The organism is Paenibacillus thailandensis (genome assembly GCF_042685365.1).
Taxonomy (GTDB): Bacteria; Bacillota; Bacilli; order Paenibacillales; family Paenibacillaceae; genus Paenibacillus_AP; species Paenibacillus_AP thailandensis.
Map to the genome: position 1 here is coordinate 287,304 of NZ_JBHUMY010000006.1, position 57,317 is coordinate 344,620.

A 57,317-nucleotide genomic window follows, 5' to 3' on the forward strand; every position below is an offset into this window, starting at 1 on the left:
CGATTTCGACGACGCCGGGTCGATCGGCAAACGCTACCGCAGGCATGACGAGATCGGCACGCCGTTCTGCGTGACGTACGATTTCGACAGCGAAGCAGACGGTCAAGTGACGGTGCGCGAGAGGGACTCCATGGAGCAGAAGCGCATGCCGATCGGCGAGCTGAAAGGTTATCTGGAAGGACAAATCAACGGGAGCAATTAGGAAAAGCTATAGAAGTTGAACGAATGAACTTCCTTGACTAGGCCAAATGGAATGGAGAAAGGGAATCCTTTCGGGATGGAACGGCCGTCAAAGTTTTCTTCAACTTATATAGACGTCAAACCGGGACGGAGGAGAACGGAATGGCCGCGGAAGCAAACGGCGTCGTAACGCAATTGACGAGATATCCGGTCAAGTCGATGGCCGGGGAATGTTTGGAAGAAGCGGAGCTTGTAAGCACCGGGTTATACGGAGACCGGCTCTGTGCGTTGATCGACGAGACGAAAGAGAGCTGGGAACGCTATGTTACGGCAAGGCAAGTTCCGGAGCTGCTCGCCTTCCGGGCTGCGGTTGCGGACGACGGGAGACCCGGGCGCGGAACGCTCCCGGCGGTTCGCATAGAAGGGCCCGACGGCCGTTTGTACGAATGGGACGAAGCGCTGCTGCACGAAGTTCAGCGTTATGCGAAACCGAAGCTTTCGCTTTATGCCTGCGATCCGGACAGCGAACTTCTTGCCGTCGACAGCGCGCCGATCCTGATTGTCGCCGAGCAAATGCTTGAACGCCTAGCTTTGCTGGTTGGTAAAGAAGCAGGCTTTTTGCGGTTCCGGCCCAATATCGTCGTGCGGTTTCCGGACGGCCTATTCGGGAACGAACAAGAGCTTGTCGGCAAGCAGCTCCGCATCGGAGACGCAGTTGTGCGAATTGTGGATTCATGCGAACGCTGTTCGATGATCACGATCGATCCGGAAACATTGGAGAGAAATCCCGTTTTATTAAAGACCGTCCACCGGGAGATGAATCTTCGATTCGGCCTGTACGCCAGCGTCCTGCAGGCCGGTAAGATCAAGCTCGGGGACAAAGTAAACGTTGAATATTCGCTGGACAGATAAACAATAGCAGAATGCCGATGCATGCCAAAACGCCCCCGTTACACGCGATCCGTTATTCGGACCGGGTAAGCGGGGGCGTTTGGAAGCTTGAAATTGCATCGTCTTACGAACGCGAACGGATTTCCTGGCGCATGAACAGCGCGTATGATATGCCGAAGCATATCATGGTCGCCGCCAGCAGGCCGACCAGCTGCGGCCATGAGAGCAGAATGCTTTGCATAAGCGGCAGCGGGCTGGCGATCGCGCCGACAACCTGTTCCGTCGTCAGCGGTCCGAGGGAGCGGACGCCCGGCATGAGCAGCGTGCTTGTCGCCTCCGAGAACAGGTAGGCGGGAGAGATGCGATTCAGCATCATCATCGCGTTATAATGGTCGAGGACGGCCGTCACGGAAGAAGTGTCGGACGGCGCTGTCGCCTTGTCGATCAAGCCGATAATCATGCTGTAGAAGACCGAGAAAAAGATCCAAAGCGCGATGCCCGACAGCGCCGACGTTGCGGCTTGCCGGAAACGGATGGACAGCAGGATGGACAGGTTCAGCCAGAAGCCGACGTAGACGACCGCAACGAGCAGGAACAGCACGACCCTCATCACTTCCTCGGGCGTCGGCGGATAGCCGATCGTGAAGAGGCCGAGCCCCATCACAAGAAAGCCGAGGGAGAACAGGACGACCGTAATCAGCAGAAGCGACGCGGTAAACTTCGCCAGAATAAAGTCGTCCCGGTAAATCGGCTGCGACATGAGCCGGCTGAGCGTCCCTTTGTTTCGCTCGGAATTGACGGCGTCGAAGCCAAGCGCGATGCCGATCAGCGGTCCGAGGTAGGAAACGAACGTGACGAACGTCGGCAGCGTGCCGTCGGATGCCGTGAACATTTGGAGGAACAGGAACGATGTGTCCGATTCCTGCGATTTGACGCCGGCTTGAATCGCGGTGACGGCCGCATAAATCGAGCCGATGCAGGCCAGCGTGACGATGCCGATGAGAATCGTGAACCGCCAGCTGCGCAGATGGTCTCCGAATTCCTTCTGAACGATAATCCAGAACGGGGATGGGAGACGTTTGCCGCTTGTTGCCGGTTCCCGCTCAGCCGGCGTTTTTTTGCTTGCATTGCGGAACGCAACCCAATGCCCGCGCAACCGGTTAACGGTTAACGTTTTTCCGCTCATTCGTGTCACCCCCCTCAAAATACCGATGATAAATATCGTCCAAGCCGTATTGCTTCCGGTTGACCGCATGAAGCTGCGCACCGCTGTCGATGACCGCCCGCGCCGCTTCCGCGGTCAAGTCCCGGCTGCAGGTGAGAACGGCGGTTGCGGACGCACGGCTTGTTTTGCCGAAGACCGGTCCTCGCACCTCGACGACCCCGTCCAATCCGGCCAGGCTGTCCGTCAATTTCTCGTTCCAGTTCGATGCTTCCAGCTCGACGGTGATGAGGCCCTCGTCGTCCAACTGGGCGGCCAGCGTCTCGATATCCCCGGAAGCGATCAGCCTGCCTTTGACGAACAAGCCGACACGGTCGCAGATTTGCTGCACTTGGTGCAGATGGTGCGAGGACAGAAGGACGGTGAGCCCTTCCTTGCGGCTTAACTCTTCGATCAGCTTCAGCAGCTCCCGGACCCCTTCGGGGTCGATGCCAAGCGTCGGCTCGTCGAGAATAATCACTTCCGGCCGCTTGATCAGCACGTCCGCGATGCCGAGCCGCTGCCGCATGCCGCGGGAGAATGCGCCGACCTTCTTCGTCAGCGCGTCGGCAAGCCCGACCCGCTCCAGAAGGCGATGCGCTTCGTCCTGCGCCTCGCCGGCCGGGATGCCGTTCAGCCGCGCTGTAAAAACGAGATTGTCGAGCGCCGTTCGGTCTTCATAGAAGCCGATATCGTCCGGCATATAGCCGACCCGGCGCTTCACCTCCAGCGGCTCCCGCACGGGGTCGAGGCCGCATACTTTTACGCTGCCGCCGGTAGGTTCCGTAAGACCAAGCATCATCAGGATCGTCGTCGTCTTGCCGGCTCCGTTCGGTCCAAGCAAGCCGAACACTTCCCCTTTGCCGATCGACAGGCTCAAATTGTTGACCGCTGTCTGTTCGCCGTATTTTTTGGTCAAGCCGGTCAGCTCGATAATCGGTTCTCCTGCTGCGACAGCCTTCATCTCCGACTTCATTGCCTGCACGCTTACCGCCTCCCGTACTTGCGGAACAGATAGTAAATGCCTCCGATAACGGCCAGGATGATCAGAATGCCGACCCATCCCCACAGAACGGAGGACTTGACAGCTACGCGGAACTGGGCGCTAGCGCTTTTCTCCGGCGAGGACGCATTGATGTTGACGACGTAGTCGCCCGCCAGCGCTTCTTTGCTTGCCTTGATCGTCGCTTGAACGCGCGCGGTGCCGCCGGGGGCGATGGAGTCGACGCTGGCCGGGGAGAACGTCACTTCCCATTCCGACGGCGTATCGGCCGACAGGCTGACGTCCTTCAATTCGGCGGAGCCGGTATTCGTAAGGACCAGGTCGACCTTGCGTTCCGAGCCGGCCGTGACGTCCGTGCTCAGCAGATCGTTAGGCGTGCCGAGCGTCAAGCCGTACGTGCCGGTAACGACCGCTTCCACGGTCGTTTTGGCGGAAGTCGAGTTGTTGGACGCCGTGATCGGGATTTTGTACGAGCCGGCTTGAACGGTTTCCGGCGGCTTCGCGCTGATGCTGATCGATTTCTCGGCGTTCGGTTCGACTTCGACCGACGTTACGCTCGTTCCCCCGTCGCTGAACGTGACGTCCCACCCCGGCTCCGCCTGCGCCGACAGCGCGTACGTTTGCTTCTCGGCCGTCCGGTTGCGCAGCGTCGCGCTGAACGAAAAGGTGGAATCGGAATGGCCTTGCATGTTCGGCTGATCGCTGGTCAGCTCGGTCCGGAACGTTCCTTGCTCGGATACCTCTACGGACAGAGGCAGCGTGCTGGACCCGGCGTTAACTTGGAATTGATAAGTGCCTTTGTTGATTTCGAGCGGAACGTCGAGCTGCAGGTTGATCGTTTGCGACTCGCCGCCTTTTACGGCAAGACGGCTTACCGCTCTTCCCCCGGCGGTCAGCTCATATTCCCATTTGTTTCCTCGCGTATCGAAGCCAAGTTCGACGTCCGCCGTGGAGCTGCCGCGGTTGATCACTTCAATGGAGTAAGAGATCGAGTCGCCCGGCGGCGCCGACAGCTTGAGATAAGGGGTGTAAAGCTCTACGGTTCCCGCGGCGGAGGCGGGCAGCGAGCCTGAACCGGCCAGCACGGCGGTCAGGCATAGACAGACGGCCATGAATCCTTTAAACAATGACTTGCGGCATGCGCGAAGCATGCGAATCCCCTCCTGAACGTTTTGATTTTTGCCGCATCGCATGCAGCTTACGTAAACGGTACGAACGAAAAACGGCGTTGGATTTAAAAAAGCTGAAAAAAATTTAATTTCTGTCCACATCGGAAATTTTAAGTCTGGTTCAGCGACAGCGTTCTAAAGGTCTTTTCGATTGGCATGAAAAGCTGCCGCTTTAGCCGGGTCATTCATCTGCGAGAAGATTCGTTAAACCTTTTCATCTTTCGGATTTTTTGATAAAACGATAGTGTGCGAAGGTATGCGCGGATGGTTGGGAGGAGGCGACACGGTGAACGGCCCCAATGAGGAGATGGAGATGGAGCTGACGCTGCGGGAGATGTGCGACGGCTCGGTCGAAGCGTTCGACCGGTTTTACAGCCGATACGCGCCTCTCGTGTTTCAAATTGCAAGACGCGTCGTAGGCGACCGGATGGAGGCGGAGGACGTATGCCACGACGTGTTCCTGGAAGTAATAAAGCGCGGCGGAACCTATGATTCCAGCCGAGGCTCGATAGAAGCTTGGCTTGCGGTTATGACGAGAAGCCGGAGCTTGGACCGGCTGCGTAAAGAGAGGCGTCTGACGAGTTCGGAAGAGGCGGACGAAAGAAGGCTCGGCGCGGCAGGCGCGGACATCGAGGAGGCCGTGGTTCTCAGGCTGCAGCAGGAAGCGGTGCAGGAAGCGCTGCAGGCATTGCCGGCGCGGCAGAAGGAAGCGATCGCTTACAGCTATTTCGGCGCGCGGACCCAGCGGGAGCTTTCCGAGGCTTGGAACGTGCCGCTTGGGACGGTCAAATCGTGGGTCCGGTACGGGCTGGACAATATCCGGAAGCAATTGGAGAAACGGGGATGGACGGTTTCGGAGCGCCAATCGGACAGGGGGGAGAAGCGATGAACGAACAAATGTCGATACGGGAAACGGGGCAATGCAAACGATTTTTCGCCGAGGAGGAGTGGATCGATTGGCTGCTCGGCCGCAAGACGCCGCAGCAAGCCGAAACGATGCGCCGCCATTTGAACGATTGTCCGGCGTGCAGGAGGGTCATAGAGGCATGGGAGCCTCTGCTGGCGGCCGAGGCGGGCGAGCGGAACGATGCGCCGATTCCTTCCGAGATCGCACGGCGGAAGCTTCGCGCACGCGTCGTTGCGATGGGGTGGTCTAAGCGCGCGGCTCGCAGCCTGCGCAATCACCGAAAGAAGGCGATCGCAGGGGCGGCGGCTCTTATTCTGGGGATATGCTTGGCCGGGCTGTATCCGAACGGGACGCAGCCGTCTTCGGAGCAGGACAACTACGTGGCGCTGCATGAGCCCGGCGCCGTGTCGCTCGTGAACGATCCGAATACGTTCGGATATCCGATCAAACCGGACAATCTGGGGGAAGGCTACGTCTGGTTTAACGTCGATTCCCGGGAAATGTTCGTCCTGATCGACGGATTGCTTCCGAGCGACGGCTACGTGATTCAAGCGTGGGCCGTAGACGGAAGCGCGCATCGGAACTTGGGGCTGCTCCGGCAGTTCGAGCTCGCGAAAGCCCACCTGTACGTCAAAGGGAGCGCGCTTGCCGAAGTGGACAACGTTGCGCTGACGATCGAGCCGACAGGAGGAAGCGCCGCTCCGACATCGCCGGATGCCGTGCTGGTTCGATTGAAGCGATAGCGGAAGCCTTCAATTCTCGCGGTTTCAGGAAATCCTTTACAACCGTCGGCGATTCTATATAATAAGAATGTATGTTCTTATTCAGTTGCGGAAGGCGTGGTGCAGGCATGCAGCTTCGAACGGAATCGGATATATTGGATATTATTCGCAATGACGATTGGATGATAGGCATCATTCATACCGCAAGCCGGCTTCATCTGCTCGACTGGTGGATTTGCGCCGGTTTTGTCCGCTCCAAAATATGGGATGCGCTGCACGGTTTCGAAGAACGGACGCCGCTTGCCGACGTCGACGTCGTCTATTTTGATCCGGAGAATACGGACGAATCGTCCGAGAAGCGCTACGAACGTGAGCTGCTGCAGCTACGGCCGGATATTCCGTGGTCTGTCAAAAATCAGGCCCGGATGCATGTCCTGAACGACAATCCGCCCTATCGCTCGGCCTTCGACGATATCGGCCATTTTACCGAAACGGCTACGGCGCTTGGCGTGAAAACAGATTATGCGGGCGAACTGCTCTTGGCTGCGCCGCACGGGATTGAAGATGTCCTGCAGCTGCGGGTGAAGCCCTCTCCTCATTGCCGGACGAGCCCTCGCCTGCTTGCGGTTTACGACAAGCGAGTCGCGGACAAAAGATGGAAGGAACGCTGGCATTTGCTGACCTATGCCCCGGCAGGTCCCGACGAACGGCAGCCGCAAGGGTAAGCGGGTTGAACCCGCTTGTCGGACGGCGGCGAACCCCGCGGGCAGCGGCACAGAAATAACGGTTTGCCCCAAATCGGCAATCGAAAGGCCTGTCCATAAGGCGGCGGTATCGGTTATAATAAAGTGTAAAATCAAAAAATAGAAAGCGGGAAGATCATGGGTCGCAAGTGGAATAATATTAAAGAGAAAAAAGCGTCGAAAGACAAAAACACAAGCCGCATCTATGCGAAATTCGGGCTTGAAATCTACGTAGCCGCGAAAAAAGGCGAGCCCGATCCGGAATCGAACCGTGCGCTTAAAGTCGTACTGGAGCGCGCGAAAACATACAACGTGCCGAAAGCGATCATCGACCGCGCCCTCGACAAGGCGAAGGGCAGCAGCGACGAGAATTACGTCGAGCTGAGATATGAAGGGTTCGGACCTAACGGCTCGATGATTATCGTCGATACGCTGACGAACAACGTAAACCGCACGGCCGCCTCGGTCCGTTCGGCATTCAACAAAAATGGCGGAAGCATGGGCGTCAGCGGCTCCGTCGCCTATATGTTCGATTCGACGGCCGTATTCGGCGTGGAAGGCAAAACGGCGGACGAGGTCATGGAGCTCATGCTCGAGGCGGACGTCGACGTTCGCGATATCGTTGACGAAGACGAGGTCGTTATCGTGTATGCCGAGCCTGACCAATTCCACAACGTGCAGGAAGCGTTCAAAAACGCGGGCGTAACCGAGTTTACGGTGGCCGAGCTGACGATGCTCGCGCAAAACTACGTTACGCTCGACGGCGACGCCCAAGCGCAATTCGAGAAGCTGGTCGACGCGTTGGAAGATTTGGAGGACGTTCAGCAAGTCTATCACAACGTGGAGCTGGAAGAATAGAACGTTCCGTATGGGAACCGCTTGGAAAAGCGGTTCTTTTTTCTTTTGCCGGTTGAGCGCATAAGCAAGAACCTTTATCCGGTTAGGAATTCGGAGAGTTCTTTTATAGTTTAAAACTATAATCCTTATCGGTTTTATACATTGTACAAAACGAAAAACCTGGGCTATGATGGTAACAAATATTGTTAATTTTATAGTGAGGGGTGACGGGCTATGGGGAAACAGTTTCCTTCCATGCTGCCGGAGCATATGGATTTCATTCGGAAGCAGCGTCTGTTTTTCGTCGGATCGGCGGCTTTATCTGAAGAGGGACACGTCAATATATCGCCCAAAGGGTACGATTCGTTTCGCATTCTTTCCGAGAACCAGGTAGCGTATTTGGATGTGACGGGCAGCGGCAACGAAACGAGCGCGCACATTAAAGAAAACGGGCGAATTACGGTTATGTTTTGCGCCTTTGAAGGTCCGCCGAACATATTGCGCTTATACGGGACCGGTACGGTCGTGCTTCCGGGGAGCGAGGAATGGGAATGGCTTTACGGCGGATTTACCCCTCTTGAAGGCGCAAGGCAGATTATCTTGGTAGACGTTCATAAGGTGCAAACCTCGTGCGGATATTCCGTCCCTTTCATGGCTTACGAGAAAGAGCGCGATACGCTGCGGAGATGGGCGGCGCAAAAAGGCGAAGAAGGCTTGAAAGGTTATTGGCAGGAAAAAAACCGCGTCAGCATCGATGGGCTTCCGACACCGTTGGGGGAGCTGCTGGATCGTACGCAATAGGTTGGGGCGAAACGTACACGAGCGGAGGGACTGCTAACCCCACCGCAAATTTTTAATATAGAGTGTTTCGCTCAATGATCGGCATTCCATTTTACTTATTCCTAGGCGGGATCTGCACTTAATCAGACTCCGCCTGTTCCCCATTATCACTGTTTCCATGTTGAGATACCCGAAAAAAACTGTTGTCTTGAAAGCGCTTGTATGGTAATTTAAGCATATAAAAACGTTTTTATAGCAAAGGAAGAATTGCAATGGGGAAAGTAACGATCAAGGACGTCGCAAGGGAGGCGGGCGTGTCCATCTCGACGGTTTCGAACGCGCTGAACGGCGTGGACGTGCTGAATCCGGAGACGAAGACGCATATTTTGAACGTCGCGAAGCGTTTGAACTATGTGCCGAACTTAAACGGCAAGCTGCTTAAGTCGGGCAAATCGAAGATGCTCGGGTTTTTCACGACCAGCGTATCCGGTCCGTATTTCTATACGCTCGTGGAATCGATGTCGCGCGAATGCGACAGGCTGGGCTACGGCTTGAACGTGTTCGTCACGAAAGACAAGCAAGTCATTATGAGCAACATTCTCGGCGGCCGGGTCGACGGCGTCGTTATTTTCGAAGAGCTGCGGATCGACGAGAAAGATATCGCGGCGATGGAGAAAAGCAAAATCAAAGCGGTGTTTCTCGACCGCGAGGTACAGAACGAGACGATGGGAAGCATCGTTTTCGATTCTTACGTAGCAGGGTACAACGCGGCGAAATATTTGATCAGCCTCGGGCACAAGCGGATTGCGTATATTTCCGGCGTCGATACGATGTTCGACAGCGTCCAGCGGAAGGAAGGGTATTTGGCGGCGCTGCGCGAGCATCAGCTGGCTGAGGATCCGGATTATATTTTACAAGGCTATTTCGAAGAGGGCGGATCCTACAACGCCGTCAAGTCGTTTATCCATGCGCACCCCGGCAAGCTGCCGGACGCGTTTCTGGCGGGTAACGATCTGAGCGCGATCGGCTGCATCAAAGCGTTGAAATCCGAAGGATATGAGGTTCCGCGCGACGTCAGCGTCGTAGGCTTCGACGACATCGACATCGCCCAATATTTTACGCCGCCGCTGACGACCGTGCGCAACCAGATCGCGAGACAAGGCATTTTGACCGTCAACCATTTGATTAACATGATTCAAAAGAAGGAGCAGGGCAAAATTCGGAAGCTGGAAGGCGAGCTTGTCGTCCGCGGCTCCAGCCACGTAAAAATCGAACGGAACGATCCCCTTTAAAGCGGGGTCATTCCGGATCGTTTTAAATGAAAAGATTGCAGGGAGGGGCTATTTTGCCGAAAATAAAAACGTTTTTATTGGATTAACAAAATGGTAAAAAGGAGGAGTAGCGGTGGCTAGATCCGAAGCGGCAGTCCGCTCAGAGGAAGCGGGGCTTTCAACCGGCAACAAGCCGTTAAGCCGGCGAATGAAATCGTTCGCGACCGATTTCGCCCGGCAATGGGAGCTTCAATCGATGATTCTTCCGGGCATCGTGTTTATGTTCGTTTTTTGCTACATACCGATTTACGGCTTGACGATCGCGTTCAAAAACTACACCGTCATCGATACGTTAAGCTCCGCTCCGTGGGTAGGGCTGGACAATTTTCAGATTATTTTATCGGACAAATATTTCTGGGATTCCGTCGTGAACACGCTTGGCATCAGCTTTCTGAAGCTGGCGGTCGGCTTTGTCATTCCGATCATTCTGGCGATCATGATATATGAGCTTAGCCTTGGCAGGTTCAAAAAATTCGTGCAGACGATCTCCTATTTGCCGCATTTTTTGTCCTGGATCGTGCTCGGCGGGATGCTGATTACGTGGTTTTCCACCACGGGCTTGTTCAACGAGGTGCTGCTTGGCCTCGGAATCATCTCGGAGCCGCGCAATATTTTGCTCGATCCGAACAAGTATTGGTGGATCGCCACGCTGTCGGATATTTGGAAGGAAGCGGGCTGGGGGACGATTCTGTATCTGGCGATCATGGCGAAGATCGATCCGACTTACTATGAAGCCGCTCGAATCGACGGCGCCAGCCGGCTCCGGCAAATATGGAACATTACGCTTCCGAACATGAAAATGATCATCAGCTTGAATTTGATCCTTACTGTAAGCGGTTTATTGGGCTCGAACCTGGACCAAACGCTTGTCCTGATGAATTCGCAAAACCGGGAAAAGGCGGAGGTCATTAATTCCTACGTATACCGGATGGGCCTCACGCAAGGCGATTTCTCCTACGCGACGGCTGTTGGCCTAGGGGTGTCCGTCGTGTCGGTCATTCTGCTGGTCGCCGCCAACAAGGTGACAAGCAAGCTGAACGATAATCAATCCGTTCTGTAAATTTCGATTGCAAGGAGGCGCGGCCGTGCATGTAAAAGCTGCCAAAAGAGACTGGGACAGCCGTATTTTCGATTCGATCAATATCGTATTGCTGGTCATATTCGCCGTCATCATCGTCGTTCCGCTCTGGAACGTCGTCATCTCTTCCTTCAGCTCGGGCCGGGCGCTGGCGGAAGGCGGATTCATCTTCTGGCCGTCCGAGCTGTCGCTAGAAAATTACCGCGCGGTGTTCCGCGATTCGACGATCTGGCAGTCGTTTCTGATCTCGGTTGCCAAAACCGTTATCGGGGTGCTGACGCATGTGTTTTTTTGCGCGATGGTCGGCTACGGGTTAAGCAAAAAGAATGTCCGCGGCCGCAAGTTTTATGTGGCGATGGGCGTCATTACGATGTTTTTCTCGGGCGGCATGATTCCGACCTACCTGCTGATGAAGTCGCTTGGGCTGCTGAACAGCTTCTGGGTGTATATCATTCCGGCGCTTCTAAGCTTCTACGACGTCATCATTTTGATGAATTTTTTCCGGAACGTGCCGGATTCGCTGGAGGAGTCGGCCAAAATCGACGGCGCGGGCGATTGGCGCATTTTTATAAGTCTATACATTCCGCTCTCCATGCCGGCCATTGCAACCATCGTTTTGTTCAACGGCGTCGGCCAATGGAACGACTTCATGACGACCAAGCTGTACGTCACCGATCAGTGGCTTTATCCGCTGCAAATGAAGCTGTATGAAATTATCGTGCAGTCGCAAACGCAATCGATGCAAAATATCGGGGGCTCGGCCGTTATCGAAACGGCGACGAAGGGGGTTCAACTTGCGACGATCGTCATTACGACGCTGCCGATTGTCGTGGTTTATCCATTGCTTCAAAAGTATTTCATTTCCGGCATGATGCTCGGGGCGGTGAAAGAGTAAGGGACATACAGGCAATTCTTAACGGCTAAACGCATTCGAGGCGGCGGTAAACGAAGACGCATCTTGAGCGAGGCGAGAAAAGAAAGCGCTTTATTAATGAGGAGGGTATAAACATGTTCAATCGGAAAAAGGGCTTGGGGAAAAAGGGGCTCATCGTCCTTGCCGCGGCGACGGCAATCGCGGTAACCGGCGCCGGCTGCTCGTCCAGCGGCGGTTCCGGCTCCAAAAAAGAAAACTGGATTTCGATTGAGGACCGGTACACCCCGGACCCGAATACGCCGGCATGGAAGCTGGATAAAAAGGAAGAGCCGACGGAGCTGACCTGGTACGTGAACGCGGATTGGTGGAACACGGACTTCGGCAACGACGTCGTGACGAAAAAAATCAAGGAAGACTTGAACATCAACATCAAGTTCATTACCGGCGACGATACGAAGCTCAATACGTTTTTTGCCGGAGGCGATATGCCGGATCTGATCACGACGTTCGATTCCAACTCCCCGGTCGTGCAGAAAGCGGCGACGTGGGCGCTCCCGCTGAACGATCTGGCGGAAAAATACGATCCGTACTTCAACAAAGTCGCGGCGCAGGACACGATGAACTGGTTCAAGCTGAAGGACGGCAAAACGTACGGCTATCCGGACTATTCCAATACGCAAGCGGATTACGACAGCGGCAACATTCCGGCGAAAACGGCGTTCATTATCCGCAAGGACGTTTACGAGGCGCTCGGCAAGCCCGCAATGGGCACGCCGGAGCAGTTCCAATCGGCGCTGAAGGAGATAAAAGAGCGGTTCCCGGTGCTCATTCCGTTCGGCTTTAACGCCATCGGCGAAGGCACCGGCTCGCTGGGCGACACGCTTCAGGACTTTATCGGCGTTCCCCTCGAGGACGAGAACGGCGGATTTTACAACCGCAACCTGGATGAAGATTATTTGACCTGGGTGAAGACCCTTAACGCGGCTTACCGCGACGGCTCGATCAGCGACGATAGCTTTGCCGACGACGGAACGGCTTTCGAGGAAAAGGTGAAAGCGGGCAAATACGCTACGATGCTGCTGGACGGTACGCCGCAGCAGGGCGGCAACCTGCAAATGTTCAAGACCGCAAACCCGGGCAAGGAATATATCGCCATCGACGGGCCGCAAAGCACGGTCGGCAACAAGCCGACGCTGAACCAATCCGGCATTACAGGCTGGATGATCAGCTTTGTTACGAAAAGCGCGAAGGACCCGGCCAAGGCGATTCAAATCTTTACGTATTTGTTGAGCGAGGAAGGGCAAATGCTGATGAACTACGGCATCGAAGGCGAAACGTACCAGAAAAACGCGGACGGAACCGTCTCGTTGGTGCCGGCCGTGAAGGAGCTTCAATTGACGAACGCGGACAAGTTCAAGAAGGAATACCGGCTTGGCGAGTTCATCTTCTTCGGCCATGACCGCCATAAAGCGCTCAGCGCGGACGCGTTCCCGGAAGCGATCAAGCAAATGCAGGAATGGGGCAAAGGCAAGCTGAAGCCGCACTTCGTTCTCGAAAACATCAATCCCGACCAAGGAACGCCGGAAGCGCGCGCGCTTAGCGCCATCAATACGAAATGGAACACGACGCTGGTCAGCATGATCCGCGCCAAAGACGACGCCGCTTTCGAAAGCGTGCTGAACGAGTACAAATCGTTCCTGGACGCCAACAGCTGGGATCAAATTACCGAGATTCGCACCGAGAAGATGAAGGCGAACCGGGAGAAGCTCGGTCTGAAGTAGGCCCGGCCCGCCTGGGGGAAGAGAATACCAAAAAGACTATCGGAGGGGAACGGCATGCTGAACATCAAGATGTACCTATCGAAAGGCGAACATGAGTTGTTTGCGGAGACGCCGGCGCGGGAGCTTGCTCCCGGCGCCGCGGCCGCCGATGCGGAACGGGTTGCGGTGGCGGTCGACGAGCAAACGGCCTATCAGGAAATGGACGGCTTCGGGGCGTCCTTCACGGATTCGTCCGCGTATTTGATCCGCCGGGTGCTGGAGCCGGAGCAGCGGGCGCCCTTGATGAAGGCGTTGTTCGACGCGGAAGAAGGCATCGGCCTGTCGGTGCTTCGCAACCCGATGGGCGCCTCGGATTATGCGCGCGGCTTTTACAGCTATAACGACTTGCCTCCCGGCGAAACCGATCCGGAACTGACACGGTTCTCGATCGCGCATGACGAGGCGGACATCGTGCCGCTGCTGCAGGAAGCCGTCCGGCTGAATCCGGACGTCAAGCTGATGGCTTCGCCCTGGAGCCCGCCGGGCTGGATGAAAACAAGCGGCTCGATGATCGGCGGCGAGCTGAAGCCGGAATATTATGCGTCCTACGCGAGCTACTTCGTCCGCTACATTAAGGCATATGCGGCTCATGGGCTGCCGGTCTACGCGGTAACGCCGCAGAACGAGCCGCTCTATGTGCCGGGGCATTATCCCGGCATGCTCATGCCGCCCGAGGCGCAAGCCGATTTTATCCGTAACCATTTGAAGCCGCAGTTTGAGCACAACGGCATCGGCACGAAAATTTTGTGCTACGACCATAACTGGGACAAGCCCGAATATCCTCTGGCGGTGCTGGAGCATGCCGGCGATGCGGTCGACGGCGTCGCATGGCATTGGTACGGCGGCAAGCCTTCGGCGCAGTCGGACGTGTTCGAGGCGTTTCCGGGCAAGGAGGTCCACTTCACCGAAGGGTCCGGAGGCGAATGGATTCCGCCGTTCGAGCAGGCTTTCTCCAACGTGATGCGGACGGGCATCGACATTTTGCGCAATTACAGCAAGTCGTTCGTGTTATGGAACATGGCGCTGGACGAAAACAACGGGCCGACCGTGCCGGGCTTCGGCCGCAGCACGTGCCGCGGCATCGTAAAGATCGATCAGCGGACGAAAGAGCTGACGTATACGCTCGATTACTACGCGCTGGCGCATTTCAGCAAAGCGATCCGGCCGAAGGCGGTGCGGCTCGGGTCGTCCGCAAGCGCGGAGTTCGTCCGCAACGTCGCGTTCCGGAACGCAGACGGCTCGCTGGCGGCCGTGCTGTTCAACGACGGCGATAGAAGCGCCGACGTATCGCTGCAGCTGCAGGGCGAAGAAGAAATCGCCGTCCGGCTTGGAGCGAAGCAGGCGTTGACCGTACTGCTTCGCCGGTAAGTTTGCGGCTGACGAAACGTAAGGCATTGCCCCAGTACGGGGGCGGTGCCTTTTTTGCCGTCGATATTCTTTTCGCTTGGTTTGTCGTGAATATGGTAGAATTGGGAAAGAGGAATACGAGAACGAAAGCGCCATCGCGGCAAAGGAGACGGTATATATGTCTAATCTGATATCGGTTGAACAGTTGAAGAAGAAGCTGTCCGGGACTTCGACGGGCATCGCGATCGTCGACTGCCGTTTTAATCTGGCGGAGCCGGAAGCGGGCCGCCGCGCTTATGCGGAGGGGCATCTGCCGGGAGCGGTTTATATGGACTTGAACGAAGACTTGTCCGGCCCGGTCGGCAAGCATGGAGGAAGGCATCCTTTGCCGGACCGCGATAAGCTGGCGCGAAGGCTCGGGGAGCTTTCCATCGGCAACGGCACGGAAGTGGTGGCTTACGACGACCAAGGCGGCATGTATGCGTCCCGTTTATGGTGGCTGCTGAAGTGGATCGGCCATGACAAAGCAAGCGTATTGGACGGCGGTTTCTCGGGTTGGATCGCAGCCGGGTATGAAACCACGACGGAAGTTCCCGAAGCAGAACCGTCGGTTTATGTGCCGTCGCGCCAAGCGGAGTGGGACTTTGTCGATGCGCAAGGAGTGAAGGCAAGGCTTGGTACACCCGGCATGCAGCTGATCGACTCCCGGGAGGAGCGCAGATATTTGGGCCTTGAAGAGCCGATCGACAAGGCGGCCGGCCACATCCCCGGAGCGCGCAGTTTTTTCTGGAAGGACGTGCTGAGCGGCGACGGCAGATGGAAGGACCCGGCCCAACTCAAAGAGCGCTTCGGCTCGCTTGACCCTTCGCGCGAGGTTATCGTCTACTGCGGCTCCGGCGTCTCGGCTTGCCCGAACGTTCTCGCACTCAAGGAAGCGGGCTTCCAGGACGTGAAGCTGTATGCCGGCAGCTGGAGCGATTGGATTAGTTATGAGGGAAATCCGATTGCGACGGGGGAAGAGTAAGCAAAGAAAAACCCGCGCGGGACGCGGGATTTGAGGGCTGTGACAGGCTGCCGGGAGGCGGGGGCTCACGGTCCTCATTTGGTTTTTGTTCTACTGATCGCTGTCACGCAGCGAGCGTGAGCAATCGCGTGATACTTTGCGGGGAGATGGGCCGTCAAAAAAGGATCGTCCAACCTTGCTTCGCTTGCTGCTTCGTATAGGAAACGCCTGCGACTTTCAAGCCGTTCGGATCCAGCAATGTAATAATGTCGCCCTTGTTGCGGAGAAAATCCGGTTCCGTTATCGGCACGGTCATAAACTGACCGGCTTGGATAATGCCCTGAAGCTTAACCTTTCGCTTCGCCTTGTTGGCGATAGCCCAGCCCGTCACATCCACGGCTCGGTTGGAAGCATTCAGCAACGTGACCGTTTCGTTTCCTCCGTGCTCGGGCAGGACGACCGCTCCGGCGATTTGAACGGCGCCTTTCGGGCTTTCAGGCTTCGTGCCGGGATTCTCGGCCGGACCGTCAATCGCATGTCCCGTCCGGTCGTCCGTATGCCAGGACTGGGATTGAAAGGCTAGGAAAACGGCGATCCACCGATCCTCCGACGGGAAATGAATCAACAGCCCGCCGTCTTGATAGACGCCGTCGTCTTTCGTAAAGCGGCCGACATTGCCTTGATTCATATGAATATTGTGAATTCCGTTGCCCGGTTTGAAGCCGAAAATTTTGTCCGCAGTGTCTAGCTCCGGTCCCCAACGTTCCCCGAATGCGTACAAAACGGCATCTTCGGCTTCCATGGCTCGACGAATGTAGAAATCCAGCTTCCCGTTCAAATCGTTGTCTCTTCCCGGAATATCGAAGGCGAGCGGGACCATCATGCTGCGATCGAACAAATTGCCGCGGATAAAGTCTAGCGCTTGACCGTCGGGCTTGCTCGCAAGAGGCGTAAAGCCGAAGGGCATCGACGACAGGTCATCCGTCACGACATGGTCAAACTGTTCAATCGTGCAGTACAGCAGCTCGGACGGGCTTAATTGCGATTTGACGTTGATCGCAATACGGTAATGCTCGTCATTTGCTATAGTATGCACCTGAAAATGGGCATTTTCGTTCGTGCCGGGACGCCGGTCGACCGCTTTGCATTTAAGTACGCCATAGGGATGAATGGGCATAAGAATCCTCCTTTTCAACACGGATCCATGGTCGAACTACTCCTAACAACAATTCCACATCGAAACAGATTTACCTTCCGGTTAAAAGATTCTTCATCTAAACTAAACATTCGACGCTGCCGTAGAAACCGCCGCTGGCCAATTTGTTTTCCTATACAGGGGTTGCCTATCATGTTATATTAAATTTGGATGAGTTGTAAATTTATCCAAGACCAATTGTGCAATTTGTGAAAAAAACACTGGAAGGGAGTGGTATTTTGGACTGGCTGACTTTTGTGTCCGAAATAGTCAAAACATTGGCCTGGCCTGTTTCCGTGTTGATGATCATCATTTTGCTAAAGAAGCCATTGACGGAATTGATACCTTCCATCACAAAACTGAAATACAAGGAATTCGAGCTGGATTTCGATATGGAGCTGGAGGAAGCAGAGAAAATAGCGGAAGAAGCGCGGCTTCCCAAAACAACCGACATGATAAACAACCAAGTCATGCGCGTGAATTCAAATGCAGTAGAAAGATTGAGTTACATCAAAGATGTTAATCTTCGTTCATCAAGAGACGGAATAATCGATTCATGGCTGCTTGTCGAAGAAGCGTTGCGCAAGCTAGCCGAGAAGAATGAGTTTAGAAGCATAAATATGCCGCCTATGAAAATACTTCGGGATTTGTCTGATAATAAAGTTATTACTCATGAATTGTTTGAAATTTGCGACAGACTTTATAGAATTAGAAATGAAGCCGTGCATAACAGAACATTTAAGGTTAGTCCAAATAAATCGAATGAGTATATAAACTTGACCTTTCGCGTTCTGGCCAGTTTGAATCATTTACTTGACGAAAGAGAAGCAGGCTAGTTCAAACGAAGAATAAGCGCATGAGGATACTCGATTGTGATTGGCGACGAGAGGAGCAATAAGGCGTTTTTATGATAAAAAACAAATATAGAGCCTCGGAGGTGCAGCCTCTGCGGCTCTATATTTTTTGTTTGCTTTACAGGTCTGCAGGATGTCGTCAAACGGTTCGTCCTCTTCAAGATGCATCGATGGTTATCATTGACAACGAGATGTAATACCGATATATTGGACTACATAATGATATTGAGAATCAATATTAATTGAAGGGGATTGAAAATGAGTAAAAAATTGCTTTTGCCCGTCATTCTCATGTTATCACTATTCCTGATCAGCGCCTGCGGAAACAATTCCGCGAATAACGAAGCATCCTCTGCAAGCGCAAATCCGGGTGCAAGCGCGCCGGCATCAACGTCCGAGTCTGCGGAGAAGACCGGCACGATTACTTATCAATCCGAGCTCGGACCGGTAGAGGTGCCTGCCAATCCGCAGCGCATTGTCGCTCTAACGAACGCGCCGAACGTGCTCTCGCTGAACGGAACGCTCGTCGGCGTAGACGAATGGACGAACAACAATCCGCTTTTCACTGAGAAGCTTGCCGGAGTGGCCATCGTATCCGAGGACAATCTGGCGAAGATTGTAGAAGTAGAGCCGGATCTGATCATCGCCGATGCAAGCAGCAAAAATATCGACAAGCTGCAAGAGATTGCGCCTACCGTCGCCTATACTTGGGGGAAACGGGATTACTTGGCGCAACAGCTCGAAATCGGCAAGCTGCTGAACAAGGAGCAGGAAGCGCAAGCTTGGGTTGACGATTTCACGAAACGGGCTGAAGCGATCGGCCAAGAAATTAAAGCGAAAATCGGGGAGAACGCGACCGTGTCGGTCATCGAAACCGACTCGAAAAATTTCTATGTGTTTGGCGATAATTGGGCGCGCGGAACCGAGCTGCTGTATCAGACGATGGGGCTGAACATGCCTGAAAAAGTTAAAGCGGACGCTCTTAAGCCCGGTTATTATACGCTGTCCCCCGAAGTTCTCAGCGATTATGCCGGCGATTATATCGTATTAAGCAGAAGCGCCAAGGGAGACAATTCCTTCATGCAATCGGAGACATGGCAAAAAATCCCCGCCGTTAAAAACAATCATGTCATTGAGATCGATACGGAAGCTTCTTCTTACAGCGATCCGACGACACTGGAATATCTGCTGAATATTTTCAAGGAAGGATTTCTGAAATAAAAGTTCGCTTATTGCGGACTGATGAATTAGGCCGGGATGCCTCATGCGAAAGGAAGGTGATCTCGGTCTTTTCGCGCCGTTAAGAGCTTGGAGGAGGTATTGCATCATGCTTGGCAGTCGGCAGCCTTATTCTTTTGTCTTTAAAATCGCAATCGGATGCGCCGCGCTAGCGGTCATGTTCCTGCTCGCGATGCTGCTCGGCGCAAAGGATGTAACTTTGCGGGAGCTTTGGCTTATACTGGTTAACCGCGGCGGCGGGGACGATAAAATCGCGATGCTGCATGAAATTCGCTATCCCCGCGAAGTGGCCGCTATGCTGGTCGGCGCTGCGCTTGCGGTGGCCGGCGCAATTATGCAAGGTTTGACGCGCAATCCGCTTGCGGACCCCGGCCTGCTCGGGCTGACCGCCGGCGCGAACGCGTCGCTGGCAGTGGCGGTGGCCTTGTTGCCGGCACTCAATTACTTTGGGATCATGCTTTTCTGCTTCGTGGGAGCCGCACTGGGTATGCTTCTCGTCATCGGCATCGGCGCAGTGAAGAGAGGCGGCTTGTCTCCCTTCCGGATCGTTCTGGCCGGCTCGGCCGTGTCTGCATTTCTATATGCGGTGTCGGACGGGATCGGCCTCTTGTTCAAAACGTCCAAAGACGTCACGATGTGGACGTCGGGAGGATTGATCGGCACGACATGGGGGCAAGTGCAAGCGATTAGTCCTATTATTGCAGGTTCTCTTATCGTTGCGGTTGTTTTGTCCAGGCCGCTCACGATTTTAAGCTTGAACGAAGAAGCCGCCGTCGGCTTGGGGCTTCGTACCGTACACGTCAAAGCCGTATTATACATATTGGTTATTTTGCTGGCGGGCGCAGCCGGTGCGCTTGTCGGCAACATGGCGTTCATCGGGCTGATGATCCCTCATATCGTAAGAGCGATGTTCGGAACCCGCTATAGTGCGGTCATTCCGATGTCGGCCGTCTGGGGAGCGACGTTCATGCTGATGGCGGATACGCTTGGCCGAACGCTCTACGCGCCGTTCGAGACGCCGGTCGTGGCGATTGTCGCGATACTCGGTCTCCCGTTCTTCTTGTTCGTTGTGCGCAAAGGAGTGAAGTCGCTGTCATGATCTCGAGCACGAAGATTCAAAAGCAAGCTGTCGTTTTGGCGATCCTGTCGATATTAATCGCAGCGACGATTGCAGCCGGAATGAGCATCGGCTCCGGGGCGCTTTCCCTCGATCGTCTGCTTTCGACGCTGATGGGGCATGGAACCGTCAAGGAAAATCTCGTATTGTTCTCGATCCGTTTGCCGCGTATCGCCGTGACGCTGCTGGCCGGCATGGCCTTGGCGCTGTCCGGTTCTATTTTGCAAGGGATTACGCGGAACGACTTGGCCGATCCCGGCGTCGTCGGCATTAATGCGGGAGCCGGCGTGGCGATTTCGGCATTTTTTCTTTATTTTCCTCTCGATCCCGAGACGTTCGCTTATGTGCTTCCGCTTGTCGCGTTCGGAGGTGCGCTCGTAACGGCTGCCTTCATCTATTTGTTTTCTTATTCCAAAGCGACGGGGCTGCAGCCCGTCAAGCTCGTTCTCGTCGGCGCCGGCTTTGCGCTGGCCTTGTCCGGCTTGATGATCGTTCTTATCTCTTCGGCCGATCACCGCAAGGTCGATTTTATCGCGAAGTGGCTGGCGGGCAACATCTGGGGAGCGGATTGGCCGTTCGTATGGTCGCTCATGCCGTGGGTTGCGATCCTGCTCCCGTATACGCTGTACAAGTCAAACGCTCTTAATTTGCTGGCGATGGACGAAGGGATTGCGATCGGGGCCGGGGTCTCCGTTGGCCGGGACCGGCTGTTGTTGCTCGGGACAGCCGTCGCTCTTGCCGCTGCAGCGGTATCCGTTACCGGGGGCATCGCGTTCGTCGGACTGATGGCACCCCATATCGCCAAAGCGATCATCGGCCGCCGCCATCAATATTACGTTCCGCTTGCCGTGCTGATGGGGGGATGGCTGCTCCTGTTCGCGGATACCGTCGGACGCAATCTCGTCGATCCATCGGGCATTCCGGCTGGCATTATGGTTGCGCTCATAGGCGGACCCTATTTCTTGTATCTTCTGTTGAAGAAGTAGCAGCGCCGGTATAAAAACTTAGGGGACGGCGGCAGATAGAAGGAAGCCGCGAAGAATAAAAGATGGGAAGCCGCATCAGCGGGGAGAGGGCTTTAACCGTTTGCCGGGAGGCAGCCAGGTTAACGCCCTCTTTGCGTTTTTGTTGCAAATCGTCCAAGCCGATTTCACATGCCGCTTCAAAAAAATAGTTGCAATACCATCCTATATTGCATATGATTAAATTAGTTGCAATACCATCCTATATAGAGAGGAGGGGATAAATTGAGCGAACAACGGAGGCAGAGCAGCGGAAACGAGACGGAATCGCACGGACAATACATTTCGGCTATTTACCGCCATATGCAGGTCTTGATCTCGAGCGAGCTGGCGCCTTATCGAATCGGGAGCGGCCAGTACATTTTTTTAATGGCGATTGCGTCTCGGGAGCCGACCACGCAGAAAGCGCTAAGCGAGAAGCTGCTTATTGACAAAACGACGACCGCAAAGGCGATTGCCAAGCTGGAAGCGGAAGGGTACGTGCGGAGGGAAGCAGATCCCGCGGACAACCGCTATCATTTGCTTTATTTGACGGAAGCGGGTCGGGAGGTGGTTCCGAAGGTGAAGGAAGCGTTGGCTCGCGTTAAGAACAAGACCCGTAGAGGTATTACCGATGAACAATATGATTTGTTGCTAAGCATGCTGAAAATCGTGCTTCGCAATCTGAGCGAGCGGGAGGAAGCCCCGGAATGACCGGGACCTTTACCGAAAACAATCCCATCATCCCAAGGAGGATGTCAAATGATGATTACGATTCCGTTTATCGTATTGGAGAACTGCAAAGACGAGATCAAGTATTATCAAAACGTTTTTGGCGGAGAGATTACGATTTTGCGCAAACAAGGGGAAGCGGTGCTTAACGCGGACTTGCGCGTGGAAGGGGCGACACTTAAGTTTGCGGATACTCAAGCGGCGAAGCCGGTAATGAAGGGTGACTATGTAAGGGTTTTTGTGAAAATCGAGAAGGAGGAAGAGTTCCGAAGAATCTATGGCGAATTGGCTGCGGGAGGGACGATCAACACGGAAGTGTACGAAGCTCCGTTTAACGGATTGCTTGCGATCGTTACCGACCGAAACGGCGTGTGCTGGGTGATGTCTTACTACCGAGACTAATGCCAAGAGCAAACAAGCTGACTCCGGTCCTCAACCGATGTCAGCTTGTATCATTTCCGCTGCAATTCGTCTATAAGAATCGTCAATCCGGCAGATTGCCGGATCGCGTCCCCGCTTCATACGAAGAAAGAACATGGTCGTACATGAGATGCAGGATCATTCCGGTCGCCGCATGGTCAAGGTTATGGCAGTGGTCCATCCACATGCCGGGATTGTCTGCAACAAAGGCCACTTCATACGTTTCGCCGGGCATCACGTTTAACTTATCGGTCATCCAAGGCGTCTTGACGCTCTTGCCGTTTTTCTTCAATACCGTCATATGATGCCCGTGCAGGAATGGCGCGACTTGTCGCCCTTGCCTTTTCGCTTGTATTTCCTTCGCTATACGTCGCTCTGATCTCTTTTAATCCCGAGCTTATTCCGACGGAATTCGCCGTCGCGGTAGCGGGAGGACGGGCAGGCGTGCCGTTTCCCGCCGTGGTCGAAGTATTGATCATCGAAATTTCGATGGAGGTGCTGCGGGAAGCGACCATTCGTCTGCCGCAGCAGGTCGGCGGCGCGCTGTCCATCGTCGGCGTTCTGGTCATCGGCCAGGCCGCCGTGTCGGCGGGCTTTGCCAGCCCGATTACCGTCGTGATTATCGCCTTGACGACGATCGGGTCGTTCGCGACGCCGGCTTACAATGCTGCGCTTGCGCTCCGGCTGCTGCGGTTTCCGCTGATCGTGCTGGCGGGGACGTTCGGCTTGTACGGCATTATGATCGGGCTGATTCTTATTTCCAATCATCTGCTGTCGCTTAAATCGGTCGGAGTGCCGTATTTGAGCCCTCTTGTGCCTATCGACGCGCAAGGTTTAAAGGATCTGCTCATACGGGCGCCGTTATGGTCGATGAAGCGAAGGCCAACCCAAGTGAAGCCCGGGAACCGCACCCGCATCAGTCCCGAGACGGTGAGCCAAATCCAGGAACCGAAAAAAAATATACTCGAACCCGACAATCCGGGGCAGCAATAGGAGTGATCCGGTTATGGAAAAGCCCAAGGAAATTACGGTTCTGCAAACCTCCTGCATTCTGCTCAGTACGATCATCGGCGTCGGCGTCCTGCCGCTGCCGCTGTTCGCGGTCCGGGCCGGAAGCACCGGAGCGCCCCTCGTTACCCTGCTTGGCGTTCTGCTCGCCATGCTTGGCACCGTGTTCATCGCTGTATTGGGCAAACGGTATCCGAAACAAACCATCGTCGAATATAGCGCGAATATATTGGGCAAATGGGCGGCTGTGCCGGGCAACCTGCTGCTCATCGCTTTTTTTACGACGCTGACGTCGCTCACGGCCCGCGAGTTCGGGGAAGTCGTCATTACGTCGGTTCTGAAAAACACGCCGCTTGAAGTTACGGTCATCTGCATGCTGCTGCTCGCCTCGCTTTCCGCGCGCCACGGCATAAACGAGTTTGCGTATATCCATTTTTTCTACACCCCGCTCATGCTCGTTCCCGGTCTTGTCATCGTCGCGCTGTCGCTAAAAAATGCCGACTCCATTAATCTGCAGCCGATTTGGGGCAGCGGGGAGAACGGCATGTTCCAGGGCGTGCTGACGGTCGCCGCGCTATGTCAAGCTTCGTTCATTTTGACATCGGTGATCCCCTCGATGAAGCAGCCGCAGAAGGCATTGACGGCAGGCTTCTGGGGAATGGGAATTGCAGGCGCATTTTATGTCGTCATCGTCATTGCGACCGTCAGCGTGTTCGGGCCGGAAGAAATATTGAACCAGCTGTGGCCGACGCTGGAGCTGGCGAAGATGACTTCGCTCCCGGCCAATGTACTCGAACGGCTCGACGCCGCGTTTCTGTTCGTATGGGTAATAGCGGTATTTACGACGCTTCTGTCGAGCTATTTTTTCGCGATTCATTCCATGAGCATCGTGCTGCGGTTAAAGGATCATCGCATGTGCTCGTTTTTTATTTTGCCTATCGTGTTCGTGATTGCCGTTTTGCCCAGGAACATCCTGCAAATGTACGAAATAGTCGAGATCGTGGGACGATTCGGGTTATGCCTGACTATCGCTTATCCCGCGCTGCTTTTAACGATCTCTTTATTCCGGCGGCAAAGGGGGAATGCCGGATGAACACATTCGCGGTAAAAATCGTGCGGACCGTTCTCGCCATCTCCCTTCCATGCCTTCTGTTGTCCGGCTGCTGGGATCGGCTCGAAATCGAGGAACGCGCAGTCGTGCTCGGGTTATCGATCGACGTTCGGCAAGGAGACGGCGAAAACGAGGAAGAGATCACCCACAGCAATGAATTTCCCGTACCGAAACAGCAACAGATCCACCTCGCCGCGCAAATCGCGTTGCCGGGAAGAATCCCGCTTGGTCCCGGGGAAAGCGGAGGAGGGAACGGGGGCTCGGGTACCCGCAGAACCGTTTGGGTCATCGAGGTGGACGGCTACTCCATCGATGATGCGATCATGAACCTGCAGCAGCAAATCGCAAGCAGGCTCTTTTTCGGGCATTTGCGGGTTATTGTCGTATCCGAAGACATAGCCCGGAGAGGATTGGACAATTTGAACGATTATCTTCGGCGCAATCCGGAAGTGCGAAGAACGGCTTGGATGATGGTATCGAAGGGTAAAGCGCTCGATTTGATGCAAACCGCCCCGAAGCTGGAGCGCGTACCTACGATTTACTTGCATTCGACGTTGGACGAGGCGGTAAGAATGGGGAAATTTCCGACCGGTTTCATCGGCGTGTTCTGGAGCAACTCGGTCAAAAAAGGGCAGGAAGGCTTTTTGCCGTACGTGGACGTCAAGAAGGAGGATAACGTCGAGCTCCAAGGGCTCGCCTATTTCAAAGGCAGCCGGATGGTGGGAAGGTCAAGCCCGCTTCAAATTGCCGCTTATCTAGCGATTAAAGGCGAAAATCCGGCGGGCTACCGCACGTTTATTAATGTGGGCGAGGATTCTGCCGAGACGTTAATGGTGTACGCCGCTCGGCGCAAATCGGATTTGGACGTCGACATTCGAGACGGTCAGCCGCATTTTAAGCTCAAGGTCTATTTGGAGATCAATTTGGAGGAGAAGGTCGGGGAATCGATCAGCATCAGCAACGCGGACATCTTGAAAAAAATAGAGAAGGTGGACGCGGCCGGCGCCGACAAGTTTTATATCGATTTCATCAACCATACGCAAAAGTTCGGATCCGACGTTTGCGGCTTCGGCGAATTTGTGAGGGCTAAGTATCCTGGATATTGGAACACCCATGTGCGAACGAAAGAGCAATGGCAAAGGATGTACCCGGACATCAAGATCGAGGTCAGTACCAAAACGTATTTCCGCCGGATCGGGATGAAAGCGAAATAACGGAAAGGAGCGACGCCAATGAACGACGGTTTTGAAAATTTCGACTTGATGAAATATGCGACGACTCTTTGGCTTCTTACGGGTTTTTTGCTGCTGCGCCTCGATGCCGTCGGATACAAAATCGAGGGAATGACGAAAGAATATTGGTTTTCCAAATGTTTGGGATGGATCAATATTGCGATCGGTGCCGGCAGCTTTCTGTGGTTTTATATCGCGAAGCTTTTCGGGTAATTTGAGGCGTGATTTTATGCCTGCGGGTCGCAGCCGTTTTCTTCATGCAAAAAAGGCGACGGAAGTTACGGAATGTAAATAAACCGTTTCCTCGGCGGACCCGCTAATATGCCATAACGCGGAAAGGCCTCGGTACATTCGGCCTGCTGTTGAAATGGCTCATCCGGTGGAGAATACGGCAATTGCACAGCGTTGTCTTCGGAAGTATGATGGCCGTGATTCGAAGAGAAGGGGGCGGTAACGGTGATCTAGCGGAAGTAAATTCGCGGTTGGAGCTATAGGATTCGATGCGGCAGGGCAGAGCGTTTTTTCCGTTTCGTTTTATGTCAGCGCTTTCAAAGATGATTCGAACTTGATGGGGAGGCTGGAAAAAAAGGGTTGACGCCAGCAGGCAAGGTTAATTCGAAAAGCGAGGTGCGAAATGAAGAAGCCGATAGTAATTGCATGTTGTTTAGCTCTTGTATTCTCGTTCTTCCAATTGCAGGCTCCAGTCGCCAATGCCGGTTACGAAGAGCTGCCCGCGTTCCCGGGAGCGGAAGGGTTCGGTTACGCGGCAAAGGGCGGCCGCGGCGGCGAAGTATACCATGTGACGAGCTACGAGCTTACGGGGCCGGGCACGTTCTACGATGCGCTCACGACGGCGGGGGAGACGCCGCGCACGATCGTTTTTGACATATCGGGGGACCTTACGGTCCCGAAGATTGTCCTTCGAAATAAATCCAACATTACGATCGCGGGCCAGACGGCGCTCGGGGACGGCGTCAGAATCCGGTCCGAAATTATCCGCTTCTACAACTGCAGAGATATCGTCATCCGGTATATGACCTTCCGAACGGCAGAGGGCGGCACGGACGATACGATGTATTTTGAGGATTGCCAGAACGTCATCATCGACCATTCTTCCTTTTCTTGGGGCGGCGACGAAGTGCTTTCCATTAAAAGCAAGGATTACGAAAATCCGAAGTCCAAAAACATAACGGTGCAGTGGTCCATCATTTCGGAAGGGCGCCTGACGCATTCCATGGGCGGGCTTATTGAAATGAACACGATAACGATGCATCACAATTTGTATGCCCATAACAACGACCGAAATCCAAAAACGAAAGGGCAAATCGATTTTGTCAATAACGTATTGTACAACTGGGGACAGTTTCCTTATGTCGCCGGAGGAGAATCCGGTACGAAAGGATACGGAAACGTCGTCGGCAATTATTTCATCGCGGGCGTGAATTCGATGGATCCGCAATACGCCGTCGTTCGCGGCAATGAAAACTACCAGGTGTATCTGGAAAACAACCGGATCGACAGCAACAAAAACGGCGTCGTTGACGGAGTCGATGCGGGAACGGGAATAATCGAGGCCAAAAGGCCAAGCGTCGTCGTGGACGAGCGGTTCGAATATCCGCTTGTGCATACGGAATCGCCTGAAGACGCTTATCGCAACGTGATGGCGCATGCCGGTTCTTCGCTTGCCCGGGATGCCGTCGACAGACGGGTTATCGACAGCGTGAAAGCAGGCACGGGCGCGATTATCGGACATGAGAAGGACCCGGGCCCATATCCTCCGTTAAAGCGGTCAACCGGTCCTGCCGACGCCGACCTGGACGGCATGCCGGACGAGTGGGAGCAGTCGAACGGATTGAACCCACTCGATCCGCTTGACCGGAATGGGGATCGGGACGGGGACGGGTACACGAATCTGGAACAATATTTGAACGAGCTGGCCGCACCGGGCTTTCCCCGCAACTATCCGATGACGCCGGCGCCGTGGGCGGGGACGCCGTTCGAGCCGCCCGTCGAACCCGAACCGGCGCCGGAGCCCGTTATTTCCCCGGTTATGGACGGGGAAACGGTCCGCAATGTGGTCATTAACGACAACAGCGGCAGCGGCGCGGCGAACGCGGCCAATTGGTCGGTGCAAGCAAGCCTCCAACCGGGGGACATCGTGTTCGGAGACCGGATGACCGGGTCGAAAGTGTACAAGTTCGTTACGGTGCCCGATTCGGTCAAAGGAACGGAATGGATACGGTCGGCGATGGAATCACGCAGTTCGACGAGCAGCGATTTGCTGTCGTTTGTACTGGCCGCCGATGCTGACGTTTATGTCGCCTACGATACCCGCATTTCCTCTATCCCATCGTGGCTTTCGTCATACGACAATACAGGGGAAAAAATCGTCGACGACCAGCCGGTCGAGTTCCGGCTGTACAAAAAGCGTTATGCCGCCGGATCGGTCGTCACAATGGGGGCGAACGGCAATACCTCGAGATGCAACTATTTCGTTATCGTGAAGCCTTCGTCTCCGGAGACGGAACCGCCCGCGAACGGACCCGAGGCCTTGACGGCCGGTTACGCAGCGGATGATAACGCCGTATCCCTTGCATGGCCAAGCGTCAGCCAAGCGACCTATTACCTCGTATACCGCTCCTCGTTATTCGACGAAGGGTATAGGGCGATCGACAGCGTTGCGGCATCGACCTATTCGGCTCCCGAACAAGACTTCGAACTTCGCTACACGGATACGGACGTCGTTCAAGGCGTCAGTTATCGATATCAAGTATCCGCCGTTAACGCCGGCGGCGAATCGCCTTTATCCGATAGCGCCAGCGTGACCGCCTACGATCCCGCGTTGCCGGCGCCTTCGGCTCCGACCGGGCTGCAGGCGCCGCTCGTCAGAAGCTTAAGCGCGAAGCTGAGCTGGACGCCGGTGGAAGGGGCGGTCGGCTATCAAATCTACAGAGCCTCCGGGGCAACCGGATCTTATGAGTGGATCGGAGGATCGCTGACAGCCGAATACACCGATCGGACGGTAAGCCCGTCTACGTCGTATTCGTACCGGGTATCCGCGGTCGGCGGCGGAGGAGAATCCGAACCGTCCGACGGCATAACCGTCACAACCAAGAACGCCGTGTCCGCACCGCAAACCCCGTTCGGCCTCGCCGCCGTTCAGGCATCGGCTTCGGGCGTCCTGCTGCAGTGGAATGCGGTATCTGAAGCGGAGACCTACAACATTTACAGAAAAGGGAATGCCGATTCGGCCTATGCGCTGATCGGAAGCACGGATTCGGCTGCCTATACCGATAGGAGCATAAGCGTAGGAGAGTCGGGCTACAGCTACCGGGTAACGGCCGTGAATGAAATGGGCGAATCCGCGCCAAGCGGGGAGATCGCCGTTGCCGTGCCCGCCCCGTCTGCGCCTTCCGGATTAACGGTCGGGTACGTAGGAGAAACCTTCGTCGGGCTTATCTGGACGACCGCCGAAGGAGCTTCGCAATATTCGATTTACCGGGCAAAAGCCGGCGAAAGCGAATACGAACTTGCCGGCACTGCGAAAGTCGGCGCTTATTACGATCGCACGGCTGCTCCGGGCACGCATTACACGTATTACGTCGTTGCGCAGAACGGCGGGGGACAATCTTCTAAGTCCGAAACGGTTAAGGTAACGACGCTTCATAAAGAACGATAGAGAGCTGCAGCATTAGAGCTCGGCCGCTTCGAGACGAAGCGGTCTTTTTTTGCGAAAGAACGCCATGCAAAGCATGGTCAAGTTCCGGGGGCATATTCGGATTACCGCCAATCGATTAAGGGTATAAAGGTAGTACCGCGAAAGCGATCAAATTAGGAGGAATCTTTCCATGAGCAAAAGCGACGTACAGACGACCCCTACGGAAGCGGGCGGGCTGCTATTGAACGGGAGAACGGCGATCATCACGGGAGCGGGCTCGGGCATCGGCCGCGCGGCTGCGCTGCTGCTGGCGCGGAACGGGGCGAAGATCGGTCTGCTAGATTTGATCGACAAACGTACCGAAGAAGTCGAGAAGGCAATCCGCGAAATGGGAGGAGAAGCCGAATTTTACGATGTGAACGTGTCGGACCCGCAACGGATGGAGCAAGCGATCCGGTCCGCCGCCGGGCGATTCGGGCGAATCGATATCGTGTTCGCGAACGCGGGGATCAACGGCACGTTGTCGCCGATCGAGGATTTATCGCCTGAAGCTTGGGACGAGACGTTGTCGACGAATTTAAAAGGTACGTTTCTGACCATGAAATACGCCGTTCCGCATATGAAGCAAGCGGGGGGCAGCGTCATTATTACGAGCTCCATTAACGGAAGCCGCAAATTTTCCGGCCTCGGGATGTCGGCTTACAGCGCCTCGAAAGCGGGACAGGCCGCCTTTGCGAAGATGGCGGCGCTCGAGCTGGCCCGTTATAAAATACGCGTCAACGTTATTTGCCCGGGAGCGATCGAAACGAGCATCGGCGAAAACACGGAGCATACGAAGCAGTTGGACAAAATTCGCATCCCGGTCGTCTATCCGGAGGGCAGCCAGCCGCTCGAGCACGGTCCGGGGCGGCCGGAGCAGGTTGCCGATCTGGTGCTGTTTCTGGCCTCGGACCGTTCAAGCCATATTTCCGGAACGGAGATTTATATCGACGGAGCGGAAACGCTTCTGTGAGCAAACCTTTATCAAGGCAGCGGCAAACGCAAATGCGGTTAAAACTTGTTAAAAATAGAGCGAAAGCTCTATTTTTTTGCGTTTTGAAAATAGCAGCCGGGACGCGAAGATGACTGTTGTCGAAAAAAAATGTAAAATAAATGCACAAACTGTTGCGTTATCGAACGGAGGGAGGGCAAAATGCCGGCATTCTTTGCAAAAATGACCGCAATCATCGGTATCATCGCCGCTATCCTAATCATTTTCCCGGGACCGGTCGCCGAAGCGGGCTTTTTCGACCGGATCGGCGACATTTACAATGCGCCGGATAAAATAAACGAAATCGAACGCCAATATTCGGAAGCGAACGAGGCTCTCGCCAAGCAGCTGGAACAAACGCTCCAAGCCGTCGAGGACAGCGAGCAAAAACAGCAGGAGCTGGTCGAATTAAATAAGCGATTGATCGCCCAAAACGAAAGTCTGCAAGCGGAAATCGAAAGACTGCAGCGGCAGAAGGAATTATTGAAGCAAAAAGCCGTTTATACGGGCGTGATTGCGGCTGTACTGATCGCGGCTTATATCGTATCCGTCCGGGTGTGGCGGTATATGGCTTGGCGCAGGCATCAGAACGCCGGTCGGAGAGGGATAAGCGGATGAAAATTTCGGTTCCCTCGAAAAGCGGACATGTCCATGTACAGCTTGCCGAGACGGACAAGCTCCATATGCTGCATCCGAAATCGATCGTCGCGTTTCGTGGAGAACCTCAGCTTCGCGAGGACCGCCTGATGGACCTGGCCGGGATGTACCGGAAGAAGAAGTGGGTGCGATCCTTGCTGCACGGCCCCTCCGAGTTCGTTATCGGCTTGCCCTCCGGCTGCAACGTTGAAACCGTCCCGATTGAAAATAACGGAAACCTTCTGTTCGATATTCGGCACGTTTTGTTTTTTTCGGACGGCATAACGATGAAGCCCGTCGTTCAAAAGATGAAAAACGCATGGATTACGAAGGAATTCGTGCGGATGCGCTTTGACGGACCGGGAGAGCTTGGCATTATGGCTCCCGGCGACATTAGCGCCGTTTCGCTGCATCCCGATACGCCTTTATACGTGGATACCGCCGCGCTTGTCGCCTACCCGGAGCAGGCGTCCATCCGGCTATCCGTTTACGGCAATAAGCTGGCCAGCCAATCGATGAATATCCAGTGGGAAATCAAAGGAAACGGCCCCGTCTTGATTCAGACGGGCTCAAGAGACCCCGCTTTGGAAGCCCAGCTTCAGAATGACGGCATTATTAAACGCATTCTTCGCGAAGTGCTGCCTTTCGGCAGCGTCTATATCAAGTGAGTTTACGAAACAGAGCTCGCCTATGCCACAAGGCGGCTCTGTTTTTTTTGCGCAGACGGTAAGAAGCTCCGCTTGAAAAATCGGCCGTTCCTTGATAAACTTACACTAACTTTTTGGAGGTGTTATTTGGTGACCCATTCTATGCGTTTAAGGTAGCAAACTAAGCATCCAAAGAAACTCGGCTGATTTTTTTCAGAAGGGCCAGAGTTTATTTGTGCTGCTTGTTTTCATGCCTTTGAGACGCTGGAGTGGTTTTTTTATGCCAAAAAACGGGTGTCGTCGGATACGTGTGCGAACGGTTCGCGGCTGCTGCCCTTCAAAAAGGAGAAATGAACATGCAAACTCATTGGAAAAGAACGTTCGCCATTATTTTTAGCGGACAAATATTCTCGATATTAACATCCTCGATGGTTCAATTTTCGATCATCTGGCATCTGACCGAAACGACGCATTCGGCTGTCGTTCTGACGATCGCCGGACTGATCGCTTTTTTGCCGCAAGCGCTGCTTGGCCCGTTCATCGGCGTCTGGCTGGACCGGTTAAACCGGAAGCTTACGATGATCGCCGCCGATAGCGCAATCGCGTTATTCAGTCTCGTATTGGGCCTCTATTTCTATTGGGGCGAACCAAGCGTAGCATTCGTATGCTTCATATTGGCGGTACGTTCCATCGCTTCCGCCTTCCATGCGCCGTCGTTCCAGGCCGCGATACCGCTTATCGCGCCGGCCGATCAATTAACCCGCGTGGCGGGCTGGCAGCAGATGGTGATGTCGGCGGCGAACATTATCGGTCCGGCTCTCGGCATCGCCGTGTATTCGGCCGCTTCCCTTGGCGTCGTGCTGCTGCTGGATGTAGCGGGAGCTTTAATCGCCAATCTGATGTTATCGTTGATCAAAATCCGTCAACCGAAGCCGGAGTCGCTTGAAGCTCCTCGTTACTTTCAAGAGCTTAAGCTTGGATGGCGTGCCTTTATTCAAGTGAAGGCGATCGTTGTCATTACGGCGGCTGCCGCCGTATTCAGCGTGGCGTTTATGCCTTTGGCCACTTTGTTTCCGTTTATGACGCTGTCGCATTTTGAACGCGGGGGTTATAGCGCCAGCGTGGTGGAGGCTGTATTCAGCGCCGGAATGATTATAGGCGGAACGCTGTTGTCCGTTGCGGCCTCGAAGCGAAAGGATATCGCTTACGTTAGTTCGAGCTTGATCGTCATCGGGGCGACCTGCGCGGCATCCGGTCTTCTCGGGAAAGAAGCTTTCATCGTATTCGTCGTTTTATCCTTTATGATGGGGGCGGCCTCTCCGTTTTTTAACGGACCTTATATGGCGATGATCCAGAGAGCTTACGATCCGATGATGCTTGGCAGGGTCATTTCGCTCGTAACAAGCGTGATGCTGCTCGCTTCGCCGATCGGTTTGCTGCTTGCCGGTCCGGTCGTCGACCGGTACGGCGTACAATCGTGGTTTTTGGGGGCGGGTATCGTAACGGCCTTAACCGGTATTTTCTTGTTGGTTCAGATGAAGAACCTGGATATACAGGAACGGCAGGGATCGTAACGGGAACGTATTGGATGTGCAGCTTATCAAAGTTTGAGAGCGGCGTTTAACGATCAATAGCCGGAATCCCCGCAGCAGCGGAGATTCCGGCTATTTCATTATGAGGCCGAATAGAGTCAAGCATATCTGGTCCACGATCTTACGGTGTGGGCGACGTCCGCGCCTTCGAGAATCATCCGGTGAATGTCTTCGTTAATAAGCTGGCGGGATGAGTTCCACTTCTCGTTCATATAGAAGCCGCTAATTTGTACATGCTCCAGCTCTTGCAAATACCGCGACCAGACGGGATGGTCGGCAAGGCCGCTTTGAACCGCAAGCGATCGCGTAACCGGCAAAGTCATAGGCGAGCGGAAAGCATCGGGCCGTCCAAGCACATAATGCCGCAAAAACGACCAAGCCAGTTCGGGCTGCCGCGATTTCGAGGTGATGCCTGCCGCGCCCATATAGATCATGTTGGATTGCTCTCTGCCAGGCATGTTCGGCAGCCCTGCTACGCCATACTTCTCGAGCAGTCCGACCCGGGCCAAGTTGCCGACAAGCCACGTGTAACCAAACACCATGGCAAAGCCTTGATGAATATCGCCCGCCTCGGAAGGCTCGCCCGGATTGCGGATGACCCGGTGATGCCGGTAAGCGTCAATTATCATCCGAATGGCGTCAATTACGGCAGGCTGATCCACGCAGCCTCTGGCCGTTAAACCGTCCGGCGACAGGTAACGTCCGCCGTTGCGCATGACGAACGGCTCGAACTCCTCGATGTCTACCCCGAAGCCGAGGCCAAACTGCGTGGCGACGCCTTGTTCATTGCGAACGGTCAATTTCCCGGCAAGCTCCATCATGTCGTCCCAGGTCCACTTGTCGGACGGGTAGCTTAAGCCGGCTTTATCGAACAGTTCTTTTTTGTACAAAATGAGAGGAAGCGAGACGTCAACGGGCAAGCCCGGAAGCGTGCCGTCTTTGCCGGCGACGCGTTTGATTCCCGAATACATATCGTCCCGAAGACCCGGTTCGCGGTCCACGAACGGCCATAAATCAAGGAACATGCCTTTATGGTTAAACAGCGCCCAGCCTCCCGATTCGATGATGTCGGGCGCATCGGCCGATTTATAGGCTTGCAGCGATTCATAATGATCGGTCGACTGTTCGATGACGATTCGGACTCCGGGATGCTCCGCCTCGAACGTTTCCTTTGTTTTCATGACATGGTGCAGATGCTGGAATTCGGTTAAAAATCGGATTTCATTCGTGGTCAAGGTGAAAGCTCCTCTCCATATAGGGCGATTGATTTTTCCAAATACCCGATTGCCGCGGCCTCGAACGTTTTTGCTATCTCCAGATGCTTCGCGCATGCCTCGCTCGTATCCGGCGGCACAATCTCGGCCGTTCGCACGAACGGGACGATGTCCCCGACGGCCGCGATCGCTTCGCCCGCTTGCTCGTAAGCTTCCGCCGCCAATAGAACAAGGCGCATCGCTTCTCCTTCGAACGGAACGGATCGCAAAAAAGCGGCAGCGTACCGTTTCGTTTCGGCGTAAACGGCGGCAAGCTGTCCAAGCCCGTACCGGTTGGGCGGCGAAGCGGGGCCGCGCCGCAAATGTTCGATCCAGCGGTCATACGCGGCAAGTCCGGACGTATAGGACAGATAAGAGGTCATGGGACAATACGCCCGGCTGTTGCGAGCGTAGCTTACGGCGAATCGAACGGCTTCCAAAGCCGCTTTGCGGCGCTGCTTTTCCGTCTCCGAGCGGCTCGACGGGGCGGCTTCCCTTCGGCTTGCAGCGGCCAGAAATCTTACCGGATTATCCGCGATTTCTTCGTACGACATCGTCTTGCCTTCCGGCTGCATCGCATCGGTCAGGTAGACAAGCTTGCTTTCGTCGTCATAACCGTAAATAAGCGACCATTCATGAACGTAAGGCCGCATCGCCGACGTGTCGAAATAAAGCACGGGCTTGCCCGAATCGACGGACTTGCGAATAAACGGGATGACGGCCTCCTCGATCGGCAGGACGACGGGGAAACGTTCGACGGCGCCGAGCAGCGGCACCGGCGAATCGGACAACTGTCCGCAAAGCATCGCAGCGTCGTATCCGGCGGCTTCCATCAATGCGGACAGGGCGTTCCGCCAATCGAACATGTAAATCCCGTCCGCATAGGTCGTTTTGTCCGATATTTGCATCCGAAACGCAAAGCCGGACAATCCCATTAGCTCCGATGTCTCGCGCCTGTCCCCAAGCGAAGCGAGCATATGGCCGATTCTGTCGACGAAGGTAAACGACGAAGCGGCTTCGGGAGGCCATTCGGCTAATTCCAGGAGCTTGCGTTTAACCATAAGGCTTCCTTCTTTCTTAGGATGTAGGCCGAGAGAAACGCGGATTTGCTCCTGCTTCAGCTTCCGGCGGGAACGGTGGATATACGTATAAATCGAGCCGGTCGTCATCTGATACATCGCGGCGATCTCCTCGGGGTTAAGCTGCTTGAAAAAATAAGCTTCAAAAACGGCCCGTTCCTTGCGATTCAGACAGTGCAGCACGGAACGAATGGTTTCGTAGAGTTCTTTGCGAAGCAAATGCTCGGCCGGATCCTCCTTGCACGCCGCCGCGTTAGTAGCGGAGCGGGTTAAATGGGACAGGATGCTGTCCAGATCGTCCCAATTGACATCCCCCGCATCGGCCTGCCGCGTTTCGAAAGCGGCAAACGGCTTTTCCCGCTTAAATCGGCCGCCGCGCCGCAACCGCATGTTCGCCTGATTGCGTACGATCTTGTGCAGCCACGGAAGAAAGCGGCTCGCATCGTGAAGCGACCCAATGTGCATAAAAGCGCGTATGAGCGCATCCTGAACGATGTCGTCGGCGAGGTGCGGATCCCCGGTCATCCGCTCAGCCCAGCCCTTCGCCCTGTTGCGGTGCCGCTCGATCAACTCGCCGAACGCTTCCGTGTCGCCCAGCCGGGCCCGTTCCGCAAGCCGGTCGTTGTGCTCAATCTGTTCCTTCCTTTCCGTTATTGCCGCCGTTCCGGCAGCGTTTAATCCGTAACCGTCCCGTTCCATGCCAGCCCTCCGCGTTTTTCTCGTCTTCAACATTTGAGATGCCGTTACCCGAAGCGATTTGAACACTTTTTATAAAAAAAATCGTATTTTTTGCAAACTAGTAAGAGGAGCGATGTTATTCTCGTTCTTGTAGTATATCGTATTTTTAGAAATGATAGGGATAAGTCCGGAGTCTGTTACAATTTTGCGGCAGCTAATGCGGCAGTGCTTGGGGCGCTTTTATTTGTGCTATACTTGAACCCGTGGACGCAATGTAAAGAGCAGAGGTGCATGCGAAATGAAAACGATCGTTATTGTCGGCGGAGGCGTTACGGGTTTATCGACCGCTTATTATTTAAACCGTCATATCAAGCACAACAAGCTGGACGCCAAAATCGTGTTAATCGAAGCGGAAGACCGGCTTGGCGGCAAGATCCGCACCGTGCATACAGGGGAGTACACGATGGAGACCGGGGCGGATTCGATCGTGACCCGGAAGTCAAACGTCGCACCGCTGCTGGAAGAGCTCGGGCTTTCGGACGACGTCGTATACAATGCGACGGGCAAGTCCTTCATCTACATAGACGGCGAATTGAAACCCATTCCGGAGGATACGGTGTTCGGCATTCCGCTCAGCCTGGAGTCGCTTGCAAAAAGCACGCTGATTTCGGCCGAAGGAAAGGTGGAAGCTCTAAAAGATTTCTATACCGAAAACAAGACTTTTACGAAGGACGATTCCATAGGCGAGTTCCTGGAAAGCTTCTTGGGCGAGGAGCTGGTCAGACGCCAAATATCGCCCGTGTTGTCCGGCGTTTATTCCGGCAAGCTGCATGAGCTTACGATCGCTTCGACTATGCCTTATTTGCTGGAGTATAAGAACAAATACGGCAGCATCATGAAGGGACTGGCGGAAAACAAGCAGCAATTCAAGGGCAGCGGGAATAAAAAGTTTCTATCGTTCGGCGGCGGGGTATCCGTGTTAATCGACAGGCTGGAAGCCTTGTCCGGCGCGGAAATCCGGACGGGCGTCCGGGCCGAATCGATCGCAAAGCGGGAAGAAGGCGGTTATCGGATCCGCCTCCAAGGCAGCGAGGAGCTAAACGCCGATTGCGTCGTCCTGGCGACGCTGTCTACCGCTGCCGCGCAGCTGTTGAAGGACGAGTCGCTGAACGAGCATTTCAGCCGTTTTAAGCATAGCTCGCTAATCAGCGTATACCTCGGCTTCCGCATCCCGGACAGCGCGCTTCCCGAAGACGGGACAGGCTTCATCGCCGCCGAAGACAGCGGGTTAACATGCGACGCATGCACGTGGACAAGCCGCAAGTGGGAGCATACGTCGCGGGAGAAGCATCTCCTTGTTCGAATGTTTTATAAAAGCTCCAATCCGGCTTACGAGCGGCTGAAGAACCAAACGGACGAACAACTGCTGCAGACGGCCCTTGCGGATATCAAGCGGGCCATGGGCATCGTGTCCGATCCGGTCGCTGTTAACGTAACCAAATGGCACGACACGATGCCGAACTACCATCTCCGCCATAGACAACTCGTTGAGTCGCTGGAACAAAAGATGGCTGCGGATTACCCGGACGTCTGGCTTGCCGGCTGCTCTTATTACGGGGTCGGCATTCCCGATTGCATCGCGAACGGCGAGAGTACCGCAAGGCGGATCGCGGAGCGATTAAGCGCCGGTCAATAGCGCTTTCGATCGCAGCAGGCCGAACGGGCAGCCTGCTTTTTCGCTAAGCAGATTCATGAGAAAGAAGGCATCTTGCATGACTTATATTCAAAAAGGAACGCCGCAGTTCCGCAAAACGAGCTTGGCGATGTTTGCCGGCGGATTTTGCACGTTCGCCATCTTGTATTGCCTGCAGCCCCTTATGCCCGAGTTTTCGAAACAATTCGGCGTATCGCCCGCGACGGCAAGCTTGTCCTTGTCCGTCACCACCGTGGCGATGGCGGTTACGATGCTGTTTGTCAGCGCATTGTCGGACGCCAAAGGCCGCAAATCGATTATGGGTTGCTCTCTCGGCGGGGCAGCCCTTATTGCTTTGCTGCTGACGTTCAGTCCAAGCTTCGGACAGCTTCTTGCGCTGCGCATCCTGCAGGGGGTTGTGCTGGCGGGCCTGCCGGCGGTAGCGATGACGTATTTAAGCGAGGAGGTCGACCCCCACAGTCTCGGTTATGCGATGGGACTTTACATTAGCGGCAACTCGGTCGGCGGCATGGGCGGGCGGATCGTGACGGGGATGGTCGCTGATTTTTTCGATTGGCGTTTGGCTGTCGGAGCGATTGCGGCTTTAAGCATCGGCGCGGTCGTATTGTTCTGGAGGTGGCTTCCGGCTTCCCGCAACTTTCAAAAACGGAAGTATGAGCTCCGCGGCATCGTCAAAGCGCTGCTGTCGCAATGCCGGAATCCCCGGCTCTTATGTTTATACGGCCTGGGCTTTGTCCTGATGGGCTGCTTCGTCACGTTGTACAACTATATTTCGTATCGTCTGATCGATCCACCGTTTTCGCTGAGCCAAGCATTGGTGGGGTGGATTTTCATCGTGTATTTGACGGGAACGATCAGCTCGACATGGATGGGACGTCTCGCCGATCTTTACGGCAGATACGCGGTGATGAGCATCGCGCTTCTCTTGATATTGGCGGGCGGGCTGTTGACTTTGTCGTCCAGCTTGCTGGCGATCGTCGTTGGCATCTCGCTGCTGACATTCGGATTTTTCGGCGGCCATTCCATCGCCAGCAGCTGGATCGGAATCGCGGCGACCGAGCACAAAGCGCAGGCTTCATCGCTATATTTGTTTTTCTATTACCTCGGCTCGAGCGTAAGCGGCACGGTTGGCGGCATCTTTTACGCGCATTACGGCTGGTCCGGCGTCATTGCGATGATTGCGGTTTACATGGCCGTCGGCCTGATCCTTAGCGGAGCTTTGCGCCATATGGGGCGGAACGATCGGGCTGACCACAGCTCAAGAATGGTTGGTTAAGGAGGGCTTAGGATGAAAAAAGACATGACGCCAGCGCAGGAGGCGGTTCTTGCGGAAGCCGAACGGTTCGTGAAATCCGAGCTGGAGAACGATACGACCGGACACGATTGGTGGCATATCCGCCGCGTCGTCAAGATGGCCGAGCGCTTGGCCGGACTGGAGAGCGCCGATCTTTTTATATGCAAATTAAGCGCGCTGCTTCACGATGTTGCCGACGAGAAGCTGAACGAGTCGAAAGAAGCCGGTCTGGCTAAAGTGGACAAGTGGCTTCGCGCACAAGCCTTGAGGGACGAAGATCGCGGACATATTATGGAGATCATCGGAACGATGTCGTACAACGGCGGGGCGAATCCGCCCATGCGTACGATCGAGGGCAAGGTCGTTCAAGACGCCGACCGGCTGGACGCGATCGGAGCGATATCGATCGCCAGATGTTTTCTTTATTCGGGGAGCAAAGGCCAGCCTATCTACGACCCGGCCGTTCCCCCGCGGGATCGCATGACCCCTGAGCAATACCGCAGCGGGAAAAGTACGGCGATCAACCATTTCCACGAGAAACTGCTTAAGCTAAAGGATCGGATCAATACGGCTTCCGCCCGCATCATAGCCGAAGAACGGCATCGCTATATGGAACAATACGTCGAGCGTTTCTACAAGGAATGGGAAGGAGAACTATAAACGGGCGGCGGGTACGCCGTATGAAACTTCGAAAGATGTAGGCCGACCGCGTTTTAAACTGAATACGGACTCCGGAGACCCGGCTTAACATAAAGTTAGGAAAGCCGTGTCTTTTTTCATGAGCAATCCGGGTAAGCCTTCATCCGAACGTTAAGTTCATGGAGCGGCGTTGTTTGCCGATAAAGAAGCTAGGCTGTGTTTGCGGTAAGGTGAAGGGAGGAGGATCGATGATGAGCATCCAAACGCTGGTCTGGTTATTTATTGTGGTCTTTATGCTGCACGACCTTGAAGAAATCATTAGCGTCGAACCGTGGTTAAACCGCAATCGTGAGCGCGTTCAGAAGATGTTACCGAGATGGATCGGAAAAACGGACCGGATTCTTCGAATCACAAGCGCTCAATTCGCTTTCGCCGTTTTACTGGAATTTATTGTTTTTATCCCTTTTACATATATGGCGGCGGAGAACGGCCGCTATTTTGTCTTTCTCGCTTTTAATTGTTTGTTTTTGCTTCATGTGTTTACGCATGCGGCTCAATCGATGATTCTGAGAAGGTATACGCCGGGCGTTGTTACAGCCGTATTCGTTGTGCTGCCTTATACGCTGTATCTTATCGGCACGCTGTTAAGCATGGATCTTGTAACTTGGACTGAAGTGGCGTTAAGCGTTCCGGTCGGCCTGCTGGTCGTCCCAATCGTCATGGCCGGTCATGAGCTCGGGATTAGGCTGGTGAAATGATCGATCGACTTGCTTAAATGATTGGACAAAGGACAGAGGAAGCGCTCTGTCCTTTGATGCGTTTGGTGCGAGAACGAGAATTTAAAAAAATCCGGAGCCATCGTAACAACAAATTGTATTTGTTGTTCTCAATGTTGCCGCAATGCGCCGTCGTCCACGATTTGATTAATGATTCTAGCAATGCTTTTGTCCAGCCAGTCATCGGTTTTATCAAAGCGAAGATAGCGGTAATCGTCAATTTCGGCCACTCTTTGGCGGGTGTGATAATGCTGGAAATACGAGGTGCAGCGCAGCTTGTTGAGCGGAGGCAATTCATCCGTTCGGGCCAGCCATAAAAACAAATGCAAATCCTTGCTTCTTAAATACGGAAATTCGCCCAGGTCGACAAGCTTGTCCGGGTCCAGCACGATGCCCGTTTCTTCCTTGCACTCCCTGCAGCACGTTTCGATCGGCGTCTCGCCCTCCTCCTGCATCCCTTTCGGCAAGTTGTAGCGGTTATGTCCCGTAGCGCGGCAAGCGAGAAATACGTCTCCGTCCGTTATCAATACGCCTGCCGTCAACGGTTTTTTGTCAGTCTTCGTCATAATCCCATCTCTTCTTTTTCCCATTTATCCTCAGTATGCGCTTCATTTTGTTCATTATCCATCTGTTTTGTCAACGTTGCAAGCCCATCGGCCGATCGTTCGCCGAACGAATGCTGGTTCCGAGTCGGCATATTCCTTATAATAAAATAAATAGAAAAAAGGAGTAGGGCAAATAGGGGGCCGTAATTCTGCAAATGTACAATGAAGCGAACAAAAAAACAGTATCGCGTGCGAGGCTTTTGCTTATTCTCGCGCTTGCCGCGCTTCTTGGCGCGGCTGCGGTTATCTATACCGTTAGTAGCGCCGAAGATGCTGCTTCATCCGACCGGCTGGCCAAAGCAAAAAATTGGGAAGACGTAAAGCAGTACCAATATAGTCAAATCCGCGGCCTGAAACGGGCGGAGGAGTTAAGGCTCGCTAAGACATTTAACTACGGGATTCCGATTCCGGGTACGGATAAAACGCTGACGATTCATGAAATTTGGTACAATGAGCGGGATATCCATGTGCTGTTCAGTTACGAAACGGAATACAAAGCCAATACTGGCTTGGAGGAGAACCGGGACGGCCTTCGGCTTCCGGTGTTGGAGATGAAGGCGTATGACGAAACGAGAAAGCATTTCAGCCTGCTGCGGTCTCATCTGTCGTCGCTTCATGAAGGCATTTATTTCAAAGGACGGTACTATGGGACGGCGATAGCCAATTCTATTACGGATGAAGACGGTAAGCCGTTAACGCAAGTGAAAAACATGGAGCTGGCGGATATCAGGCTGAGGGACGGGGAGGCGGAATACGACCTTCCTCCGGTCGTATTCGCCGTAGATTACGACTCCGCCAACGAGCCGGTCGAAGTTGTTCCCATTCATCGAAGCTACACGGCGTTTGGCCGTACCGTCACGATCGAACGGCTGGAGCTGGGGGGTTCAAGTAACCGTCTCTATTACTCGTATAAATCCGACGATCCGGATCGACGTCTTAATGGAATTGAAATCAATATTTCAGCGGGCGACGATTCGGGTTGGAACTTCGGATTGAGCACAGCCGGAAATGACGGGCCACTGTTCGTAGAATTCGATCCTTACGACGAGCGACCTTCGTCGGTTCGTTTGTCGTTGTCGTCCATCCAGGATTACGGCGATCCGGGGGAATTCCGGTTTACGGTGGATGCGACGAAATACGACCACTCGGCTCAAATGTTCACGGAAACGGTTAACGAGAAAATCGCAACTTTGTTTAATACGGATGTTTACCTGGATAAACTGACTTACGAGAACAAAGGGATCACGTTCCATGTCCGGCACGAATATACGGACCCGGAACCGGACAAGCCTTATGTCCGGCTGCGTGCGGACCTTCCGTATTTGACTTCCCCCGATGAGACCGCTCAACAAACGAATCGGCCACAGCTTCTTTCCGTCGTTAACGAAAAAGGCGAGAAGGGCGTGTCCAGCGCGGCAGGGTCCTCGTTTAACGATTTTGAAATGTTATTGGACAAATCGTTTGTCGAACGTTCAAAAACGATAACCGTAACCGTCAGCAACTTGGTGACGGAAATCGTAACGGACTGGGAGACGACCGTGGAGATTCCAAAACAACCGTAAGCAAGAAGAGGAGAGGCTTTTAAAACGGAAAGCCTCTCCCAATGATTAGGATGGTTATATTTTCCCCATAACATCTTCCATCTGAAACGCGACTCGGAACCTCAAGCTGTCGGGAATGGAGCGCAAAGGCCTGCCGGTGAGACGCTCGCATTTGTCAAGCCGATAAATAACGGTATTCCGGTGCAGGTACAGATGCTTCGACGTGTCTGCAATATGGCAGTGGTGTTCAAAGAAGGCGCGCAGCGTTTTTTTGAGCTCGGCTCTTTCCTTCTCCTCCACTTGGAGCAGTCCTTTGAACGTATCCTGAATAAACTCCTCCATGTCTTCGGGCGGAAGCAGGCGCAGCAGGTCGTTTAGTTCTTTCACGCAAAAATACTGCACGAACCTTTGCTTCTTGCTTTGATACCCCGTTTGAAGCGCATCAAGCGCCTCGCGGTACGATTGCGGCAGCTTGGCGAACCGATCGGCAGGGTTGCCGATGCCGGCCGAAATCGAAATGCCGGCGTTTTCCCATATCCGGTCGACGATCCGCTGCAGGCGCAGCTGCATGGGAGGGGACTTCTTTTCGTCTTGAGCCGGCGGCCGCTCCTCCGGGAGCAGCATCACGAGACCGTCCTGCTTCACGAATAAAATAAACTCGATATGCTCCTCCTTCGCTTCCTGCTTGATTAGCTCGTACAGCCGCTCTTTTTCCGGAATGGACGGATTCCCCATCCCAACATTCATCTCCCGTTCGAACGGGTCTTGCTTAAAGACGGCGCAGCTGTAGGAACGGTCTTGGACAAGCCCGTATTTGCGGCCGCGCTTCCCGATATCCGCTTCGTTGGTGACGACGCCTTCGACCACGTCCGAGAAAAAATCGTATTTATACCGCCTTGACCGTTCTTTGACCGCTTGCCGTTTCATCAGCTCAAAGCTGATGACGTTGACCGCCTGCTCGATGGTCAGGGAAGCGAAGGCATCGACACCATTGCGGTCCGACCATATAAGCAAATAGGCTTTGGGCAGATCGGAATGGATCGGATAGCAGGCAAGATAGGCATACGGCGAAAGAGGTCCCGAATCGACAGCTTGGAGGCCTAGGGTCATGAAGCCGGTTTGTTTTGGAACCGGAATGTCTTTGAGAAGGGACATGATCCGCTCCGGCGGCAGATGCCGGAAGTGCGGGGAAATCGCAAGCGGTTCGTTGTGGGCCATAAGAAGAACCGGAAGGCTGAGCAGCTCGGATAACGTATCGATCATGTCCTGCAAGCTGTTTCCTTCCAAAATGATGGTCGAAAATTTGCGGTGGCTGTCGAGCGCATGCCGCAGCTCGTCCGTTCGATACGCCAATATCCGGCTTAGCAGCTGTTCGATCGCTTCGGCAAGCGAACAGTCGGCAGGCAGCTCGAGCAGGGGGAAGCGGAGCCGGTCGGCCGTTTCTTTCGCTTGCTCGGGAATCCGGTCCAAATACCGCTTGGTCTTGATGCCGAGTCCCGCACAGCCGCGATCGGCCATTTCGCAAATCAATTTGATTAAATATTCCGGTTTGTCCTTAATCGCATAGGCGGTCGTAAGCGTTAGCTCCTTCGGCTTAACGTAATCGATCACATCCGGCGAATCCATCATGTTCACGGATTCGACGTCCCGCTTCAATCCTTCCTTTCCTGCTGCGATCCGTGCATTTTTCAGCATGGGAACATTCAGTAAATCCTCCAGAAGCAAAGGTTTCCCTCCTCCTGACGCTTAATGTCAGATTTTCCGCACGGCAAAAGCCATGTTTTGGTTAAGATGACCGAAGAACGAAAACATTTTAGTTTACTATAGCCAATGACAGCGGCGAAAGCAATCCTTTATGATGAAAAAAACAAAAAACGATGTTAATTAAAATAACATCAATAAACGACTGAATCGGAGAGAAGCTTATGAGCCGAATCGTAATTGCCGGCGGCGTCGTAATAGCCATGAATGCCGGCCGTGAAGTGTATCATCCCGGATATGTCGTCATCGAACATGACCGGATTGCGGAAGTCGGTCCGTGTCCGCAGGAAGAGCGGATGGACTCGATTCTTGCCGGCGCCGATCGCGTAATCGAGGCCAAAGGAAAGGTCGTCATGCCGGGACTCGTCAACTGCCATACGCATCTGTTTCAGACGTTTCTGCGAGGCGTGTCCGACGACTATAAGCTGGCGGATTGGCTGCGCGAAGTGATTTGGCCGGGATCGCTGGCGATGGAGGAAGAAGATTTTTATTTGGCGGCGCTCATCGGCTGCATCGAAAATTTGAAATCCGGTGCGACTTGTATCATGGATCACCATTACGTTCATACAAGCGCCGCGAATACCGAAGGCGTGCTCCGGGCCATGAAGGAATCGGGCATTCGCGGCTATCTGGCCCGAGGCGGCGTCGATCTGAGCTACGAGCCGCGATTGCGGGAGACGGAGGAGGAAATATTTTCGCGGACGGATGCGCTGTTGGACCGTTGGCAAGGCGAGGCGAACGGACGAATCCACATCGCGATGGGGCCGCTTAATTTGTACGGGTGCTCGAGAAAATTTCTCGAAGGAGCGGCGCGCTTCAGCCGGGAGAGGGACCTTATTACCCATATTCACGTCGCGGAAACCGGCGATCAGATCGATAACACGCTTGCCCGGTTCGGCCTGCGCAATCTGGAGCTGGTGGAAGCGGCGGGCTTGCTTGGACCGCGAACGCAGGTCGTTCACGGCATCTGGCTCGACGACGGAGAGCTCGATTTGCTGCAGAAGAACCGGTCTTCGCTCATTCACTGCCCGGTATCCAATATGTATCTGGCCTCGGGTGTCGCGCGGGTACCCGAAATGCGCAAGCGAGGCATTAACGTCGCGCTGGGAACGGACGGTCCGGGCAGCAATAATTGCCAAGACAATCTTGAGGTGTTGAAGTTTACGGCTTGTCTTCATAAAGTCGAACATCTTGACGCTACGCTGCTCCCTCCGTCCGAGGTACTGGAAATGGGGACGCTGGGCGGAGCGAAAGCGCTGGGGAGAGAAAACGAACTGGGCTCCCTTGAACCGGGAAAGCTGGCGGACATCGTGCTGGTGGATATGCGGAAAGCGCATATATCGCCGGTGCACCGTTATTCCTCCGCCTTGGTTTACAACGCAAACGGCAACGATGTCGACACGGTGATCGTTCATGGCCAAATCGCGGTCGAGGGAGGACGCTGCGTACTTGTAGACGAGGAGGGAATCATCAACCGTGCGCAGGATAGGGTCGATCGGCTTCGGGAGAAGCTGGCGGGCCGATATCCCGTATACGCGATTCGAGATTGAAGAGGCAAGGGGGGAGTGTGTATGGCTGGGGGTCAAACGGTCGTTTCCCGCGTTGTGACGGGGGCGGTCGAAGTTTTGTTTTATGCCGTCGCGATTGCGGTTTCGTTGCTTGCGGGGGCGCTTGTCGTATCGGTCGCAGGCGTCAATCCTTTGGAGGCGTACCAGCAGATGTGGCAAGGGGCGGCCGGCAGCGCGAACAGCTTCAAGGAGACGCTCGTGAAAGCGACGCCGCTGCTGTTTGCCGGGCTCAGCTACAGCTTCGCGTATCGGTGCGGGCTGTTTAATATCGGAGCCGAAGGGCAAATTTACGCCGGCGCCTTGGCCGGCACGATGGCGGCGCTTCTTCTCCCGGAAATGCGTCTCTGGCTCCATCTGCCGCTTGCTTTACTGTGCGGTTTTCTCGGCGGCGCCCTTTGGGGGGGAATCGCGGGTGCGCTCAAGGTGGCCAGAGGAGCGAGCGAGATCATCAATACGATCATGCTTAACTATATCGCCATCTTTCTGGTTAGCTACATGGTGACAGGTCCGCTTATGGAGACGGGAGGGAGTCTGCCGCAGACGGCAAGCCTGCCGGAAAGCGCCGTCCTTCCGCAGCTGCTTGGCTCCAGGCTCCATTACGGATTTGCGGTCGCGATCTTTGCCGCGATTGCGCTCTATGTGCTGCTGGAGCGGACGACTTGGGGATACCAGCTCCGCTATGCGGGCTTGAACCGGAGAGCCGCGGAGGTTATGGGCATGCCGGTCAAACGGAACCTGCTGCTGGCCGTGATGTTCAGCGGCGCCCTTGCCGGGCTGGGAGGATACGTCGAAATCGCGGGCGTTCAACACCGATTAATGCAAAATTTCTCGCCGGGCTTCGGCTACGACGGGATAGCGGTCGCACTGCTCGGCAACACGCATCCGCTCGGCAATATCGTATCCTCGCTGCTGTTCGGCGGGATGCGCAGCGGCGCTAACGCGATGCAGCGGGTAACGGGCGCTTCCACTTCACTGGTTTACGTCATCCAGGCTATTATGATCATCGTCATGCTGTGCAACCGGTATTGGCTCGGGGGCTTCAAAAGCAAACTATGCGCGATTTTGATCCGCAAGCTGGACCGTCTGGCCGGCAGAGAGAGCCCGGCGCAGTTGAACTTAAACGAATAGGAAGGAGGAGGCTTTATGACGGCGGATTTTTGGGCAAGTTTCATCGCCTCGGCGCTCCGGCTTTCGGTGCCGCTGCTGCTGGCGGGAATCGGCATTTTGTATATGTCCCGCAGCGGTATTCTGAACATCGGCATGGAAGGGATGATGCTGATCGGCGCTTTGGCCGGCGTCGCCGGCGCGTACTATACCGGCCATGTATGGGGAGGATTGCTTGCGGCATGTCTAACATGCGCCCTTACCGGATGGTTGTTCGGATTTCTTGTCATTACGACCGGCGCCGACCAGGTCATTATCGGAACGGCTATGAACCTGCTTGGGCTTGGGCTAACGACCGTTTTCGGAAGAAGCCTGCTCGGGATGGGCACGGAGTCGGTGCAGGTCGACTCGTTCCCGATCGTGCGCGTTCCGCTCCTTGCGGATATTCCGCTTGTCGGGCCGGCCTTGTTCGAGCAAAATGCGCTTACCTACGCAGCGCTGCTGCTCGTTCCGGCGGCCGCCGTTCTGCTGTACCGGACGAATTGGGGGCTTGCCGTTCGCGCCGTCGGCGAAAATCCGCTGGCCACGGACACGCTCGGCATCAAGGTTCATCGGGTACGGTACGCTTGCTGCGTCATCGGCGGCATTTTCGCCGGAGCGGCAGGCAGCGCGTTATCCCTCGGGATTGTGAATCAGTTTACGGAGAACATGGTTGCCGGACGCGGCTTTATCGCCTTGTCCGCCGTCATTTTCGGACGTTGGACGCCAAGCGGCACGATGCTCGCTGCCCTGTTGTTCGGAGGGGCGGACGCGCTGCAGCTCCGGTTTCAAATTGCAGCCGTGCCGTACCAGTTCATGCTGATGTTTCCTTATGTGCTGACGATGGCGGCGCTTGCCTGGTTCTCCGGCCAGACGCGCCAGCCGGCCGCAACCGGAAAACCGTACAAAAGCGCGGCGAACCGTCAGCACTAAATTGCAAAGGGGGGGGCGTTCATGTTATCAATGTCCGGCAAAGACGGAAACGGATTTACGCCGTTGCTTGAAACGAGAAGCTTGGTCAAACGATTCGGATCGTTTACGGCCACCGACCGGCTCGACATTCGGATCGGTCAAGGCGAAATCCATGCCATTCTGGGCGAGAACGGTGCAGGCAAAAGCACGCTGATGAACATGCTTTCCGGTTTGCTCGTTCCGGACGAAGGGGAGATCGTATACCGCGGCAAGCCGGTTCGTTTCGGATCGCCGCGGCAGGCGATGGAATGCGGCATCGGCATGGTGCATCAGCATTTTATGCTCGTCCCGGCCCTTACGGTCGCCGAGAACGTCATGCTGGGGCTGAAGGAAGGCCGAGGGCCCTGGTATAAGCATAAGCAAGCCTGCACGAATATAAGGCGCATCTCGGCAAGTTTCGGGCTTGACGTCGATCCGACCGCAAAGGTCGGAAAGCTGTCCGTCGGCCAGCAGCAGAGGGTCGAAATCGTCAAGACGCTGTATCGCGGCGCGGACTTTATCATTTTGGATGAGCCGACGGCCGTACTGACGCCGCCTGAAGCAGAAGATTTGTTCCGTATTTTGAGGTCTTTGCGGGAGCAAGGGAAAACGATCGTCTTTATCAGCCATAAGCTGAACGAGGTCGAAGCGCTATGCGACCGCGTTACCGTTCTTCGCTCCGGCAAGCTTGTCGTTTCGACATTGATGAAGGACATGAACACCGCGGAGCTCGCTCGTCTGATGGTCGGGAGGGAAGTTGCGCCACCGCCATTTCGGCCGCGTCCGGCGGAAGGCGGCGCAGTTCTGGAGGTGCGCGGCCTTGCGATGCGGCAGCACGGCGTCTCGCTGCTGCAGGGGATATCGCTTGACGTCTGCGAAGGCGAAATCGTCGGGATCGCCGGAGTGGACGGCAACGGCCAACGGGAGCTGTGCGAGGCGATTATGGGTCTTGCCGACGGGAGCAGCGTGGAGGGCGTTATCCGGATTTGCGGCCAGTCCGTTCCGCGTCCGAACCCCAGGCTGTTAACCGGGTTAGGGGTCGCGTATATTCCGGAGGACCGTCAGCGGGAAGGATTGGCTCTACCGATGAGCATCGGCGAGAATATGGTTGCCAAGCAATATGACTCGCGCGCCTACAGCCGTTTCCGCATGCTGCGGCGCAACAGGATTCGAGAAGCGGCCGCCGAAGCGGTTGCCGCCTTCAAGATCAAGACGCCGTCTCCGGAAGCTGCGGCGGGCAAGCTTTCGGGGGGCAACCAGCAGAAGGTGATATTGGCGAGGGAGCTGATGCAGCGGCCGAACCTGCTGCTTGCGATGCAGCCGACCAGAGGTATGGATATCGGAGCGGCGGAGTATGTGCATCGCCGTCTGCTGGAGGAGCGGAAGCGGGGCTGCGCCATTTTGCTCATATCCGCCGAGCTGGACGAAGTGCTGGCATTATCCGACCGGATTGCCGTCATGTATAAAGGGCGGATCGTCGAAACCGTCCATCGGGACGAGGCCGATTTGGAGCGGATAGGTCTTCGGATGGCAGGGCTTTAGCCGTTAATGAACTATAGATCAAGCCAATTGATAAAACGGGGGAATGGTGGAATATGGAAAGATGGATCAAACGTTGGTTTGCGGCTTGTATGCTTATTACGCTTACGGCGGTTATGGCCGCTTGCGGAGGAGGGGGCTCGGCATCGACTCAGCCGGATAGCGGCAGTTCCGGCGGCGGCGACGAGTTCAAGGTTGCGCTGCTTACGCCAGGACCCGTCAACGATAACGGCTGGAACTCGATCGCCTATAACGGACTGAAGCAAATCGAGGAGGAGCTTGGCGCGGCTACGCAGTATTCGGAGAAGGTTGCGGCTTCGGACATGAAGGAGTTCATTCTCGGTTACGCATCGGAAGGATACGATGTCGTGATCGGCCACGGATTTGAATTTGCCGACGTCATGAAGGAGGTCGCAAAAGATTATCCGGAGACATGGTTCCTCGTGACGAGCGCGACCGTCAGCCAGGAGCCGAACGTCGCTTCGATCAGCATCAACAACCGGGAGCAAGGCTACTTAATGGGAACGGTAGCCGCGCTGATGTCCAAGACCGGAACGGTAGCGGCAATCGGCGGCACGGAGATACCTCCGATTTCCAATTCGGTCAAAGGGTTCGAGGAAGGGGCCAAAGCGGCCGTGCCTTCCGTTCAAGTACTGACGACGATGACGGGCTCGAACGACGATATTACGAAAGCGAAGGAGACGGCGATCTCCCTGATCGAAAAAGGCGCCGACGTCGTCATGACGAACGCTAACGCCGCAGGCTTGGGAGGCATCGAAGCGGCCAAGCAGGAAGGGGTGCTGGCGATCGGCTCCAATCAGGACCAGAATCCGAAAGCGCCGGACACAGTCGTCACGAGCGTCATACAAGACTATCCGAAGGCGATGACCGTCGTTGTGAAGCGGATCAAGGACGGCGCGATGAAAGCGGAAGCCCAGACGCTCGGCGTAAAGGACGGAGCGGTATACCTCAGTCCGTACCATGGCTTCGACGGTAAAATCCCGCAACAAACGAAGGACAAGATCGAAGAAGCCGTTCAGTCGTTAAAAGACGGAAAGATTCAGCTGAGCAATGAATAACCGGTTGTCGTTATTAATCATTGAATTTTAGAAGGAGGATCATCAAATGACTGAACAAACCGCACTTCGGGATCAAGTATTGGAGAACGAATGGCATCCGGTTTGCGCGGCGGCTGAACTGCTCGACAAACCGTTGTCCGTAACGATTCTTGGCGAGCGGGTAGCCGTGTACCGCACGCGCAAAGGGGTTCATGCCGTGCGCGATTTATGCGTGCATAGAGGCGCGATGCTGTCGAAAGGGTGGGTCGAGAACGACAGGCTCGTCTGTCCGTACCACGGCTGGCAATACGACGAATCCGGCCGCTGCGTGTGCATTCCGGCCCAAGGAAAGGACGATCGGATTCCGGCAAGGGCGAAGGCCGAGAAATATCATTGCCAAGAAAAATACGGCATCGTCTGGGTATGTATCGGCGAACCAAGAGCGGAACTTCCAAGCTTCGAAGAGTTCGAAAATCCGGAATACCGCCCGATCGTATGCGGGCCTTACTACGTCAATGCCGCGGGGACGAGGGTTATCGAGAATTTTACGGATTTCGCCCATCTGATGTATGTGCACGGCGGCTTGCTGGGGCACCCCGATTATTCCGAGCTGCCGGATTTCGAAGTGTTCAAGGAAGAAGAACGCGTCTATACGGGAGACGTGCCCATCTTCCAGCCGGTCGCCCACTCGGGCTCGGAGCATAAGGAAGGTACGGTTTACGTGTATATGAAGGAAGTTTTCCGTCCTCTAGCGGCAAGGCTCTCGAAACGGGACAGGGAAACGGGACAGACGCTGTGGATTATGTTAACCGTGCTTCCGGTAAACGAGAAGGAATGCATCGTATACATGCCGGTGTCTCGCAACTATGGGTTTGACGTGCCGGATTCGCAATTCAAGGCGTTTCAGGATACGGTATTCGAGCAGGACAAGTGGATTATCGAGACGCAAAAGCCGGAGCTGCTGCCGCTTGACCTGCAGGCGGAGCTGAACCATAAGGCGGATCTGCTGTCCGTCGCCTATCGCCGCTGGATCGCCAAGATGGGGGTTCGTATCGGTACGGCTTAAAATCAGGAAAGGACAATCGGCGCAGGGATTGTCCTTTCTTTTGTTTAGTTCGACGTAAAATATTCCGTCGTAAAAGCTTTGGAAACGTCTTGCTTTTCCTTCAGCTCGCCGATTTCGAGGGGCTGTTCCTGAAGCTCGGACCATCGCTCGGGCGTCATGACGCCGATTCCTTGTTCCAGAGCGTCTCCGGCAATAATCAAATCTTTGCCCATTACGGCTTCGTTGTCGAACGTTTCGAGGTCGCCGTCCGCGTTATACGTTTTGATCAGCTCGTTTACTTTCTTGTAGTTCGTCCCGTCCAGATAATAGTTCCAGCCTTTTTGGCTCGCTTACACGACGGAACGGACGATGTCCGGGTGCTGCTTCATGTGCTCTTCCGCCGTAAAAAGGACGTTGCCGTAGTTGGCGTAGCCGGAATCCGCGACTTTCAAATAGGAGACGCCGATATTTTGCTTCTGCAGCGTAAACGGCTCGTTGGTTATATATCCTTGGTTGACGGCCATCGGATCGTCGATGAAATTGACGAGCTGCCCCGAATAGTTCATTTCTTTGACGCCGTCCAATTTGTATTCATTCTTGATGAACTTCCAATATAACGTGCCGGGCGTTATGTATAACGTCCGTCCGTTTAACTCCGTAAAATCGTCGGCCGCGTTTTCTTCGTGCGAGATCAATACTTGAGGGACCCGCTGGTACGTTGTCATCAGGCCGACGACGGGAATGCCTTTTTCCCGCGCTTGCAAAATATCGTCGGCGTACGAAATGCCGAAATCCGCTTTGCCGGATGCGATGCCTCCAGTTATCATGCCGTTAAGCCGCTGCGGCTACAAATGGCGCGCGATACCGGCGAGCCTCGTAAGCCTTCGGTCAGCTTGACTTCGTTCATGCGAATAAAAAAACGCCTCCCGTTCTTCCGGAGGAAGCGTAAACGGGAGGCGGGCCAGCAACCGGCGGCCTATCATCCGCCTTGCACGTAACGATTGCGGGCTGCGCCCATGCCGACGGCGAATAAAGCGGAGACGGCGATGACGAGCAGCAGCAGCGGGGGCGTCCAGCTATGCGTCGTATCGTGCAGCCAGCCGAACAGCATCGGGCCGACGGCGGCGAGTATATAGCCGACCGTCTGCGCCATGCCGGACAGCTCGGCGGCTTCCTGCGCGTCTCTCGTGCGCAGGCTGAAGAAAATCATCGCCAGACTAAAGGCGAAGGCGCCGCCAATCCCGATAATGATCGACCATAACGGGACGAGGGCATTTCCTGTGAAGAACAATCCGCCGATGCCGATAAGGAGCAGAACGGCGGTCAGTACGACCAGGGGCCGCTGATTGTTCATCCGGCCGGCGATAATCGGCACGACAAAGCTGAACGGCAGCATTGCGAATTGAAGCAGGGACAGCATCCATCCCGCCGTATCCGCCGCCATGCCCCGGCTGACCAAGATTTCGGGAAGCCAGGCGGCCAGCATGTAGAAGAAGACGGATTGCAGCCCCATGAAAGCCGTAACCTGCCAGGCAAGACCGGACCGCCAGAAGCTGTGCCCTTTCGACTGGGCATTCGCGACGGCAACGGTCCGTTCGGCCGAACGAATCCGCGGCAGCCAGACCGTCATAGCCAGTACCGCAAGAATGCTCCAGCATAGAAGAGCGCCTTGCCAGCCGAAGCCGGCGCCGGTTGCGAGCGGAACGGCGATGCCGGATGCAAAGGCGCCGCAAGTGTTCATCGCGACGGAATACGCGCCCGTCATTATTCCGACCTTGCTCGGGAAGTCGCGTTTCGCAAGGCTCGGGATGAGCACGTTGCATACGGAGATGGCAAGACCGATCAGGATTGTTCCGGCGAACAGCGTACCGGCGGAAGTTAACGATCGGCATAACGTACCGATCAAAAGGACGACAAGAGCCGCGAATACGACCCGTTCCACGCCGTAGCGGCGCGCCAGCTTGGGGGCGAAAGGGGACATGAACGCGAATGCCAGCAGCGGAACGGTCGTCAGCATGCCCGCGAGCGTATTCGATATGCCCGTATCTTCGCGGATGCTGCCGATAAGGGGGCCAACCGAAGTGATGGGCGCCCGTTGATTGGCCGCGACCAATAAAATGCCGAGAATGAGCAGCCATTGAGCCGTATTTCGGCCAACGGCCAAATCGGCGAATTGTGCCTGTTGTTTCATAACGTTTTAAGATCCTCCGAGTTATAATAAATGCTTTTTGGATTGTTCGATATAGCCGTGAACGGCGGCTGTCGCCTGTTGTTCGTCCCGGCGCTCAACGGCTTGCAGCAGCAGCTCGTGCAAATCCAGAAAGCAGGCATGGTCGCTTATTTCGACCACCGTTGAGACCGTCTCCCGCAAGCCTTCGGTCATATGCTCGTACAGCTCCATCAACAGCCCGTTGCCGGATGCGGCAACTACCGCACGATGAAACAGCATGTCCCATTCGGCATACGCGTCGTTATCGCCGCTTCGGACGGCGAGCTTGCATTCCTCCAGACAGCGCCGAAGCTGCTGCAAGTCTTCATCCGTTCTGCGCCATGCGGCTAAAGCGGCCGCCTCCCGTTCCAGCGCGTGCCGGACTTCAAGCGTGTGAAGCGCGTCCGTCTTCCGCACCCGTTTTTGCAGCGCCGGGCCGAGCGCGCTTGCGGAGCACACATAAGTGCCGTCGCCTTGCCGAGTCCGCAGCATTCCGGCATGGGTCAAGGCCCGAACGGCTTCCCTGAGCGTATTCCGGCTCACCTGAAGCTGTTCCATCAGCTCAGGCTCGGGCGGGATTTTCGTTCCGACCTGCCACACTCCCGTTTCGATCAGCTTTTCAATCTGCATCGCCGCTTGGTCAACGAGCGACATCCGGTTTGTTTGCTGAAGCAAATCCGTTCACTCCTCTCAAACGTAGGATGATTGGTCCTTTGAAAGAATAGCACGGCGAAGGCGGATTGAAAAGAGGCAATCAAGTTGAAATGGGTCATTTTGTTACGGAAATGCTTTCTTTAGAGAACGGTATAGCCGGATTCTCTCTTTACCGTACCCGCAGTTCGGGGTAAGATCGGTGTATATGCGAAAATATGACATTTATTTGAAAAGGGGAGAGAAGCCGTGGAACCGGTATTTTCCGGACAACCGATCGAGGGGAACGCTATTAGTTTGAGATATGCCTGCAAGCAGGATTTGGACGAGTACTTCGCATATTTGCAGGATGAGGAAACGACCCGTCTAACCGGTTCCCAGCAACATTTTACGCGAGAGGGAACGGCCGTCTGGCTTCAGAAGATAAGCGCCGTAAACGCCGAAGAGCGGGTAGATTACATGATTATCGAAAAAAGCTCGGGGAAGCTTATCGGCGAGGTCGTACTGAACGAAATCGACACGGTCAACCGGAGCGCAAACATTCGGATCGGCATTCGAGGATCGGGGAATCGGGGGAAAGGATACGGCACGGAAGCCATGCGCCTGATGCTTCGCGTCGGTTTCGAGGACTTGAAGCTCCACCGCATACATCTGGGCGTCTATGCTTTTAATCCGAGAGCCGTTCATGTTTACGAGAAAATCGGCTTTCGGCGGGAAGGAGTGCAGCGCGACGTTCTGTTCGATAACGGCCAGTACCACGACATGATCTTGATGGCGATGCTGGAGCAAGATTATGAGGCGGTTCGAGGCGGAGCCGGTCGTCCGGAATAAGGCGAGATCGGCGCTCCGAGTGCCAACTGACGGTTGGAGCGCCGTTTTCCTTGAATAGGACGGTAGCTTTACGCCGTGCCAAGCACGACGCCGAGGTCCCGCAAGTACATGCGGTAAGCGATGCTCATCCGGTCCATCTTGAGCGATAGCTCCATCTGCAGATCGAGAGGAAGATCCTCGGGCTTCTGATGCTCGACGACCGGCTTGTCTTGGGCGAATATTGTGTCCTGGAACCGGTTGATTTCGTCGTCGCTCATGTCAAGCTCATAATTGAAGCCCATCACGCCGTATGCGATGGACAAGTCGTCCGAAACGGGCTGCACGGTCATCATCATGCTCATCGCGGCGCCGGTGTCATGGTCCGTCTTCGTGAATTTGGCCGTCAACGGGTTTAGAACCTCGTAAACGTAATAGACCGTCTTCGGCTTGCCGGTTCCGTCGGAATCCGGCTGAAAGATTCCGATCTCATCGGAACGGATAATATCTCCTACCCGCCCTACACGATAATCCCCGATTTCGGTATGGGAGGAGGTTCCGAGAAACCCTTCGTGGACAACGGCCAAATGGCCGACGTCAAGAAAGTTCTCGATCACGCGGGGCGGCTTCGCCGCCACTTCGAGCGGGCCCCAAACGACGTTGCGAATCGCGGGAGCGCCGTATTCCGGCAAGGCCGGAATGTCCCGCTCCGGCGAATCGAGCGCAACCCAGATCAGACCGTACCGCTCCTCGCACGGATAGCCGATCGCCTTCGCTTTGCCCGGAATCGGCTGATTCGCCGGCAGCTGGGGGATTTTGACGCAAGCGCCCGTTCCGTCGTATTCCCAGGCGTGGTACGGGCATACGAGCTTGCCTTCCTTTACGCATCCGAGCGACAATGCCGCTCCGCGGTGAATGCACATATCCTTGAATGCGCGGGCCTTCCCTTTATCGTCCCGGAATATAACGATTCTTTCCCCCATAATAACGGCTTGAACCGGCCGGTCCGTCAATCCGGCGGACAGTCCCGCCGCAATCCATTGCTTCCGTAATACCCGATCCTGTATCATCCGACGATTCTCCTTTCTCCCTGCCTTTAGACCAATCTTGTTGTCAACAAACATACCACAATCGCCGGAGTAAAGGTCGATTGACGATAAATGGAGCATTGCGATTTGTTTACATGCACAAAAAACGTTGCAAAAATTGTTGCTGCAGCAAAATAAACGGATACCGCTTATTAATCCGCTTTAATGAACGTAAGTTGATGTCATAATAGATGTCATATCACTTACATACGGAGAGTGGGACAATGAGAATAGGCGACCGCGTTTCAAGGATAGTTTTATTGCCGTTAAAAATTTCTACTTCCGGTCATCGGCAGGTTAACAATTCTTATGCGGCGAAAAAACGTCGATCGTTATTGTTGCAGAACAAGCATCCGAGTTTAAAGGGCGGGTTTAAGAAAACGGCTTCTTCGATTTTGCTACTTCTCCTCATGCTGGCGCTTGCGGCATGTTCTGGCCGTCCTGTACCCGCCGGCGAAAGCGGCTCGCAGGCCGAACAGCCGTCCGCTGCCGCCGGAAGCAAGGCAGAAAAAGAGCTTCCGAAAGTCGCGTTCGTCTATTTGGGGGTTCCGGGAGACGGT

The 57,317-nt window shown here is 54.9% G+C and carries 52 protein-coding genes and 4 pseudogenes (2 of these 56 cut by a window edge); 41 read left to right on the plus strand and 15 right to left on the minus strand.

From position 1 onward, the window contains the following. Positions 1-202: pseudogene (locus tag ACFSW5_RS06215) on the plus strand (glycine--tRNA ligase) (it extends 1,174 nt beyond the left edge of the window). 140 nt (positions 203-342) lie between these two features. Next, the gene (locus ACFSW5_RS06220; RefSeq protein WP_379270542.1) at positions 343-1,092 is read left to right on the plus strand and encodes an MOSC domain-containing protein; all 750 of its coding nucleotides are present in this window, start codon (positions 343-345) and stop codon (positions 1,090-1,092) included. Between the two features lie 103 nt (positions 1,093-1,195). Here ACFSW5_RS06220 and ACFSW5_RS06225 read toward each other — a convergent pair whose 3' ends face one another. Genes ACFSW5_RS06225 through ACFSW5_RS06235 form a run of 3 tightly spaced genes read right to left on the minus strand, consistent with a single transcriptional unit; the run spans position 1,196 to position 4,426 of the window. Further along, entirely contained in the window at positions 1,196-2,257 is a 1,062-nt protein-coding gene (locus ACFSW5_RS06225; RefSeq protein WP_379270543.1) for an ABC transporter permease, read from the minus strand. Beyond that, on the minus strand, positions 2,232-3,248 hold the full coding sequence (locus tag ACFSW5_RS06230; protein WP_379271039.1) for an ABC transporter ATP-binding protein: 1,017 nt from the start codon (positions 3,246-3,248) through the stop codon (positions 2,232-2,234). Before ACFSW5_RS06230 ends, ACFSW5_RS06225 begins: the two co-directional genes overlap by 26 nt. 11 nt (positions 3,249-3,259) lie before the next feature. Then, positions 3,260-4,426 carry an NEW3 domain-containing protein gene (locus ACFSW5_RS06235; RefSeq protein ID WP_379270544.1) on the minus strand — a complete coding sequence of 389 codons (1,167 nt, stop codon included), beginning with the start codon at positions 4,424-4,426 and terminating at the stop codon, positions 3,260-3,262. 304 nt (positions 4,427-4,730) lie between these two features. On the opposite strand from ACFSW5_RS06235, the gene ACFSW5_RS06240 reads away from it, so the two are divergent. The 11 genes from ACFSW5_RS06240 (at position 4,731) to ACFSW5_RS06290 (ending at position 15,907) form a co-directional block, all read left to right on the plus strand. Beyond that, entirely contained in the window at positions 4,731-5,333 is a 603-nt protein-coding gene (locus ACFSW5_RS06240; RefSeq protein WP_379270545.1) for an RNA polymerase sigma factor, read from the plus strand. After that, positions 5,330-6,094: an anti-sigma factor gene (locus ACFSW5_RS06245; protein ID WP_379270546.1), complete on the plus strand. Its 765-nt coding sequence runs from the start codon at positions 5,330-5,332 to the stop codon at positions 6,092-6,094. Before ACFSW5_RS06240 ends, ACFSW5_RS06245 begins: the two co-directional genes overlap by 4 nt. A gap of 107 nt (positions 6,095-6,201) precedes the next feature. Continuing rightward, positions 6,202-6,798: a nucleotidyltransferase family protein gene (locus ACFSW5_RS06250; protein WP_379270547.1), complete on the plus strand. Its 597-nt coding sequence runs from the start codon at positions 6,202-6,204 to the stop codon at positions 6,796-6,798. A gap of 156 nt (positions 6,799-6,954) precedes the next feature. Continuing rightward, positions 6,955-7,674, plus strand: coding sequence for a YebC/PmpR family DNA-binding transcriptional regulator (locus ACFSW5_RS06255; protein WP_379270548.1), 720 nt, complete (start codon positions 6,955-6,957; stop codon positions 7,672-7,674). Positions 7,675-7,887: 213 nt separating this feature from the next. Next, the gene (locus ACFSW5_RS06260) at positions 7,888-8,454 is read left to right on the plus strand and encodes a pyridoxamine 5'-phosphate oxidase family protein (protein ID WP_379270549.1); all 567 of its coding nucleotides are present in this window, start codon (positions 7,888-7,890) and stop codon (positions 8,452-8,454) included. Positions 8,455-8,705: 251 nt separating this feature from the next. Then, positions 8,706-9,725: a LacI family DNA-binding transcriptional regulator gene (locus ACFSW5_RS06265; protein ID WP_379270550.1), complete on the plus strand. Its 1,020-nt coding sequence runs from the start codon at positions 8,706-8,708 to the stop codon at positions 9,723-9,725. A 187-nt stretch (positions 9,726-9,912) separates the two neighbouring features. Further along, complete coding sequence (locus tag ACFSW5_RS06270; RefSeq protein WP_379271041.1) at positions 9,913-10,824, plus strand: ABC transporter permease; 912 nt, start codon at positions 9,913-9,915, stop codon at positions 10,822-10,824. A 25-nt stretch (positions 10,825-10,849) separates the two neighbouring features. Next, positions 10,850-11,737 (plus strand): carbohydrate ABC transporter permease, encoded by an 888-nt coding sequence (locus ACFSW5_RS06275; RefSeq protein WP_379270551.1) that lies wholly within the window; start codon positions 10,850-10,852, stop codon positions 11,735-11,737. Between the two features lie 113 nt (positions 11,738-11,850). After that, positions 11,851-13,497, plus strand: a complete 1,647-nt coding sequence (locus ACFSW5_RS06280) for a sugar ABC transporter substrate-binding protein (RefSeq protein ID WP_379270552.1) — start codon at positions 11,851-11,853, stop codon at positions 13,495-13,497. 54 nt (positions 13,498-13,551) lie between these two features. Beyond that, positions 13,552-14,904: a glycoside hydrolase family 30 protein gene (locus tag ACFSW5_RS06285; RefSeq protein WP_379270553.1), complete on the plus strand. Its 1,353-nt coding sequence runs from the start codon at positions 13,552-13,554 to the stop codon at positions 14,902-14,904. Positions 14,905-15,061: 157 nt separating this feature from the next. Next, a complete protein-coding gene (locus tag ACFSW5_RS06290; protein ID WP_379270554.1) occupies positions 15,062-15,907 on the plus strand; it encodes a sulfurtransferase in 846 nt (281 codons plus the stop codon). 154 nt (positions 15,908-16,061) lie between these two features. On the opposite strand, the gene ACFSW5_RS06295 is transcribed toward ACFSW5_RS06290, so the two are convergent. Together ACFSW5_RS06295 and ACFSW5_RS06300 are read right to left on the minus strand one after the other, a co-directional pair. Beyond that, positions 16,062-16,418, minus strand: a complete 357-nt coding sequence (locus ACFSW5_RS06295) for a lamin tail domain-containing protein (protein ID WP_379271043.1) — start codon at positions 16,416-16,418, stop codon at positions 16,062-16,064. Beyond that, positions 16,419-17,063: pseudogene (locus ACFSW5_RS06300) on the minus strand (DUF2278 family protein); the annotation flags it as partial. A gap of 257 nt (positions 17,064-17,320) precedes the next feature. On the opposite strand from ACFSW5_RS06300, the gene ACFSW5_RS06305 reads away from it, so the two are divergent. The 6 genes from ACFSW5_RS06305 (at position 17,321) to ACFSW5_RS06330 (ending at position 22,426) form a co-directional block, all read left to right on the plus strand. Further along, on the plus strand, positions 17,321-17,917 hold the full coding sequence (locus ACFSW5_RS06305; protein WP_379270555.1) for a hypothetical protein: 597 nt from the start codon (positions 17,321-17,323) through the stop codon (positions 17,915-17,917). A gap of 276 nt (positions 17,918-18,193) precedes the next feature. Continuing rightward, the gene (locus ACFSW5_RS06310) at positions 18,194-19,156 is read left to right on the plus strand and encodes an iron-hydroxamate ABC transporter substrate-binding protein (RefSeq protein ID WP_379270556.1); all 963 of its coding nucleotides are present in this window, start codon (positions 18,194-18,196) and stop codon (positions 19,154-19,156) included. A 106-nt stretch (positions 19,157-19,262) separates the two neighbouring features. Beyond that, positions 19,263-20,273, plus strand: coding sequence for a FecCD family ABC transporter permease (locus ACFSW5_RS06315; protein ID WP_379270557.1), 1,011 nt, complete (start codon positions 19,263-19,265; stop codon positions 20,271-20,273). Further along, the gene (locus tag ACFSW5_RS06320) at positions 20,270-21,277 is read left to right on the plus strand and encodes a FecCD family ABC transporter permease (protein ID WP_379270558.1); all 1,008 of its coding nucleotides are present in this window, start codon (positions 20,270-20,272) and stop codon (positions 21,275-21,277) included. The genes ACFSW5_RS06315 and ACFSW5_RS06320 overlap by 4 nt, the downstream gene beginning before the upstream one ends. A gap of 261 nt (positions 21,278-21,538) precedes the next feature. Further along, entirely contained in the window at positions 21,539-22,006 is a 468-nt protein-coding gene (locus tag ACFSW5_RS06325) for a MarR family winged helix-turn-helix transcriptional regulator (RefSeq protein ID WP_379270559.1), read from the plus strand. 48 nt (positions 22,007-22,054) lie between these two features. Beyond that, positions 22,055-22,426 carry a VOC family protein gene (locus ACFSW5_RS06330; RefSeq protein ID WP_379270560.1) on the plus strand — a complete coding sequence of 124 codons (372 nt, stop codon included), beginning with the start codon at positions 22,055-22,057 and terminating at the stop codon, positions 22,424-22,426. Between the two features lie 82 nt (positions 22,427-22,508). Here the strand turns inward: ACFSW5_RS06330 and ACFSW5_RS06335 are convergent. Continuing rightward, a pseudogene (locus ACFSW5_RS06335) lies at positions 22,509-22,760 on the minus strand (multicopper oxidase domain-containing protein); the annotation flags it as partial. 2 nt (positions 22,761-22,762) lie between these two features. Here ACFSW5_RS06335 and ACFSW5_RS06340 point away from each other — a divergent pair. From ACFSW5_RS06340 to ACFSW5_RS06380, 9 genes and pseudogenes are all read left to right on the plus strand, one after another. Beyond that, positions 22,763-23,437 (plus strand): annotated as a pseudogene (locus tag ACFSW5_RS06340) (spore germination protein); the annotation flags it as partial. A 13-nt stretch (positions 23,438-23,450) separates the two neighbouring features. Further along, positions 23,451-24,545, plus strand: a complete 1,095-nt coding sequence (locus ACFSW5_RS06345; protein ID WP_379270561.1) for a GerAB/ArcD/ProY family transporter — start codon at positions 23,451-23,453, stop codon at positions 24,543-24,545. After that, on the plus strand, positions 24,542-25,777 hold the full coding sequence (locus tag ACFSW5_RS06350) for a Ger(x)C family spore germination protein (protein ID WP_379270562.1): 1,236 nt from the start codon (positions 24,542-24,544) through the stop codon (positions 25,775-25,777). Before ACFSW5_RS06345 ends, ACFSW5_RS06350 begins: the two co-directional genes overlap by 4 nt. Positions 25,778-25,795: 18 nt before the next feature. After that, positions 25,796-26,008, plus strand: coding sequence for a CLC_0170 family protein (locus tag ACFSW5_RS06355; RefSeq protein ID WP_379270563.1), 213 nt, complete (start codon positions 25,796-25,798; stop codon positions 26,006-26,008). Between the two features lie 421 nt (positions 26,009-26,429). After that, positions 26,430-29,474, plus strand: coding sequence for a fibronectin type III domain-containing protein (locus ACFSW5_RS06360; protein ID WP_379270564.1), 3,045 nt, complete (start codon positions 26,430-26,432; stop codon positions 29,472-29,474). Between the two features lie 169 nt (positions 29,475-29,643). Continuing rightward, positions 29,644-30,465, plus strand: coding sequence for an SDR family oxidoreductase (locus ACFSW5_RS06365; RefSeq protein ID WP_379270565.1), 822 nt, complete (start codon positions 29,644-29,646; stop codon positions 30,463-30,465). A gap of 180 nt (positions 30,466-30,645) precedes the next feature. Continuing rightward, positions 30,646-31,101, plus strand: coding sequence for a hypothetical protein (locus ACFSW5_RS06370; protein ID WP_379270566.1), 456 nt, complete (start codon positions 30,646-30,648; stop codon positions 31,099-31,101). Beyond that, the gene (locus ACFSW5_RS06375; RefSeq protein ID WP_379270567.1) at positions 31,098-31,787 is read left to right on the plus strand and encodes an AIM24 family protein; all 690 of its coding nucleotides are present in this window, start codon (positions 31,098-31,100) and stop codon (positions 31,785-31,787) included. Before ACFSW5_RS06370 ends, ACFSW5_RS06375 begins: the two co-directional genes overlap by 4 nt. Before the next feature lie 335 nt (positions 31,788-32,122). Beyond that, positions 32,123-33,340 carry an MFS transporter gene (locus ACFSW5_RS06380; protein WP_379270568.1) on the plus strand — a complete coding sequence of 406 codons (1,218 nt, stop codon included), beginning with the start codon at positions 32,123-32,125 and terminating at the stop codon, positions 33,338-33,340. 116 nt (positions 33,341-33,456) lie between these two features. Here the strand turns inward: ACFSW5_RS06380 and ACFSW5_RS06385 are convergent, their stop codons facing one another. Continuing rightward, positions 33,457-34,593, minus strand: a complete 1,137-nt coding sequence (locus tag ACFSW5_RS06385) for an extracellular solute-binding protein (RefSeq protein ID WP_379270569.1) — start codon at positions 34,591-34,593, stop codon at positions 33,457-33,459. Then, complete coding sequence (locus tag ACFSW5_RS06390) at positions 34,590-36,389, minus strand: RNA polymerase sigma factor (protein WP_379270570.1); 1,800 nt, start codon at positions 36,387-36,389, stop codon at positions 34,590-34,592. Before ACFSW5_RS06390 ends, ACFSW5_RS06385 begins: the two co-directional genes overlap by 4 nt. Before the next feature lie 277 nt (positions 36,390-36,666). Between ACFSW5_RS06390 and ACFSW5_RS06395 the strand changes: the two genes are divergently transcribed. The 4 genes from ACFSW5_RS06395 (at position 36,667) to ACFSW5_RS06410 (ending at position 40,773) form a co-directional block, all read left to right on the plus strand. Beyond that, positions 36,667-38,064, plus strand: coding sequence for a protoporphyrinogen oxidase (locus ACFSW5_RS06395; RefSeq protein ID WP_379270571.1), 1,398 nt, complete (start codon positions 36,667-36,669; stop codon positions 38,062-38,064). A gap of 76 nt (positions 38,065-38,140) precedes the next feature. Then, positions 38,141-39,358: an MFS transporter gene (locus tag ACFSW5_RS06400; RefSeq protein ID WP_379270572.1), complete on the plus strand. Its 1,218-nt coding sequence runs from the start codon at positions 38,141-38,143 to the stop codon at positions 39,356-39,358. A 12-nt stretch (positions 39,359-39,370) separates the two neighbouring features. After that, entirely contained in the window at positions 39,371-40,036 is a 666-nt protein-coding gene (locus ACFSW5_RS06405; protein ID WP_379270573.1) for an HD domain-containing protein, read from the plus strand. A gap of 230 nt (positions 40,037-40,266) precedes the next feature. Continuing rightward, positions 40,267-40,773: an HXXEE domain-containing protein gene (locus ACFSW5_RS06410; protein ID WP_379270574.1), complete on the plus strand. Its 507-nt coding sequence runs from the start codon at positions 40,267-40,269 to the stop codon at positions 40,771-40,773. Positions 40,774-40,901: 128 nt separating this feature from the next. Here ACFSW5_RS06410 and ACFSW5_RS06415 read toward each other — a convergent pair whose 3' ends face one another. Continuing rightward, positions 40,902-41,357, minus strand: coding sequence for an NUDIX hydrolase (locus tag ACFSW5_RS06415; RefSeq protein ID WP_379270575.1), 456 nt, complete (start codon positions 41,355-41,357; stop codon positions 40,902-40,904). Positions 41,358-41,551: 194 nt separating this feature from the next. Between ACFSW5_RS06415 and ACFSW5_RS06420 the strand changes: the two genes are divergently transcribed. Continuing rightward, positions 41,552-42,958: a hypothetical protein gene (locus ACFSW5_RS06420; protein ID WP_379270576.1), complete on the plus strand. Its 1,407-nt coding sequence runs from the start codon at positions 41,552-41,554 to the stop codon at positions 42,956-42,958. Positions 42,959-43,012: 54 nt separating this feature from the next. Here the strand turns inward: ACFSW5_RS06420 and ACFSW5_RS06425 are convergent, their stop codons facing one another. Next, positions 43,013-44,662: a PucR family transcriptional regulator gene (locus tag ACFSW5_RS06425; RefSeq protein ID WP_379270577.1), complete on the minus strand. Its 1,650-nt coding sequence runs from the start codon at positions 44,660-44,662 to the stop codon at positions 43,013-43,015. 200 nt (positions 44,663-44,862) lie between these two features. Here ACFSW5_RS06425 and ACFSW5_RS06430 point away from each other — a divergent pair, with 200 nt between their 5' ends. From ACFSW5_RS06430 to ACFSW5_RS06455, 6 genes are read left to right on the plus strand one after another with little or no spacing between them, the layout of a single operon-like run. After that, the gene (locus ACFSW5_RS06430) at positions 44,863-46,248 is read left to right on the plus strand and encodes an amidohydrolase family protein (RefSeq protein ID WP_379270578.1); all 1,386 of its coding nucleotides are present in this window, start codon (positions 44,863-44,865) and stop codon (positions 46,246-46,248) included. 21 nt (positions 46,249-46,269) lie between these two features. After that, complete coding sequence (locus tag ACFSW5_RS06435; RefSeq protein ID WP_379270579.1) at positions 46,270-47,394, plus strand: ABC transporter permease; 1,125 nt, start codon at positions 46,270-46,272, stop codon at positions 47,392-47,394. Positions 47,395-47,409: 15 nt separating this feature from the next. Continuing rightward, complete coding sequence (locus ACFSW5_RS06440; RefSeq protein WP_379270580.1) at positions 47,410-48,342, plus strand: ABC transporter permease; 933 nt, start codon at positions 47,410-47,412, stop codon at positions 48,340-48,342. Between the two features lie 21 nt (positions 48,343-48,363). Beyond that, on the plus strand, positions 48,364-49,902 hold the full coding sequence (locus ACFSW5_RS06445; protein WP_379270581.1) for an ABC transporter ATP-binding protein: 1,539 nt from the start codon (positions 48,364-48,366) through the stop codon (positions 49,900-49,902). Between the two features lie 53 nt (positions 49,903-49,955). Then, positions 49,956-50,978: a BMP family protein gene (locus ACFSW5_RS06450; protein WP_379270582.1), complete on the plus strand. Its 1,023-nt coding sequence runs from the start codon at positions 49,956-49,958 to the stop codon at positions 50,976-50,978. Between the two features lie 46 nt (positions 50,979-51,024). After that, entirely contained in the window at positions 51,025-52,023 is a 999-nt protein-coding gene (locus ACFSW5_RS06455; RefSeq protein ID WP_379270583.1) for an aromatic ring-hydroxylating dioxygenase subunit alpha, read from the plus strand. Between the two features lie 44 nt (positions 52,024-52,067). Here ACFSW5_RS06455 and ACFSW5_RS06460 read toward each other — a convergent pair whose 3' ends face one another. From ACFSW5_RS06460 to ACFSW5_RS06475, 4 genes are all read right to left on the minus strand, one after another. Continuing rightward, complete coding sequence (locus ACFSW5_RS06460) at positions 52,068-52,235, minus strand: hypothetical protein (protein WP_379270584.1); 168 nt, start codon at positions 52,233-52,235, stop codon at positions 52,068-52,070. 117 nt (positions 52,236-52,352) lie between these two features. Next, positions 52,353-52,829 (minus strand): ABC transporter substrate-binding protein, encoded by a 477-nt coding sequence (locus ACFSW5_RS06465; RefSeq protein ID WP_379270585.1) that lies wholly within the window; start codon positions 52,827-52,829, stop codon positions 52,353-52,355. Positions 52,830-52,981: 152 nt separating this feature from the next. Next, entirely contained in the window at positions 52,982-54,193 is a 1,212-nt protein-coding gene (locus ACFSW5_RS06470) for a CynX/NimT family MFS transporter (protein ID WP_379270586.1), read from the minus strand. Positions 54,194-54,214: 21 nt separating this feature from the next. Further along, a complete protein-coding gene (locus tag ACFSW5_RS06475; RefSeq protein ID WP_379270587.1) occupies positions 54,215-54,886 on the minus strand; it encodes a FadR/GntR family transcriptional regulator in 672 nt (223 codons plus the stop codon). A 225-nt stretch (positions 54,887-55,111) separates the two neighbouring features. Between ACFSW5_RS06475 and ACFSW5_RS06480 the strand changes: the two genes are divergently transcribed. Further along, complete coding sequence (locus tag ACFSW5_RS06480; RefSeq protein WP_379270588.1) at positions 55,112-55,693, plus strand: GNAT family N-acetyltransferase; 582 nt, start codon at positions 55,112-55,114, stop codon at positions 55,691-55,693. Between the two features lie 68 nt (positions 55,694-55,761). On the opposite strand, the gene ACFSW5_RS06485 is transcribed toward ACFSW5_RS06480, so the two are convergent. Then, positions 55,762-56,739 carry a Rieske 2Fe-2S domain-containing protein gene (locus tag ACFSW5_RS06485; protein WP_379270589.1) on the minus strand — a complete coding sequence of 326 codons (978 nt, stop codon included), beginning with the start codon at positions 56,737-56,739 and terminating at the stop codon, positions 55,762-55,764. Positions 56,740-57,152: 413 nt separating this feature from the next. On the opposite strand from ACFSW5_RS06485, the gene ACFSW5_RS06490 reads away from it, so the two are divergent. Next, a protein-coding gene (locus tag ACFSW5_RS06490; RefSeq protein WP_379270590.1) for a BMP family ABC transporter substrate-binding protein crosses the window boundary here: on the plus strand, positions 57,153-57,317 show its 5' portion. 945 nt of this gene lie beyond the right edge of the window; only the first 165 of its 1,110 coding nucleotides appear in the window; its start codon is at positions 57,153-57,155; the stop codon falls past the right edge of the window.

What these genes read in the sequence shown, in the direction of transcription:
- ACFSW5_RS06320 (WP_379270558.1), top strand. Translation starts at nt 20,270, where the DNA reads ATGATCTCGAGCACGAAGATTCAAAAGCAAGCTGTCGTTTTGGCGATC.
- ACFSW5_RS06220 (WP_379270542.1), top strand. Translation starts at nt 343, where the DNA reads ATGGCCGCGGAAGCAAACGGCGTCGTAACGCAATTGACGAGATATCCG.
- ACFSW5_RS06245 (WP_379270546.1), top strand. Translation starts at nt 5,330, where the DNA reads ATGAACGAACAAATGTCGATACGGGAAACGGGGCAATGCAAACGATTT.
- ACFSW5_RS06235 (WP_379270544.1), bottom strand. Translation starts at nt 4,426, where the DNA reads ATGCTTCGCGCATGCCGCAAGTCATTGTTTAAAGGATTCATGGCCGTC.
- ACFSW5_RS06265 (WP_379270550.1), top strand. Translation starts at nt 8,706, where the DNA reads ATGGGGAAAGTAACGATCAAGGACGTCGCAAGGGAGGCGGGCGTGTCC.
- ACFSW5_RS06420 (WP_379270576.1), top strand. Translation starts at nt 41,552, where the DNA reads ATGTACAATGAAGCGAACAAAAAAACAGTATCGCGTGCGAGGCTTTTG.
- ACFSW5_RS06350 (WP_379270562.1), top strand. Translation starts at nt 24,542, where the DNA reads ATGAACACATTCGCGGTAAAAATCGTGCGGACCGTTCTCGCCATCTCC.
- ACFSW5_RS06390 (WP_379270570.1), bottom strand. Translation starts at nt 36,389, where the DNA reads ATGGAACGGGACGGTTACGGATTAAACGCTGCCGGAACGGCGGCAATA.
- ACFSW5_RS06365 (WP_379270565.1), top strand. Translation starts at nt 29,644, where the DNA reads ATGAGCAAAAGCGACGTACAGACGACCCCTACGGAAGCGGGCGGGCTG.
- ACFSW5_RS06285 (WP_379270553.1), top strand. Translation starts at nt 13,552, where the DNA reads ATGCTGAACATCAAGATGTACCTATCGAAAGGCGAACATGAGTTGTTT.
- ACFSW5_RS06465 (WP_379270585.1), bottom strand. Translation starts at nt 52,829, where the DNA reads ATGATAACTGGAGGCATCGCATCCGGCAAAGCGGATTTCGGCATTTCG.
- ACFSW5_RS06375 (WP_379270567.1), top strand. Translation starts at nt 31,098, where the DNA reads ATGAAAATTTCGGTTCCCTCGAAAAGCGGACATGTCCATGTACAGCTT.
- ACFSW5_RS06440 (WP_379270580.1), top strand. Translation starts at nt 47,410, where the DNA reads ATGACGGCGGATTTTTGGGCAAGTTTCATCGCCTCGGCGCTCCGGCTT.
- ACFSW5_RS06255 (WP_379270548.1), top strand. Translation starts at nt 6,955, where the DNA reads ATGGGTCGCAAGTGGAATAATATTAAAGAGAAAAAAGCGTCGAAAGAC.
- ACFSW5_RS06445 (WP_379270581.1), top strand. Translation starts at nt 48,364, where the DNA reads ATGTTATCAATGTCCGGCAAAGACGGAAACGGATTTACGCCGTTGCTT.
- ACFSW5_RS06400 (WP_379270572.1), top strand. Translation starts at nt 38,141, where the DNA reads ATGACTTATATTCAAAAAGGAACGCCGCAGTTCCGCAAAACGAGCTTG.
- ACFSW5_RS06450 (WP_379270582.1), top strand. Translation starts at nt 49,956, where the DNA reads ATGGAAAGATGGATCAAACGTTGGTTTGCGGCTTGTATGCTTATTACG.
- ACFSW5_RS06455 (WP_379270583.1), top strand. Translation starts at nt 51,025, where the DNA reads ATGACTGAACAAACCGCACTTCGGGATCAAGTATTGGAGAACGAATGG.
- ACFSW5_RS06380 (WP_379270568.1), top strand. Translation starts at nt 32,123, where the DNA reads ATGCAAACTCATTGGAAAAGAACGTTCGCCATTATTTTTAGCGGACAA.
- ACFSW5_RS06270 (WP_379271041.1), top strand. Translation starts at nt 9,913, where the DNA reads ATGAAATCGTTCGCGACCGATTTCGCCCGGCAATGGGAGCTTCAATCG.
- ACFSW5_RS06355 (WP_379270563.1), top strand. Translation starts at nt 25,796, where the DNA reads ATGAACGACGGTTTTGAAAATTTCGACTTGATGAAATATGCGACGACT.
- ACFSW5_RS06470 (WP_379270586.1), bottom strand. Translation starts at nt 54,193, where the DNA reads ATGAAACAACAGGCACAATTCGCCGATTTGGCCGTTGGCCGAAATACG.
- ACFSW5_RS06345 (WP_379270561.1), top strand. Translation starts at nt 23,451, where the DNA reads ATGGAAAAGCCCAAGGAAATTACGGTTCTGCAAACCTCCTGCATTCTG.
- ACFSW5_RS06225 (WP_379270543.1), bottom strand. Translation starts at nt 2,257, where the DNA reads ATGAGCGGAAAAACGTTAACCGTTAACCGGTTGCGCGGGCATTGGGTT.
- ACFSW5_RS06405 (WP_379270573.1), top strand. Translation starts at nt 39,371, where the DNA reads ATGAAAAAAGACATGACGCCAGCGCAGGAGGCGGTTCTTGCGGAAGCC.
- ACFSW5_RS06370 (WP_379270566.1), top strand. Translation starts at nt 30,646, where the DNA reads ATGCCGGCATTCTTTGCAAAAATGACCGCAATCATCGGTATCATCGCC.
- ACFSW5_RS06395 (WP_379270571.1), top strand. Translation starts at nt 36,667, where the DNA reads ATGAAAACGATCGTTATTGTCGGCGGAGGCGTTACGGGTTTATCGACC.
- ACFSW5_RS06315 (WP_379270557.1), top strand. Translation starts at nt 19,263, where the DNA reads ATGCTTGGCAGTCGGCAGCCTTATTCTTTTGTCTTTAAAATCGCAATC.
- ACFSW5_RS06485 (WP_379270589.1), bottom strand. Translation starts at nt 56,739, where the DNA reads ATGATACAGGATCGGGTATTACGGAAGCAATGGATTGCGGCGGGACTG.
- ACFSW5_RS06280 (WP_379270552.1), top strand. Translation starts at nt 11,851, where the DNA reads ATGTTCAATCGGAAAAAGGGCTTGGGGAAAAAGGGGCTCATCGTCCTT.
- ACFSW5_RS06430 (WP_379270578.1), top strand. Translation starts at nt 44,863, where the DNA reads ATGAGCCGAATCGTAATTGCCGGCGGCGTCGTAATAGCCATGAATGCC.
- ACFSW5_RS06290 (WP_379270554.1), top strand. Translation starts at nt 15,062, where the DNA reads ATGTCTAATCTGATATCGGTTGAACAGTTGAAGAAGAAGCTGTCCGGG.
- ACFSW5_RS06260 (WP_379270549.1), top strand. Translation starts at nt 7,888, where the DNA reads ATGGGGAAACAGTTTCCTTCCATGCTGCCGGAGCATATGGATTTCATT.
- ACFSW5_RS06250 (WP_379270547.1), top strand. Translation starts at nt 6,202, where the DNA reads ATGCAGCTTCGAACGGAATCGGATATATTGGATATTATTCGCAATGAC.
- ACFSW5_RS06410 (WP_379270574.1), top strand. Translation starts at nt 40,267, where the DNA reads ATGAGCATCCAAACGCTGGTCTGGTTATTTATTGTGGTCTTTATGCTG.
- ACFSW5_RS06435 (WP_379270579.1), top strand. Translation starts at nt 46,270, where the DNA reads ATGGCTGGGGGTCAAACGGTCGTTTCCCGCGTTGTGACGGGGGCGGTC.
- ACFSW5_RS06460 (WP_379270584.1), bottom strand. Translation starts at nt 52,235, where the DNA reads ATGGGCAAAGATTTGATTATTGCCGGAGACGCTCTGGAACAAGGAATC.
- ACFSW5_RS06360 (WP_379270564.1), top strand. Translation starts at nt 26,430, where the DNA reads ATGAAGAAGCCGATAGTAATTGCATGTTGTTTAGCTCTTGTATTCTCG.
- ACFSW5_RS06330 (WP_379270560.1), top strand. Translation starts at nt 22,055, where the DNA reads ATGATGATTACGATTCCGTTTATCGTATTGGAGAACTGCAAAGACGAG.
- ACFSW5_RS06415 (WP_379270575.1), bottom strand. Translation starts at nt 41,357, where the DNA reads ATGACGAAGACTGACAAAAAACCGTTGACGGCAGGCGTATTGATAACG.
- ACFSW5_RS06310 (WP_379270556.1), top strand. Translation starts at nt 18,194, where the DNA reads ATGAGTAAAAAATTGCTTTTGCCCGTCATTCTCATGTTATCACTATTC.
- ACFSW5_RS06230 (WP_379271039.1), bottom strand. Translation starts at nt 3,248, where the DNA reads ATGAAGTCGGAGATGAAGGCTGTCGCAGCAGGAGAACCGATTATCGAG.